Origin of the sequence: Capnocytophaga catalasegens (assembly GCF_026005215.1) — a bacterium.
GTDB classification, from domain to species: Bacteria; Bacteroidota; Bacteroidia; order Flavobacteriales; family Flavobacteriaceae; genus Capnocytophaga; species Capnocytophaga catalasegens.
Window position 1 is genome coordinate 1 of sequence record NZ_BPMA01000009.1, and the last position, 57,671, is coordinate 57,671.

The 57,671-nt window shown below is 34.6% G+C and carries 42 protein-coding genes and 2 tRNA genes (1 of these 44 running past the window's edge); 16 read left to right on the top strand and 28 right to left on the bottom strand.

From position 1 onward, the window contains the following. From OO775_RS01950 to OO775_RS01970, 5 genes are all read left to right on the top strand, one after another. On the top strand, positions 1-371 hold a 371-nt coding region (locus tag OO775_RS01950), incomplete at its 5' end, for an SPOR domain-containing protein (protein ID WP_264845329.1). Positions 372-378: 7 nt separating this feature from the next. Continuing rightward, positions 379-903 carry an acyl-CoA thioesterase gene (locus OO775_RS01955; protein ID WP_264845330.1) on the top strand — a complete coding sequence of 175 codons (525 nt, stop codon included), beginning with the start codon at positions 379-381 and terminating at the stop codon, positions 901-903. A gap of 102 nt (positions 904-1,005) precedes the next feature. Further along, complete coding sequence (locus tag OO775_RS01960; RefSeq protein ID WP_264845331.1) at positions 1,006-1,218, top strand: PLP-dependent transferase; 213 nt, start codon at positions 1,006-1,008, stop codon at positions 1,216-1,218. 117 nt (positions 1,219-1,335) lie between these two features. After that, positions 1,336-2,856 (top strand): MFS transporter, encoded by a 1,521-nt coding sequence (locus OO775_RS01965; RefSeq protein ID WP_264845332.1) that lies wholly within the window; start codon positions 1,336-1,338, stop codon positions 2,854-2,856. A 99-nt stretch (positions 2,857-2,955) separates the two neighbouring features. Continuing rightward, positions 2,956-3,630: a YARHG domain-containing protein gene (locus OO775_RS01970; RefSeq protein WP_264845333.1), complete on the top strand. Its 675-nt coding sequence runs from the start codon at positions 2,956-2,958 to the stop codon at positions 3,628-3,630. Positions 3,631-3,661: 31 nt separating this feature from the next. On the opposite strand, the gene OO775_RS01975 is transcribed toward OO775_RS01970, so the two are convergent. The 5 genes from OO775_RS01975 to OO775_RS01995 all read right to left on the bottom strand — a co-directional run bounded on the left by OO775_RS01975 (position 3,662) and on the right by OO775_RS01995 (position 8,254). Next, positions 3,662-4,234, bottom strand: a complete 573-nt coding sequence (locus OO775_RS01975; RefSeq protein WP_264845334.1) for a hypothetical protein — start codon at positions 4,232-4,234, stop codon at positions 3,662-3,664. A gap of 77 nt (positions 4,235-4,311) precedes the next feature. Then, positions 4,312-5,442 carry a thiol-activated cytolysin family protein gene (locus OO775_RS01980; protein ID WP_264845335.1) on the bottom strand — a complete coding sequence of 377 codons (1,131 nt, stop codon included), beginning with the start codon at positions 5,440-5,442 and terminating at the stop codon, positions 4,312-4,314. 34 nt (positions 5,443-5,476) lie between these two features. Further along, positions 5,477-6,598 (bottom strand): thiol-activated cytolysin family protein, encoded by a 1,122-nt coding sequence (locus tag OO775_RS01985; protein ID WP_264845336.1) that lies wholly within the window; start codon positions 6,596-6,598, stop codon positions 5,477-5,479. 27 nt (positions 6,599-6,625) lie between these two features. Next, the gene (locus tag OO775_RS01990) at positions 6,626-7,426 is read right to left on the bottom strand and encodes a hypothetical protein (RefSeq protein ID WP_264845337.1); all 801 of its coding nucleotides are present in this window, start codon (positions 7,424-7,426) and stop codon (positions 6,626-6,628) included. 21 nt (positions 7,427-7,447) lie between these two features. After that, positions 7,448-8,254 carry a hypothetical protein gene (locus tag OO775_RS01995; RefSeq protein WP_264845338.1) on the bottom strand — a complete coding sequence of 269 codons (807 nt, stop codon included), beginning with the start codon at positions 8,252-8,254 and terminating at the stop codon, positions 7,448-7,450. Between the two features lie 429 nt (positions 8,255-8,683). On the opposite strand from OO775_RS01995, the gene OO775_RS02000 reads away from it, so the two are divergent. The 5 genes from OO775_RS02000 (at position 8,684) to OO775_RS02020 (ending at position 17,622) form a co-directional block, all read left to right on the top strand. Then, positions 8,684-12,196, top strand: coding sequence for an MMPL family transporter (locus OO775_RS02000; RefSeq protein WP_264845339.1), 3,513 nt, complete (start codon positions 8,684-8,686; stop codon positions 12,194-12,196). A gap of 11 nt (positions 12,197-12,207) precedes the next feature. Beyond that, positions 12,208-13,722 carry a phytoene desaturase family protein gene (locus OO775_RS02005; RefSeq protein WP_264845340.1) on the top strand — a complete coding sequence of 505 codons (1,515 nt, stop codon included), beginning with the start codon at positions 12,208-12,210 and terminating at the stop codon, positions 13,720-13,722. Between the two features lie 5 nt (positions 13,723-13,727). Then, positions 13,728-15,428, top strand: a complete 1,701-nt coding sequence (locus tag OO775_RS02010) for a C45 family autoproteolytic acyltransferase/hydrolase (RefSeq protein ID WP_264845341.1) — start codon at positions 13,728-13,730, stop codon at positions 15,426-15,428. Further along, a complete protein-coding gene (flxY, locus tag OO775_RS02015; RefSeq protein ID WP_373874539.1) occupies positions 15,388-16,686 on the top strand; it encodes a flexirubin biosynthesis putative acyl-CoA ligase FlxY in 1,299 nt (432 codons plus the stop codon). The genes OO775_RS02010 and flxY overlap by 41 nt, the downstream gene beginning before the upstream one ends. A gap of 78 nt (positions 16,687-16,764) precedes the next feature. After that, a complete protein-coding gene (locus OO775_RS02020; protein ID WP_264845342.1) occupies positions 16,765-17,622 on the top strand; it encodes a YicC/YloC family endoribonuclease in 858 nt (285 codons plus the stop codon). A gap of 60 nt (positions 17,623-17,682) precedes the next feature. Here OO775_RS02020 and OO775_RS02025 read toward each other — a convergent pair whose 3' ends face one another. From OO775_RS02025 to OO775_RS02035, 3 genes are all read right to left on the bottom strand, one after another. Beyond that, the gene (locus OO775_RS02025) at positions 17,683-19,680 is read right to left on the bottom strand and encodes a RagB/SusD family nutrient uptake outer membrane protein (protein WP_264845343.1); all 1,998 of its coding nucleotides are present in this window, start codon (positions 19,678-19,680) and stop codon (positions 17,683-17,685) included. Between the two features lie 10 nt (positions 19,681-19,690). Next, on the bottom strand, positions 19,691-22,924 hold the full coding sequence (locus OO775_RS02030) for a SusC/RagA family TonB-linked outer membrane protein (protein ID WP_264845344.1): 3,234 nt from the start codon (positions 22,922-22,924) through the stop codon (positions 19,691-19,693). A 304-nt stretch (positions 22,925-23,228) separates the two neighbouring features. Continuing rightward, complete coding sequence (locus OO775_RS02035) at positions 23,229-23,705, bottom strand: hypothetical protein (protein WP_264845345.1); 477 nt, start codon at positions 23,703-23,705, stop codon at positions 23,229-23,231. A gap of 360 nt (positions 23,706-24,065) precedes the next feature. On the opposite strand from OO775_RS02035, the gene gmk reads away from it, so the two are divergent. Continuing rightward, a complete protein-coding gene (gene gmk, locus OO775_RS02040; RefSeq protein ID WP_264845346.1) occupies positions 24,066-24,632 on the top strand; it encodes a guanylate kinase in 567 nt (188 codons plus the stop codon). A gap of 6 nt (positions 24,633-24,638) precedes the next feature. After that, a complete protein-coding gene (locus OO775_RS02045) occupies positions 24,639-25,568 on the top strand; it encodes a DUF6929 family protein (RefSeq protein ID WP_264845347.1) in 930 nt (309 codons plus the stop codon). Positions 25,569-25,607: 39 nt separating this feature from the next. On the opposite strand, the gene OO775_RS02050 is transcribed toward OO775_RS02045, so the two are convergent. From OO775_RS02050 to OO775_RS02060, 3 genes are all read right to left on the bottom strand, one after another. Continuing rightward, positions 25,608-25,748, bottom strand: coding sequence for a hypothetical protein (locus OO775_RS02050; RefSeq protein ID WP_264845348.1), 141 nt, complete (start codon positions 25,746-25,748; stop codon positions 25,608-25,610). A 242-nt stretch (positions 25,749-25,990) separates the two neighbouring features. Then, complete coding sequence (locus OO775_RS02055; RefSeq protein WP_264845349.1) at positions 25,991-26,149, bottom strand: hypothetical protein; 159 nt, start codon at positions 26,147-26,149, stop codon at positions 25,991-25,993. 31 nt (positions 26,150-26,180) lie between these two features. Then, complete coding sequence (locus OO775_RS02060) at positions 26,181-26,516, bottom strand: hypothetical protein (RefSeq protein WP_264845350.1); 336 nt, start codon at positions 26,514-26,516, stop codon at positions 26,181-26,183. A gap of 98 nt (positions 26,517-26,614) precedes the next feature. Between OO775_RS02060 and OO775_RS02065 the strand changes: the two genes are divergently transcribed. Beyond that, positions 26,615-26,761: a hypothetical protein gene (locus tag OO775_RS02065; protein ID WP_264845351.1), complete on the top strand. Its 147-nt coding sequence runs from the start codon at positions 26,615-26,617 to the stop codon at positions 26,759-26,761. A gap of 73 nt (positions 26,762-26,834) precedes the next feature. Here the strand turns inward: OO775_RS02065 and OO775_RS02070 are convergent, their stop codons facing one another. From OO775_RS02070 to OO775_RS02095, 6 genes are all read right to left on the bottom strand, one after another. Beyond that, on the bottom strand, positions 26,835-27,266 hold the full coding sequence (locus OO775_RS02070; RefSeq protein ID WP_264845352.1) for a hypothetical protein: 432 nt from the start codon (positions 27,264-27,266) through the stop codon (positions 26,835-26,837). Between the two features lie 42 nt (positions 27,267-27,308). Then, positions 27,309-28,325, bottom strand: coding sequence for a DUF7638 domain-containing protein (locus tag OO775_RS02075; protein ID WP_264845353.1), 1,017 nt, complete (start codon positions 28,323-28,325; stop codon positions 27,309-27,311). 161 nt (positions 28,326-28,486) lie between these two features. Then, positions 28,487-29,143, bottom strand: a complete 657-nt coding sequence (locus tag OO775_RS02080; RefSeq protein ID WP_264845354.1) for a PQLLE family protein — start codon at positions 29,141-29,143, stop codon at positions 28,487-28,489. Between the two features lie 442 nt (positions 29,144-29,585). Further along, positions 29,586-31,883 carry a hypothetical protein gene (locus OO775_RS02085; protein ID WP_264845355.1) on the bottom strand — a complete coding sequence of 766 codons (2,298 nt, stop codon included), beginning with the start codon at positions 31,881-31,883 and terminating at the stop codon, positions 29,586-29,588. Positions 31,884-32,103: 220 nt separating this feature from the next. Beyond that, positions 32,104-33,081, bottom strand: coding sequence for an acyl transferase (locus OO775_RS02090; RefSeq protein WP_264845356.1), 978 nt, complete (start codon positions 33,079-33,081; stop codon positions 32,104-32,106). A 110-nt stretch (positions 33,082-33,191) separates the two neighbouring features. After that, positions 33,192-33,262, bottom strand: a tRNA-Gln gene (locus OO775_RS02095). 151 nt (positions 33,263-33,413) lie between these two features. On the opposite strand from OO775_RS02095, the gene OO775_RS02100 reads away from it, so the two are divergent. From OO775_RS02100 to OO775_RS02110, 3 genes are all read left to right on the top strand, one after another. Next, entirely contained in the window at positions 33,414-36,671 is a 3,258-nt protein-coding gene (locus OO775_RS02100) for a protein O-mannosyl-transferase family (protein ID WP_264845357.1), read from the top strand. Positions 36,672-36,775: 104 nt separating this feature from the next. Continuing rightward, the gene (gene gldJ / locus OO775_RS02105) at positions 36,776-38,476 is read left to right on the top strand and encodes a gliding motility lipoprotein GldJ (RefSeq protein ID WP_264845358.1); all 1,701 of its coding nucleotides are present in this window, start codon (positions 36,776-36,778) and stop codon (positions 38,474-38,476) included. Positions 38,477-38,539: 63 nt separating this feature from the next. Further along, positions 38,540-39,829 (top strand): UDP-N-acetylmuramoyl-tripeptide--D-alanyl-D-alanine ligase, encoded by a 1,290-nt coding sequence (locus OO775_RS02110; protein WP_264845359.1) that lies wholly within the window; start codon positions 38,540-38,542, stop codon positions 39,827-39,829. Between the two features lie 75 nt (positions 39,830-39,904). Here the strand turns inward: OO775_RS02110 and OO775_RS02115 are convergent, their stop codons facing one another. From OO775_RS02115 to OO775_RS02165, 11 genes are all read right to left on the bottom strand, one after another. Further along, positions 39,905-41,341 (bottom strand): metallophosphoesterase, encoded by a 1,437-nt coding sequence (locus tag OO775_RS02115; protein WP_264845360.1) that lies wholly within the window; start codon positions 41,339-41,341, stop codon positions 39,905-39,907. A gap of 2 nt (positions 41,342-41,343) precedes the next feature. Beyond that, the gene (gene bglX, locus OO775_RS02120) at positions 41,344-43,578 is read right to left on the bottom strand and encodes a beta-glucosidase BglX (protein ID WP_264845361.1); all 2,235 of its coding nucleotides are present in this window, start codon (positions 43,576-43,578) and stop codon (positions 41,344-41,346) included. 7 nt (positions 43,579-43,585) lie between these two features. Then, complete coding sequence (locus OO775_RS02125; RefSeq protein ID WP_264845362.1) at positions 43,586-45,175, bottom strand: RagB/SusD family nutrient uptake outer membrane protein; 1,590 nt, start codon at positions 45,173-45,175, stop codon at positions 43,586-43,588. A 12-nt stretch (positions 45,176-45,187) separates the two neighbouring features. After that, positions 45,188-46,459 (bottom strand): SusC/RagA family TonB-linked outer membrane protein, encoded by a 1,272-nt coding sequence (locus OO775_RS02130; protein WP_340696719.1) that lies wholly within the window; start codon positions 46,457-46,459, stop codon positions 45,188-45,190. A gap of 47 nt (positions 46,460-46,506) precedes the next feature. Beyond that, positions 46,507-48,141 carry a SusC/RagA family TonB-linked outer membrane protein gene (locus tag OO775_RS02135; protein WP_309297234.1) on the bottom strand — a complete coding sequence of 545 codons (1,635 nt, stop codon included), beginning with the start codon at positions 48,139-48,141 and terminating at the stop codon, positions 46,507-46,509. Next, a complete protein-coding gene (locus OO775_RS02140; RefSeq protein WP_264845363.1) occupies positions 48,116-48,271 on the bottom strand; it encodes a hypothetical protein in 156 nt (51 codons plus the stop codon). The genes OO775_RS02135 and OO775_RS02140 overlap by 26 nt, the downstream gene beginning before the upstream one ends. Before the next feature lie 501 nt (positions 48,272-48,772). Beyond that, positions 48,773-49,153, bottom strand: a complete 381-nt coding sequence (locus OO775_RS02145; RefSeq protein ID WP_264845364.1) for a hypothetical protein — start codon at positions 49,151-49,153, stop codon at positions 48,773-48,775. Between the two features lie 102 nt (positions 49,154-49,255). Further along, a tRNA-Cys gene (locus OO775_RS02150) sits at positions 49,256-49,326 on the bottom strand. Between the two features lie 40 nt (positions 49,327-49,366). Next, positions 49,367-49,735 carry a dihydroneopterin aldolase gene (gene folB / locus OO775_RS02155; protein WP_264845365.1) on the bottom strand — a complete coding sequence of 123 codons (369 nt, stop codon included), beginning with the start codon at positions 49,733-49,735 and terminating at the stop codon, positions 49,367-49,369. Then, on the bottom strand, positions 49,729-50,697 hold the full coding sequence (locus OO775_RS02160; RefSeq protein WP_264845366.1) for a PorP/SprF family type IX secretion system membrane protein: 969 nt from the start codon (positions 50,695-50,697) through the stop codon (positions 49,729-49,731). Before OO775_RS02160 ends, folB begins: the two co-directional genes overlap by 7 nt. Positions 50,698-50,783: 86 nt before the next feature. Beyond that, positions 50,784-57,671, bottom strand: the 3' portion of a protein-coding gene (locus OO775_RS02165; RefSeq protein ID WP_264845367.1) for a T9SS type B sorting domain-containing protein. It continues 5,466 nt past the right edge of the window; the window shows 6,888 of its 12,354 coding nt (coding positions 5,467-12,354); its start codon lies beyond the right edge, outside the window — the gene reads right to left on this strand; its stop codon occupies positions 50,784-50,786.

Sequence of the window (57,671 nt, forward strand, 5' to 3'; positions counted from 1 at the left end):
TTATCAGAAAAAAACAAGCACAAGAAAAGGCTCTAGAAAAACAGCAAACAACAACGCAAGTTACACAACAACCTCAAGTTGTTGAAACGCGTAAAGAATCTACAACTTCCTCTACTCAGACAGTACAATCGGTCAAAAACACTTCGGGATATCACCTAATAGCAGGCGCTTTTAGTACCGAACAAAATGCCAATACACGAGTTAAACAATTGCAAGATAGTGGTTATGCCAATGCTTCAATAGTAGGAAAAAATGCACGCGGATTGTTCTTGGTGGCTTACAAAAGTTTTAATGCTCAATCTGATGCCAATGCTTATAAACAAGAACTTAATAGCAAAGGCGTTGAATCTTGGGTGTATATTAGTAAATAATTTTCTGATGGTAAAAAAGAAAAAAGTTTTTGAATCACGAACAATATTGACCGATACGGTGCTTCCAAGTGAGACCAATGCTTTGGGTAATATGTTTGGAGGTGAGTTGTTGGCTCGAATGGACAGAGCAGGAAGTATTGCTGCTCAGCGGCATTCTGGGCGTGTAGTGGTAACTGCTTCGGTAAATCATGTTGCTTTTAAAAAATCGATATCTCAGGGAAGTATTGTAACTATTGAAGCTTCAGTTTCAAGAGTTTTCACCACATCTATGGAAGTTTTTATAGATGTTTGGGTTGAAGATTACGTACGTGGAGGGCGAGTAAAAAGCAATGAAGCTATCTATACTTTTGTAGCAGTTGATGACCACGGACATCCTATTGAAATTGACGAAATAGAACCTGAAACCGACTTGGAAAAAGAACGTTATCAAGGAGCCCTACAACGAAGACAATTAAGTCTGGTCTTAGCAGGAAAACTAAAACCTCACGAAGCTACCGAAATCAAAGTTCTTTTTGATAAATTGGAATCTTGATTTTCTACCTCTTTTAGTATTCAATTTTTACACTTGGTACCATATTTTTGGTATCATAAAAGAAAAATGAACTAATTTTTAAATTTTCTACACCTATGGGTTTTGAAACAAAAGCTATACTGGGCGCGAGATACAATGGTAATAGTAAATCAATGGCAAAGTTGTATCAATATGGCCTTAACCTTTCGTATCAAAGAGTATGTAAAATATCAAGAGTTTGAATATGCTCGTATAACTAATCCGACTCGAAAAAAATGTGAAACACTTATTGCCAAGCTCGAAAACGGAAAGTATGGTTTTGGTTTTCCCTTGTAGATACTACTGACTTAAAAAACATTGATGATTTAATCGCCAATTTCAAACAAACCTTAGAAAAATAACTTTCCTTATTATTGTGAATCTAATATAATTATTGACAAACATAATCAAACTATGAATTCTACTAAAAAAAGAAAACCAATTTTCTGGGTTCCTACGGTATATTTCGCTATGGGAATTCCTTTTATTGCCTTATCATTAGTCTCTACTATTATGTTTAAAGATTTGGGTGTTTCCAATGAAGAAATCGCATACTGGACATCGCTCCTTACGCTACCTTGGTCACTCAAATGGCTTTTTAGTCCAATAATGGAAACATTTGGAACTAAAAAACGATATATTGTACTAACCGAAATTATTAGTGCGTTACTCTTCGGGATGATTATTTTTGCACTCCCACTTACTGATTTTTTCAAAATAACACTTGCTTTAATGGCAGTAATTGCTATAAGTGGCTCTATACACGATATTGCTGGCGATGGGGTGTATATGCAAGAATTGGATACCGAAACACAAAGCGTATATTCGGGTTGGCAGGGAGCGTTTTACAATATGGCAAAAATTCTTGCCAATGGTGGTTTGGTTTTCCTTGCCGGATGGCTTACAAGCAAAGGAGGTTTTAATCAAATACAAGCTTGGCAAAGCATTATGGTTATCTTTGCAATAATTATGGCAGGTATTGGGTTGTATCACATTAAGTTTTTACCACAAAGTCAGGTAAAAAATTTAGACAAAGAACCTTTCAAACCTGTTTTCACAACAATGATTGCTATAAAAATAATTAGTTTCTTAGCCATAGGATGTGCTGTATGGTTTTTGAGTAATACGTCTTTTATTCAGAATAATTTTTATCAAACATTCTTGCTTTTGGGTGGAATTCTTCTTTTCACTTTCTTTTTGTTTATACTAATGGATATTTTCGCTCCAAGCAAAAGTAAAGAAACCAAATTAGTTTTTAAAGAATTTTTCAAAAAGAAATACATTGGTCTGTATCTTATTTTTATCTTTCTATACCGCTTTGCCGAAGGATTAGCAATGAAAATTGCACCTATTTTCTTAAAAGACAACCCCCAATTGGGTGGCATTGGGCTCTCTAACGAACAATACGGACTTATATACGGAACTTTCGGGGCGGTAGCCTTTGTATTGGGTTCTATTCTGGCAGGTTATTATATTTCTCGTTTCGGACTGAAAAAAGTATTATTTTCGTTAGTCTGCATTTTTAATATTCCATTTGTTGTATACTTGCTCTTTGCCATTTATCAACCAGAGAATATGATTCTTATTGCTACGGGAATCATTTTTGAATATTTTAGTTATGGATTTGGTTTTGTGGGACTTATTTTATTTATGATGCAACAGATCGCTCCTGGTAAATACCAAATGGCACACTATGCTATTGCTAATAGTTTAATGAATTTAGGTGTTATGATTCCCGGAATGATAAGTGGTTACCTCAGTACAACACAAGTTCAAAAACAATTACTTACTTTCATTGGTTTAGGAAATCAAATAGAAGTACTTTCACCATATTTAGGATACGAATTATTTTTTATTTTGGTAATGATAATGACTCTTCCTGCCATCTTGATAACTAAGTTTGTTCCTTTTACTCACGATGATAGTAAAAATTGATTTGTATTAAATTTTTATTTCAAACAAAAACGCATGAAACGAGCTTATTTCCTGTATCTAATTACTTTTTTTAGCATTTTTTCGACAAAAGCACAAAAATTGAACGATTGTTCCCGCTGCCTGACCGAAATTATTACGCTTGAAGAAATTCAAGCATTTAGTATTGATGAAGTTCAATTTCTGCTCAATGACCTATATGCACGCAAAGGTTTTACGTTTGAGAACTTTGACCTCCAAGCCTATTTTGTAGGAGAAAGCTGGTATCAACCAACTAACAATCAAGATATTATATTTAATGACATAGAAACTCAAAACATAGAATTATTCAAATCATATGTAAAAAAATTGGAACTTAATCGTGATGATTTATTACTAAACATTCGCATTTTCAAAGAATTGATACAAAACAAAGATGCTGAAAAACTACAACGTATGTTTCGATTTCCGTATACAAAATTTGTAGAAAATGACAAAATAAAACATTTGCAAGCTATTTTGAAATATATCCCTTTTGAAGAAACACATTATTACAAAAACAACGGATATTATCGTTTTTCAATTGATACGGGGCGTACCAAAACAGATTATATCTTCCGAATAGAAGGCAGTTCAATTCATTTTTTGTATAATTCGGGAGGATTGTCAGAAATTATTGAAAAAAGAAATCAATATACCACCCTCCTACCCGATGAAGGCAAAGAATTTACCATTGATTGGGAATTTTTGTTTGAAAATAACCAATTTACATTTGTACATTTTATTAGTTCTCAATAAAAAATTACCTTTTCAGATAACTTTTAAAGTTTTAATCTTCAATTTTTATTTTCAACTCATCAAAGATACGAAGTCGAATACTTCCCCAAGGAACATTTGTCCTGACAATGGTTTCTTCCCCATCAATAAATAAATAATTTCTCAAATAAATTTCTTCTCCTCTTTTAACACCATCTAAAAGTAGTATCGTAATCGGGCTAGAAACATACATATCTTCGACAGGAACATATTGAAGCGTTTCGATATATTCGATAATTGGTTTATTATCTTTGAAAAGCGTAATACCAATAGGAGCTACATTCCATACTTTGATAGTAAAAAGATTTTTTAAATAAGGTTTTATTTCCTCATCTTGATGAACATCTATCTCATAATTGCTCATTTTTTCTTTGCTACGAAAAAGTTTTGTAGGAAATTTGCACACAATACGTAGCGTATCGCCTACTTTGTAGCTGCTTTTTTCATTTTGAATAAAAAGGCTTTTGTTAGGATTAAAGAGTACCATTGGCTCTTTCCCAATAAACATTTGTGCGAATTTCTCGCAACTTACCAATACAATACTTATAGAAAATATAAGCAGTACATTTTTCAATTTAATATCCATAAGCATAAAGGGCTTTTGTTACTTTATCAAACAAAAAAATAAACTCTGCTTTAAAGCAGAGTTTATTTTCCTATTTCTTATTGAAAATATTGGTCAATAACTGTTTTTCTTACTTCTACTTCTTTATTATCTTTAAGCGTACGTACTTTATATCCGATAGGCACAGCCGATTCTATCAAATCTTTTGCACTTGGATCTTTTAAGAAAGAGATAAATGAGTCATAACTATCTATTTTCTTAGAATGGTTAAGAGGTCCCCCTGCGGCAACTACTTTTATTTTACCTTTTGCAAACCAATCTCTAACTGTTTTTCTATACGTTCCACTAACATCTACATCAACTATCTTAACAACATCTACTTGTACAGAAGCATCAATATAGCTTTTCACTTCTTCTGCTGAGCGTTCTGTTTCGATAAGCAAATGCGCTATACGCCCATAATCTACACTACTTACATATACAGGTTCGGTTTCTCCTATATTTTTAAGTTCTCCCCATTCGCTGGCTTGTTTTGGATCAACAGCAATATTGTAAAGTGGTTGTCTTACTTTTATCAGTACATATTCTTTCCCGTTAATTCTAAACTCAGAAGGATTATATGTAAAATCTACTTCTACCAATTTTTTAAGCACATCAACCCCTACGTGTAAGTGAAAAGACTTGTTAAAACTACTAATAGAGCCTACCTTTTCAGAAATATATGTGATGTAAGTAGGTGCTTTTTCGTAGTCAATCTTATCTGTATTTTCCTTCTTAAAATCATTGATTTTCTGACGAACATCACTCAATACAGGAAGTGATTGTTTTTTTACATCTAACCCTTTTCCTTGCAAAGAAGCTGAAAGAGTAATTTCCTTAGGACCTGAAATTACGATTGGGTCATATTTCCCTTCCAAGAATGAATCTCCACGAAGTACGCTTCCGGGGAAAATAACATCTAGGTTCCATTCATTGACCAATTGCATAGGGTTTAGTAGTACTTGCTTACGCTCCGTAATTAACTTCTGTCCTCCTTGTGCTTTATAAGGATCAGTAGTAGGAATAATCTGCGAAGCTTCCGCAGGAAATTCTACTTTTTTAAGTTTAGCTAACTCAATAGCAACTGGATCGGTGAGGTTGGTAGTTCCTCCATTGTCATTGTCTTTATTACAAGATACAGCCAAGACTAAGCTTGCTACCAAAGCTGGAATGAAAATTTTTTTTCTCATTTTGAAAAAATTTTAATTATATTTCGGTTAATTTTTATTCTCTTACCGAGATTTTTTCGGTGTAAAAAGTCCTTACTTGTACCTCTTTATTATCTCTAACAGTACGGATTTTATAACTAATCGGTACTGCCGATTTTATAAGTTCCTCAGCATTAGGTACATGTAAATAGTCTATAAATGAATCTAAATCATTGATTGCTTTACCCTGCTTTAAAGGTCCTCCAAGAGTTATTATTTCTTTTTTTAATGAATTAAAACTTCGAGCATAATCTTCATTTGAGGTTGAACCTCCTCTTACTCTTACTAAAAAACCCGCTCTTAGCGCTCCTTCTACCTTGCTACGGGTCTGTTCGGCACTTTCATTGGTTTCTATAAGTAAATGCGCTACACGCCCGTAATCTACACTGCTTATATATACGGGTTCATAACTCCCCAAATTACTATTGTTCATATCGCCCCATTGGTCATACGGCTTAGGGTCAACAGCTATATTATAGAAAAATTGGCGTACTTTGATAAGCACATACTTAGAACTGCTTGATGATGAAAAAGAAAATTCGCGATTGAAACTACCTTTTGCTAACCCAAACAAAGCACTTGCTCTTCCGTGCGTACGCATAGCTTTGTTAAAACTTGCCGAAGTTTCAACAATATTTGCATAATAGTTCAGATAGGATGGAGCTACATCATGTTCAATTTTGTTATCGGTTATTAAATCATTCATCTGTTGGCGAACATTACTTACCGAAGGCATAGATGTTTTCTTAACAGAAAGTCCCTTTCCGCGTAGGGAGATAGATATGGTTATTTCTTTGGGGGCTGTCAGTACCACAGGGTCAAGACCTCCCTCCATAAACGAGTCGCCTCTGAGTATGCTACCAGGGTAAATAACGTCAGCATTTTTCTCATCAATAAGTTCTACAGGGTCAATCGGAAAAGATTTTTTTACTTCTTTTAAAACTTCTTTCTTGCCGTTGCCCAAGTCTCTTACAACCTTAGAATTGACAACCTCTCCACTTTCATCTGGGAAAATGACTGCTTTAAGCTCTGCCAATCGCTCGCCAAGGTCTTCACTATCGCTCTTATTACAAGATACTGTTACTGCTGTAAAACCTATAAGTAAGGCTATTACAGGATTAAAATTTCTTAGTTTCATATTACAAAATTTGAATTTTTATTTGTATCAATCATGATTTTTTATTTTTATATTGTAGTATTCTATTGTATATTCGGGTAGTCCTTTGGGTTTTTTACGGATTTGTAATTTTTGTATATACTCTGGTTTGTCTTCTTTATCAAATAACTCATCACGAGTTAAAAACTCGAATTCTCTAAAAAGTTCATATCTTTTTTCTCGTATCATTTTTATATTTTCTCGTGTAATGATAATGATTTCAAAAGTACATTCATATTCTACATTTTGCTCTGTAAGATAAACATCTGTATCGTTAGCTCCGTCATCAACTTTGAAAAACCAACTACGTCTCGTATGATAACTATCATAATAAGTACTCAGTCGTACCGCATTAAAATTTTCTTTAATCTTTATAGCATCTCCTACTTGTCGATTGCCTTTCCATTTTTGCAATTCATATGTATGCTTAAATGTACCGGGTACTAACGGGCGTATATATAGCGTATGCTTTCCCTTACCCGAAAAAGAAATATAGGCAGGTTTGTTGTTTATGACTGAGTCTGTATTACTTAAAAACAAACCATAATCTTTCCAAAGTATCTGATGATAGCTATTCCCTTCACGTATTGGTACTAACCGATATTCTATATTAGCATTGTTATCTACATCTGAAATAGTTAGCTCATAGGGTATATAATCATCCACTTGTATATTAGCCTTGTTTTTAGTTATTTCTGTAAAATTTTCCCTTAGTGTTACCGAAAAATCCGCTTCGTCTGTTTGCTTATTGCACGCCACAAATAGTACAAACAGCCCACATATTCCCCAAAGTTTCCATATCGTTTTCATAGTTTATTTTAGATTTTTATACTATAAATCGGTTTTTATATTATGATACTCTATAATATATTCTGACAAATCTGAAAATTGTTGTATTATTTTAATCTGCTTTATCCCTTTACCAAGCCCCGAAGTATCGTTGTTCTTTTCTAAAAAACGATTCATTTGATTAGGATTAAATCTCCCTTCACTCCGATCACCTTTATTTGTAGTTAATATATAATTTTGTTCTAAATTAGAATTACTACTTAAATATGTATCTGTCTCTTCATCTCCATCATTAATTTTAAAATAATAATTCTCTATTTTTTCTTTCTTACGAAATATAATATAATTTTTTTCTTTATAAATTTCCGACTTCCCAACCTCAATCTTTACTGCATTAAAATTCACATTTAGTTTTATAGCATTACCTACGGCTTTTCCATTTACATATTTTTGTAATTCGTATAGGTGCTTAAACGTACCAGGTACATACGGGCGTATATAAAACGAATGTGTTCCCCTTTTGTAGAAAGAAATATATTTTTTATCGGTATCAGGAGGTGTTTTATCATCACCCGTTAGGTGCAAACCAAAGTCTTTCCATATTGTTTGGTGAAACGGTTTACCTTCCCATATAGAGGTTAAACGGTACTCTACATTTTCGTCTTTTTGACTATCTTCGATAGTAATCGTATAAGGTATATAGTCTTCTACTTGTATATTTCGCTCATTTTTGAGCGGGTCTATAAAGTTTTGTACTATCGTAGCATTATACATAGAAGAAGTATCATCGCTTTTGCTACACGACCATACAGCCCATAGCACCATTGGTATAACATATAACTTTTTCATAATTCGTTTTATTTTTAATTGTATCTCCGTTATTACTAATAAAAGAGTATATTTGCTAAAATCTAAGAATTAGAAATGAATATAATAACTCAAAATCAAATAGTTATGATTTGTGCTTCTGATAAATCATTATAGTAAAAACCATTTATTACACTAAACGGACATACAATTATTTTTATTATCAAATTCTGGGGCAAACCTAAAAAAAAAACATATGCAAATTTTTCTTATTAAATTTTTCACTTTTTTCAGCCATATCAAAATAATACAAAAAACATATCTATTATTTTCTGTTTTTTTCACAATAAAACCTTTTAAAATAAACATATGTTATTCATAATACTTTTAATATTGAAAAAATATCACTTCTTATAAAAATTGTTTGTATTTTATTATTTTTTATAACTTTGCGATTTCTAACTATGTGCAATGTTTTTAAAAGTATATCACTTTGTTTCCAAATACAAATGGCTTAGTATCATCGTATTAACACTATGGATAGTAATGGCTATATTTGCCTTTGGACAGATTCGTTTTGAAGAAGACATTACCCAAGTAATTCCTAAACATGAAAAATCAGATATTACGACAAAAGTATTAAAACAAGTTAATTTTTCTGATAAAATATCCGTCATTATCGAAAAACAAACCGCTGGAACACTTACTCAAATGCAACAATATGCCGATGAACTCTGTGATAGCTTGAAACATTCGCCCTATGTTGCACAAATACAAGGTGTTGTAAGTGAGCAAGAAAAGCTACAAACCTGGCAGTTTGTCAATAAGCATTTGCCCTTGTTTTTGAACGAGCCTGACTATCAAAAAATAGAGCAACGTTTAACTACTGATAGTCTGCAAACGATGGTCGAGGCGCACTACAAAACATTGCTCTCGCCCGCAGGTATCGTAGCTCGTGATTTTATCCGTAAAGACCCGCTGGGACTTACCTTTGAAGGACTCAAAAAGTTGCAACAGCTCAACTTGGGTACCGATTTGAACCTCTCTAACGGATATGTCGTAACGGCTGACCAAAGTTGCTTACTCCTTTTTATCAAACCTACATACAGCGGAACTGACACTGAGCATAATACGCATTTTGCAGAGAAAATCAATCAGTTACAAAAACATCTTGACCAAAAATACGAAAACCAAGTCTCCTCTACATTCTTCGGAGCGCCTTTGGTAGCGGTAAATAATGCACAACAGATTAAAAATGACATACTTACCACTGTTTTGGTTTCGCTCTCGGTGCTTTATTTGCTACTTGTTTTTTTCTATCGTAACTTCTATGTGCCTTTTGTGATTTTTATTCCTGCGGGGCTTGGTGTATCGGTTGCTTTTGTAGTTTTATTTTTGCTAAAAGGAACTATTTCAGCTATTTCGGTAAGTATAGGAGCTGTTCTTCTGGGAGTTACGATTGATTATTCGTTGCATATCTTAACACACTACAAGGTAGTTTCTTCGCCCGAAAGCTTGTATCGTTCGGTGGTTACTCCTGTGATGCTCAGTAGTTTAACTACGGCTATTTCATTCTTTTGCCTGATTTTTGTTCATTCGCAAGTGCTCAAAGATTTAGGTATTTTTGCATTTGTCAGCATATTGATTTCAACTGTTTTGGCGTTGATTCTCATTCCACATTTGTATCCGAAAAAAGAGCATATCAGCAGGCGAAAAACATTTTTGGACAATATAGGTGCATATCCGTTCCATCAGAACAAATGGCTTGTAAGTGGGTGCTTATTGCTAATTATTGCCAGCTTTTTCGGATTTCGAAACATTCGTTTTAACAAAGACCTTTCGGCACTTAATTATATGCCCGAAAATTACAAACAAGCACAACAAAAGTTAGAATCGCTCACGCACTTACAGACCAAGTCGCTCTATATGGTTTCTTACGGGACAACTTGGGATAGTGTTTTGCAAGAGAATTACAAATTGCATCAAACACTAAGCCAATGGAAGCAAAATGGTGATATACAACAATTTAGCTCCTTGGCAGAAATTGTTCTCTCTGAGCAAGAACAACAAAAACGCATTGCTCGCTGGAATCAGTTTTGGGACGAACAAAATAAAACATTTGTACAAAATCACCTTATAGAATATGGCAAAAAAGTAGGCTTTGCCCCTCATACGTATCAAGATTTTTTTGACCTAATTTCTACAAAATATTCACCTATTTCTATGGATGAATATGTTAAAATAAAAGCCATTCCGTGGGACGATTTTATTTCCAACAAAAACGGATTTTATACTATGGTCAGTATCGTAAAAACCGATGAAGCCTCGCAAGCAAGTCTGGCAGAAAAAACACCTTCAAATACAATACTTATCGATAGAAAACACCTGAACGAAACTTTCTTAGGAAAACTCAAAGATGATTTTTCTGGACTTATAACGTATTCATTTATAGCGATTTTCGTAATTTTGTTTTTGTTTTTCAAACGTATCGAATTGGTAATTTTGACAATGTTGCCAATAATAGTTACAGGAATAGTTACTTCAGCGCTGATGAATTGGTTACATATCGAATTTAATATATTCAGCATGATTGTTTGCACATTAGTTTTGGGACATGCTGTTGATTTTAGTATTTTTATGACGTGTGCATTACAAAAACAATATACCACTGGCAAAAATGAACTTCCTGTGTATAAAGTATCGGTACTACTTGCTTCAATAACGACTATATTGGCCATTGGTGTTCTTATTTTTGCCAAACACCCAGCTTTACAATCGGTTGCTTGGGTATCACTTATCGGAATATGTACTGCCTTACTTATCACTTTTATTTTCTATCCTACCTTGTTCAGATGGTTTATATTCAAAAGACCACTTTCAGGAAAGTCGCCTATTACATTACGTTTGTTATTGCAGGCAATTATTTCAATCGGATACTATGTGATTGGAGTTATTTTGTTATCAAATATTATTCTTTTGTTTCACAAATTTTCTCGAAAAAACATGTGGATACGCAAGATAGCTGCTAGCTTTTTAATTTCGGTATTATATTCTGCTCCTTTTATTAGAAAACGTGTTTGTTGTTATGACAAAACTATTTTGAAAAAACCATCAATGCTTATAGCCAATCACACCTCGTGGCTTGATACACTTACTATCTCAATGCTTACCTATCGGATAATTTATTTGGTTAATGATTGGGTCTATAAATCGCCAATTTTTGGTAACTATGTCAAAAAAATGGGTTTTTATCCCGTATCACAAGGTGTTGGTGAAGCTACTGAAACACTTAAACAAAAAGTACAAGAAGGTTTTTCGCTTATGATTTTTCCCGAAGGCAGTCGCTCTCAAACCAATCACATTAAACGTTTTCATAAAGGAGCTTTTTTCTTGGCAGAACACTATGGGCTTGATATTATTCCATTGTACATTCACGGCAATTCGGAAGTTCAACCCAAAGGTGATTTTATTATATACGACGGAGCAATAACTTTAACTATGGGCAAACCTATCGCTTCAAATGATGCGCGCTTTGGAACAAATTATACCGAAAGAACCAAGCGTATCAATCAATATGTTCGAGAAGAATTTACAAAAATACGAATGTCTTTGGAAGATGCTAATTATTTTCGTAAAAAGTTGTTTTTAAACTATTTATATAAAGAAAATGCTATTGTAAGTTTTGTTAAAAAAGATTTTGAACAAAACAAAGAAATTTATCATAAACTCAATCAAGAAATTTCGCCTAATGCACGTATTCTTCGATTTGCTGATGATTACGGACAGCTTGATTTTTTGCTAGCAATATCGGATAGCCAACGAAAAATAACAACTATAATTACCGATGATACCAAGCGTGCTATTGCCGAGCAATCATACATTACAAAAATACGAACAATCACTTATTTGAGTACGCCACCTACTGAAAATTTTGACGTGATTATTTACCCTGATTTTACCATAGAAAAAATAATTTATAACTGAAATATCACAAAATGAGTTCAAATCAAAAATACGATGTTGTCATCATAGGAAGCGGATTAGGAGGACTGATGTCGGCTATTATCTTAGCCAAAGAAGGCAAGCGTGTTTGCGTTTTGGAAAAAAATAATCAGTATGGAGGAAATTTGCAGTGCTTCGTTCGGGACAAAATTCTATTCGATACAGGGGTTCATTATTTAGGAAGTTTATCTGAAAATCAAATCCTTAACAAATGTTTTAAGTATGCCGGAATTATGGATAAACTTGATTTACAACCCTTAAATCCTGATGGTTTTGATTATATCTGTTTTGGCGATGACCCTATTGAATATCCATATGCACAAGGATATACCAATTTTATTAAACAATTAACTTCTTTTTTTCCTTCTGAACAAAAAGCTATTGAATATTATTGCCGTACTTTGCAAGATATTTGTGATAAATTTCCGCTATATCGACTAAAATCAGAAAAATATTATGATAATCTTGATATTTTTTCAATCAAATTGGAAGCATATATTAAAAAATTAACATCGAATACACACCTACAAGCGGTTTTGACCGGAACGAGCTTTTTGTACGGAGGTGTTTCCTCGCAAACACCTTTGTACGTACATGCACTTTCGGTCAATTCGTACATAGAAAGTGCGTGGCGATGCAAAAAAGGAGGTGCACAGATAACCAATTTGCTTATCAAAGAACTACGCAAACACGGCGTAGATTTGTTCAAACATAACCAAGTAACTCATTTTTTATACGACGAGAAAAATATAAAAGCGGTTCAAACAACCCAAGGAAAAACATTTTATGGAACTCTTTTTATTTCAAATATTGATATAAAAACAACACTTCTTTTGGCTGGAAAAGAACGTTTCAAAAAAGCATATTACAATCGTATTATGCGATTAAAACCCATTAGCGCTGCTTTTTCTTTACATATTACTCTTAAACCCAATACGTTCCCATATTATTTGAGTAATTTTTATTATTTTGATAAAAAAGAGCATGTTTGGAATGCCGCTCAATGTCTGCACTTTACTTCCTATTTGCTTACGATGAACCCTTCCAAAGAGCATTCTAATTGGTCAGAAAGTATTAGTATTCTAACCTATATGTCATTTGAACAGGTAAAACAATGGGAATCAACATTTAACACAAAAACTTGTGAACAATCACGCGGAAATGATTATGAAAAATTCAAGCAGCAAAAAGTAGAAGAACTCATCTGTTTAGTTGAAAAAAAATTCCCCAATATTCGTCAATGTATAAACAAAATTTATACATCATCTCCGCTTTCATATCGAGACTATATAGGCACTTCGCACGGAAGTATGTACGGATACACCAAAGAAGCTGACTTCCCGATGAATAATTTCATTTTGCCTAATACACACATTCCTAACTTATTCCTAACAGGACAAACGGTCAATATGCACGGTTTGTTTGGGGTTACTATTGGAGCTATACGTACTTGTTCACATATATTGGGTAAAGGCAATTTTTTAATTGAAAAAATACGAAAATCTTAGGTCTGATGCAATTAAAATTTTGTTACATACTTCTTTTACTATTCACTTCGTGTGGTGTAATTCAACATCATAATACAGCACCTAACCTAAAAGATTATTCCGTTATTGTCCCACAAATAGAAGTTCGAGCCGATACCTTACGTACCTTCGGGAAAGATTACGTTATCCGTAATAAACACAAAATGTGGGAGTTATACGCCTCTGGCAATCCGTATCAGTTAGGACTTTCAACAGGTGCTTTATTAGAACCCCTTTATCACAGGCAAGATAGTATTTTTTTTCAAAAAATAAATAATTTTGTTCCTTCTTTGGCAAAACAGAAATTATTACGAATATTCCTTACGTGGTTTATGAAAGAGCTTCCTGAGCATATTATAGAGCCTTATCGGGTTGAACTCTATGGGGTTTCTCGTTATGGTTCTTCTCGGTTCGATTTCATAGCGCCCGCTTATGCACGTAGTATGTATTTGCACGCAACTCACGACTTAGGGCATGCTCTAAGTGACTTGGCTCTTGTGGGCTGTTCTTCTTTGGCAGTTTGGGGCGATAAAACTGCTGATGGGAAAATGTTACTTGGACGCAATTTAGATTTTTACATAGGAGATGATTTTGCACAAAATAAAGTGGTACATTTTATCACCCCCACAGAGGGTATTCCGTTTGCATCGGTGTCGTGGGCAGGTATGATAGGTGTGCTTTCGGGTATGAATCTTAGCGGACTTACTATTACTATCAATACTGGAAAATCAGACCTACCATTCAAAGCAAAAACCCCCATTTCACTTCTTTGTCGAGAGATTTTACAATATGCATCAACTACTGAACAAGCTATTGAAATTGCTCGCAAACGCTCAATTTTTGTTTCAGAATCTATAATGATTAGCAGTATTGAAGATGGGAAAGTGGTACTGATTGAAATATCTCCAAAAAAAATAGATGTATTTCAAGTAAATCCGTCCAAGCAAGCCCTTATTTGTACTAATCATTTCCAAAGTGATACCTACCAAAATGATAAAAATAATTTGCAACAAATGCAAGAGAGCCACTCGGTATATCGATACAAAAAATTGGAAGAACTCATTAAACAAAACAAAACAATTACTCCTGAAATAATGGCTTCAATACTGCGTAATACCGAAGGACTTGCAGGAGAAAATATTGGCTATGGCAACGAAAAGGCACTCAATCAACTTTTGGCACATCATGCTGTTATTTTCAAACCCGAAGACAGACTTATGTGGGTTTCTACCAATCCATACCAATTGGGAGAATTTGTAGCATACGATTTACAAGAAATTTTCTCAAAAAATGAAATCGTTTATACTTCGGGCGAAAAAGAAGATTTATCACTGCCTGCGGACGATTTTTTGCAAACACAAACCTACGAAGATTATCAGAAATATCGCATCGAAGAACAAGTGCTACAAGAGGCTATTTCACAGAAAAAGAAAATTTCACAAGAACAAATACACGCTTATCAGAAACTAAATCCAAATCTGTGGAAAGTATATGCTAAAGTGGGTGAATATTATTATTCAAAAGGCTGGTATAGAGCTTCGTATTTACAATTTCAACAAGCTCTTAGCAAAGAAATCCCATCAACCTTTGAACGCAAAAAAATAGAAAAAAAACAACTCAATATACAGCGAAAAATACATATTGAAAATGATACCAGAGATAGAAAAAAAATCAAGTTTAGAAATTAAACTTTTGCAAGAAGCCAAACTACGCGAACTGATGACTTATGTAAGTTTGCATTCACCTTATTACAAACGACTTTTTGCTTCTTATCATATTGATCCGAAACAAATTCGTACCTTAGAAGATTTACAACAAATTCCTACTACTTCCAAAGATGATTTGCAACAATTCAATAATGATTTCTTGTGTGTATCTCCCTCAGAAATAATTGATTATGCAACAACTTCTGGAACAATGGGTGCTCCTGTTACATTTGGTGTAACTGACCGCGATTTAGACCGACTTGCCTACAACGAAGCCATATCGCTTTCTTGTGCAGGAATACAAAAAGGCGATATTGTACAACTAATGACAACAATTGATCGTCGATTTATGGCAGGATTGGCATATTTTTTAGGTATTCGCAAATTGGGAGCTAGTATTATTCGTGTGGGCGCAGGTATCCCTGAAATGCAATGGGATTCAATACTGAAATACAAACCCACATACCTTATCGCTATTCCTTCTTTTTTGCTAAAAATGATAGAGTATGCACAGAAGAATCATATTGATTTTAACAAAAGTTCTGTCAAAGGAGTAATCTGTATTGGTGAATCGCTTCGAGGACAAGATTTTTCTCCCAATGCTCTAACAAAGCGCATTACCGATTTGTGGAATATTAAACTCTATTCAACTTATGCTTCTACCGAAATGAGTACCACTTTTACAGAATGTGATGCCTTACAAGGAGGGCATCATCACCCTGAACTTATCATTACAGAAGTTATTGATAATCAAGGTTTTCCTGTTCCAGAAGGTACTTGTGGCGAATTAACTATTACTACACTCGGTATAGAGGCAATGCCTCTTATTCGTTTCCGTACAGGTGATATGGTCACAATGCATTCCGAGTCTTGTTCGTGTGGGCGAACAACAGCTCGTATAAGTCCCGTACTTGGTCGAAAACAACAAATGATTAAATATAAAGGAACAACTCTGTATCCGCCTGCTCTGATGGAACTTTTGGCTTATTTTGAAGAAGTGAAAAATTATATAATTGAAATAAGCACCAATGAAGTTTGGACTGACGAAATTCTGATAAAAATAGGAACAAACACGCCATCATCTGAATTAGAAGAAGCTATTCGAAATCATTTCCGAGCTAAAATACGCGTTGTTCCCAAAATAGAATTTTACAATGTAGAAACTCTTGAAAAATCAATTTATCTTCCTAACAGACGTAAACCTGTTCATTTTATAGACAAAAGAAAAGAAAATCTGTAATCAATTTTTAAATAAAATACTTTTTTTAAAAAATAAATAGGTACAAATTTGTATTTTTGCAAACAAATTTATTACTCAATGTTACAATCAATGACAGGTTTTGGGAAAAGTTCTATTCAACTTGCCCAAAGAAAAATAAATATTGAAATCAAATCGCTCAATAGCAAGAACTTAGATATCAATGCACGTATTGCATTGATTTTCAAAGAAAAAGAACTAGAAATACGCAAAAAAATTGGTGATTTGCTCCAACGAGGCAAAATAGATTTCACACTATCTATTGAAAATACAACTGACAAAACCTCTTCTATCATCAATACAGCGGTGGTTCGTTCATACATCGCCCAACTACAAAATGTTGTCGACGGCGACCCTACCGAATTGCTCAAAATGGCTGTACGTATGCCCGATGCACTAATTCCTCCTGTTGAAGAAATTAGTGAAGAAGAATTTCAAATTATTGCAAAAGTTATCAAAGAAGCTATTTTTCAACTTCAAGAATATCGGCAAAAAGAAGGGAAAATCTTACACAACGAACTTGAACTTCGGATACAAAACATCCGACAACTTTTGGAAAAAATCGAACAAATAGACCCCGAACGTCTCAAAACAATCCGAGAGCGACTTGATAAATCAATTACTGAGATTCGTGACAAAGTTGATGAAAATCGTTTTGAACAAGAACTTATTTTTTATTTGGAAAAATTGGACATTACCGAAGAAAAAGTCCGGCTTGCTAACCATTTGAATTATTTTACAGAAACACTAAATGATTCTGTTTCTAATGGAAGAAAACTCGGATTTATTTCTCAAGAAATTGGACGAGAAATCAACACATTGGGTTCAAAAGCTAATCACGCTCCTATGCAACAAATTGTCGTACAAATGAAAGACGAGTTGGAAAAAATAAAAGAACAAATATTGAACATATTATAAAAAGAGGCTAAAAGCCTCTTTTTTATTGACATCTTTGTGATTTATATTTATAAAAGATATCTACCAACCAGGATTTTGAACTAATGTACCTCTATTATTCTGTATCTCTGTATAAGGAATTGGGTACAGATACATTCTTCGTTCAAATTTGCGTGGTAAAGGATCATTGTTTACTTTTTGGTAAAATGTTCCATCCGATTCATTTCCGTTCATATTCATTCCTTTAAAATACCCTCCTTGTCGTCCTTCTTCTTTATCTGCAACGAGCCAACGTCTTACATCAAAATAACGTTGTCCTTCGGCAAAAAGTTCAATACGTCTTTCCAAATGAATGGCTTCACGCATTGCCTGTTGATTGCCTATAATACCTGTTTTTATTCCATCAGTTGCCATTTTTTGATAGCCAGGTATTCCTGCACGCTCACGAATTTTGTCTAAATATTCTACAATTTTAGGATCATTAGGGTTAATCTCATTAAGCACCTCTGCATATAGTAAATAAAAATCCGCTAAACGGAAAATGATGGAAGTACGATATACTTCTTTATTCGCTCCTCCCAATGTAGGGTGAATAGTTCGATTGTTAAACTTGTATGCTAAATATCCTGTTGTAGGATATCCTCCTGTGGTATTATTGCTACTTACTTTTTCTCGATACCCTATATTTTTATCCACAGAAGTTGAGGAAATATCTTTGGAGAAAAATACACGAGTCGCTTTGGCCAAATTAGCATCTTTGTTTTGCATTTTTCTATTGGTTGTAATATCATGCCAACTTCTACCCTGATACATTATAGAAGCATAAAAACGAGGTTCTCGTTTAGCATACATATTAGAAATATTGGGATCTGTAATTCGTATTGCTGTTCCTCCTTGTGGTGTATGCAATGTTGCGGGATTTTCAACATTAGTTTTTCCATAATCTATATAACCCGAATTAGGGTCTGTTATTTTGAGCCCATTTGCCATAAAGAAAGCATCTACGGTTTCTTGTGGTACTCCTATTGTTCCTGCAAGTGCATTTCCCGAAGGGACTTGTATATCACGGGGTGTTTGAGCAAACTCCACATCTTTCCAATTTTGTATGGCATTTGCCCAAATAATCTCCTTATTATATCTTTGAAATACTTCATAAACGTTTAAATGAGGGTCATTATTAGCACTTTTGTATAACTCATAATGTCCTTGATTAGCATAAGCAAAAAATGCTTCTAATGCTTCTTTGGCTTTCTCCCATTTGTTAGGGTCTTTATCTGGAAAAAGCCTTTTGCCATTATTATTAATTATACTCAAAGCTTCAGTATATTCACCATTATACAATGGAGATGCAGCTAAGGTAAGTATTTTGGCTTTGAGGGCTAAAGCAACCCCTTTGGTTGGTCTAACAATTCTTTTTTCGTCAAAAGTATCACCTATATAGTGGGTTTCATACAGTCCTTCCAAGGCTTGTTCTATATCTTTTACAATATCTGCAACAACTTCATCAACCGAATTTCTCTCAAATTGAATATCTGTTTGCGAAGGATGAATTACTCTACCCGACATTATTGTAATGGGACCATACAATTCAAATAATAAATAATGAGAATATGCTCGAAAGAAAAATGCTTCTGCTTTCAGTCGTTTTAATTCTTCTTCATTGATAGAATCAGATTCTCCTACTCGTCCAATGGGTTTAGCTTTCTCCAAAAATACATTACAAATCCGAATTACTTTGTACAATTGATCCCAACGATGATGTGGTGCATTAGTAGCTAAATATCCATTTATAGGAGTTGTCTTTAAATTTCCATTTAGGTATGCCACCATATCATCGCTTAAACAAACCCAAGGGTTTTGCATTCCATTTCTATCTCCTCCTGTGTAAGCCGAGTAATTAGGAAGAGCATTGTATATTCCACCATGAAAACGACGTGCTTGAGCAGGATTATCTGTTAGTACGAAATCTACACTATCTGATGCTGAAAAATCATCTTGCACATCAAGGTATTTACTACACGAAGTGATATTCATAAGTATAAAAATAGAGAATAGTAGTATAATAATATATTTTTTCATTGTAATTCATTTATAAAGTTAAATCAACTCCTATATTATAGCTTCTTTGCAAAGGATAATTATAATAATTACCTCCTTGTTCAGGATCATAATATTTAATATGATCCCACGTCATAAGGTTTTGTCCTAATATATAAATACGAAAAGCTTTCATTTTCATTTTAGATACAGTTTCTTTTGGGAATCGGTAACCAACTTCAAAGTTTTTAAAACGAAGAAAATTTCCGTTACGTAGCCACCAAGTACTTTGTCTCAAATCGTTAATATTTTTATTTTCAAGCATTAGGCGTGGCAATACCACATTTTGACTAGGATTTTCAACAGTCCAGCGACTTAGTGCAAATTGCTTAGCCGATGTAACACGTGGATCTACTCCTGAGAAAGGCATCATCTGTGTAGGTGATAAATAAACACTTACATTGGCAGCTCCTTGAAAAAATGTAGAAACATAGAAATTTTTATAATCCAACGAGAAACCAAATCCATAAGCAATTTCAGGTCTGTTCGGATAAACACCATCAGGAGTTCGTGTCCAATCACCTTCATCAATAACTCCATCTCCATTTAAATCGGCATATTTAATATTTCCAGGAAACACAGCCCCCCATTTAGGAATAGGAATGCCTGATTTTAAAGTATATGTTTTAACCCCAGTGGTAGGGTTGGTCGTTATATTAAAATCACTATCTTGGTATAAGCGTTCAGCAATATAAGCAGTTACTTGACCAATACGGGTTCCTGTTTGATTTTGATATGCTTCCTTACGTGGTATTTCATCTTGTTCTATAATTTTATTACGAGCAAAAGTAAATGTTCCTAATGCAGTTAAAGTGAATTTATCAAAAGTAGTTTTAAAATTCATACTTGCATCAATTCCCCAATTAGAGACCTCTCCATAGTTTTGATATGGATTTTTTTGAAAACCTGTAATAGAACTAATAGTATTTCGCGTAATAAGGATATTTTTACGATAATTATTAAAATAATCAAGTGTTAAATCTATTGCATTAAAAAGATTTATATCAAACCCTATATTACGTTTATCTTCTATTTCCCATTGAATATTAGGATTAAAAGGAGTACGCTCATATATTATTCTTCCTGTACTCTCTGCTCCATTACCAAAGCCTAATGTGATATTTTCATTGGTCCAATTAAGTCGCTCACGATAAGGAAACCTGTCATTAACATCATTAGAAATACGATCATTCCCCGTACGTCCATAAGATAAGCGAAGTTTGAGCTTATTTATATAATTTTTTTGTAGCCAATTTCCTATTACTGCTTCATTAGTTATTAAATACCCTATTCCAATTGCAGGAAAGAAACCAAAACGATGATTTGGAGCAAAATTTTCACTACCTGTAAAACCAAAACTTATATCGGTAAAATACTTATTATTAAATGCATAACTTGCACGTCCTACTATATTTTGTTTCTTATACAAATAAGCAATACCTTGTTTTTGTTCTTCTTTTTGGTTGTACAAAAGAAGTCCAGAAACCGAATGATACCCAAAAGTTCTATTATAATTAAATGAAGTTTCTACATAAATACGTTTATTTCCTCCACTAAATGCTCCTCCACGAGCTTCGGTAGGCGTATTTTGACCCAACATTACTTTTTTCAAGAGCAGTTCTCCATTGGCATCTCTTCCTGTAGCTAAATATGTATTTGGTCTTTTTTCTCTATCTACTTTTGCTACAAAATCAGCATCAAAACTCACACTCCCTTTAAAATATAAACCAGGGGTAATAAAGTTTAAACGCTGTTCAATTCCTACATTACTTTGCATATTAACTCGATATTCTCGAATATATCCTTTAAAATTTAAAGATGTATATGGATTTGCATAGCCATTGGCTGTACTATATTGAGAAGGATATCCATTAGAATACACCATCGGGATAAGATGCGGAGCACTATTAAAGATTTGAGACATAATAGAACCTACACCCGTGCCAGGATAATTGGTAGTTAAATACTGACCACTCAAATCTACTTTGAGTTTAGTAGTTTCAGTTACATCCATATCTATATTGGTACGTAAGTTATAACGTTGCAAACCAATATTTACATCATATACTTTTTCCTTAACATATTCATTTGCATCAATCGGGTTCGATTTAAATAACCCTTCTTCATTAAAGAAAGAAGTTGCTACAAAGAAACGAAGTTTATCTCCTCCTCCTCTAAAATTAAGTGCGAGTCGCTGATTTTGCGCCAAAGGTTTAAGTAGGTCTGTCCAACGTGTATTGGGATAGATATCCGGATCTTCTCCACTTGCATGTTTAGCAATAAGCTCTTCAGTAAATTCGGGTTGATAGCGTCCCAGTCCCCAAAATGAAGGTGCAGGATTTCCAACAGTATTCCATTTGGCTTCATTATAAAGACGCATCCAATTTGGAGCATCTAAAAATTGTAAAATGCGTGTGGGTTGATTTAAAATATAGTCTGCACGAACATCAATATTTGTTTTTTGCATTTTCCCTCGTTTTGAAGTAATTAAGATAACGCCATTGGCTCCTTCTGCACCATATACTGCTGTTGCCGAAGCATCTTTTAGTATAGTAAAAGTTTCAACTTCTTCAGGCGAAATATCATTGATATTACGCGGAACACCATCGACTAAAACTAAGGCTCCTGTACCTCCTGCAAAAGAACTAATTCCTCGTATCCATAATTCAGCATTATCATATCCAGGTTCTCCAGAACGCTGTACAGCTAATAATCCTGATATCCGACCAGCCAAATTGTTAGTAAGTCCTCGTGAAGGCAATTCAATAGATTTTCCCTCAACCGTTGCTATAGAACTAACTACTTTTTGCTTTTCTTGCTTTCCGTACCCAATAAGTACAACTTCTTCAAGTTGTTGAGATTCTTCTTCCAATTTTACATTGATAATCTTTCTATTCCTAATAGCTATTTCTTCAGTATGAAATCCTACGAAAGAAAATACCAATGTAGCATCAGAATCCACACGCAACGAATAGTTTCCATCCAAATCAGTAGTTGTACCTCTGTCTTTTGAACCTTTCACTACAATGGTTACACCTGGTATAGGTTCTCCTTTGTTGTCGGAAACAATCCCCCTCACTTCTATGGTTTGTTGTTGGTATAGTAGTAAATTATTCTTAATACTTACCCCCCCCCCATAAATATTTTCTATACTCAAAACTCCCAATAATATATACACTAAGAGCCATTGAGTAGGTCTGATTGAAAAAAATAATGGTTTATTCATAATAATAATTTTATGGTTTCATCTTCTTATACCACAAGGTCAAGATTTATTTTTTATCTTTTATATAAAATCAAATCTCTTTTAATTATCTTTTTATTCCTCATACTGGTATTTTCGATAGTAATTATAGTCCTAAACATCTTAACAACAACCTAATTGATAAAAAATATTACCTCAGAGGTCATAATTAGATTATTTTTTATCTTTTTTACTATCTAAATTATTCTTTTAAACATCAATAATACTCAAAGAGCTACCTTTATCACTCAAATCTAAGTTTCAAAGTATATATGCAAAGGTATTTTTACTGACTTGTATGTGTTGTTCTACGTGATTTTGCAAAAAATTGTTTCAAATCTTTACGTTTATTTTCAAAACCTACTGCATTGGTAGCTGCTCGAAAATTCGTATATTGATAATCATTCAGAGCATCTTGATAATTATCATAATCGTGAAGGATTTTAGCATTTTTCAGTCTATTTAAAAAACCTTCTAAACGATTTATCGTATTTTCGCATAATGCTCGACTTTTAAAATCTCTAAAAAACTCTTCCCAATCTACATCAATACTTCTAAGTTGAGGTTGTAAAGAAGCATATTCAGCTACTTTATTGATAAACAACTTGTTTTGCTCATTGACTCTACCATAACGATTACGATCTTCGGCTGTAAGATTAATTTTAAAAGGCTCCAATGCTTTTTCTAAAGCAGTAAGCGATTCTGCGATAGCTGTGATTTGTTCTTCTGTCAAATGCACATTATTCAAATTACTAATTGCCATATATATATTTTATTGTTACTAATAATTATATTTCTAAAATAAGAATAAAAGATATTATTTGTTTTGTCATACAAAAGTACAAAAATATTTTAATAATATTTCTTTTATTTAATTAAAACTCAACTTTAACACATTCATAGAAGAAATAGTTATTTTATAACAAAAACAACACTAAATATTCATTTTTTAACCAAAAAACATATTTTCTTAATAACTCAAAATATAGATTCTAAACTTCAATAATTATAAAAAAATGTCTATTTATTCTTAGCTCGTTGTAATATAATGTTCTTAACTGATTTGGATTCTATCATATTTTATAGTACTTTTGCCACATATAAAAAAGTCTTTTTATTAAGTATGAACAAACTCATCATATTTTCAGCACCTTCGGGAAGTGGTAAAACAACCATCGTTCGCGAATTATTAAAATGCAAAGACCTCAACTTAAGTTTTTCTATATCTACAACTTCTCGTGAGCCACGCGGACAGGAACAAAACGGAATTGATTATTATTTCATTTCAGTAGAAGCATTCAAAAAACAAATTGAAAATCAAGAATTTTTAGAATGGGAAGAGGTCTATACCAAGACATTTTACGGGACTTCTAAGAAAGAAATAGAACGATTATGGCAATTAAGAAAAAATATTTTACTTGATATTGATGTTTTCGGAGGAATCAATGTCAAAAAACAATTTGGAACAAAAGCATTATCTCTGTTTATCCAACCACCCAGTATCGACATTTTGCGACAACGATTGGAAAATCGCCAAACCGATTCTGCTGAAAAAATAGCTATTCGCCTTGCCAAAGCACAAAAAGAAATGGAACAAGCCATTCATTTCGATCAAATTATTGTTAATGATAATCTTGCAACTGCCGTAGCTCAAACCGAAAAAATTATCAGAAATTTTTTAGAGAAATAGATTTTCATGAAAATATCATTCGCTATTTTGATGATAGTCCTCATCTTAACCAATTGTAGCAAAAAAATGCACATCTCCATTGACAATATCCAAACCATTACTGATTTTCCGAGCGGTTCGGGCATAGGATATGCTAACGGAAAACTTTATGCCATCGGCGATGATAGCCCATTTTTGTATGTAATCAATACGGATTTCCAAATCGAAAACAAGATACTTTTGTACCAAGAAAGCGAAGAAAATTTCAAAGGAAACCGAATTAAAAAGAAAAAGAAGATGGATTTTGAGACTTTGGAAATGATTTCTGATAAAGAATTGGTCATTTTCGGTTCGGGGTCAAAATTACCACAACGCGATGTCTTCATCAGAGTGATTCTAGAAGATAAGCCTGTCATTGAGAGGTATTTTATCACATCTTTCTATGATACTATACGAAATAGCAAGCCTCTGAAAGATACAGAGTTAAACATTGAAGCCACAGCGTACAATAACGGATTTCTCTACTTTTTTAATCGTGCAAACAATGTTATTATCAAAACCAATTATCAAACCTTTCTCAAAAGCCTAAAAACAAATCAAGTACCCGATTTATCGTTCTCACAAGCCAAATTACCTATCATTGAAGGAGTTGAGGCTGGTTTTTCGGGAGCTACTTTTCTGAGTAATTCAGAAATCGTTGTTACTGCTTCGGTTGAGGCTACGGACGATGCATATAACGATGGCGAAATCATCGGAAGCCTCATCGGAATCATAGATATTTCAAATTTTGACCAACCCAAAATAAAGAGCTTCACGAATATTCCCAATGCCGAACAAAACCTCAAAGTAGAGTCTGTAACAGTTGTTTCCGCTTCAGAAAAAGACTGCACAATGGTGCTTATAACCGACGACGACCAAGGAAATACACGTCTAATCAAAATCACGGCATCACACTAAGCCGATCCCTGTTGTGAGCTTTCCATAAGCCACCTCAAGCTAATAACACTGCTCATCGGTAAGGAGAGGATTCTCAAAATACTCCTTTTCGATGAGCGAAGCAAAATGCTTTTGTGTATTATCGTTAGGAAACCAAAACACATTAACCCCATCATTTCGGTTATAAATACGCCATTTCACTGAATAATTTTAAAATTTTCCTTCAAGTATATCATAAAGAGAATCATTAAAGGAATGGTTACTGCATTTATACCAATAAAGTAATATAAATACTCCCAAAAATTGGGTATTCCGTGGGTAAATGCCCATATTAATAACCCAATTTGCAATAAAACAAGCCAAAATCCCACTAAACTAAGCCAAACAGAACTCATAAACACAAACAAAAACACCATTCCCTTCTTTTTTGTGAATGGCAATAGCTACCACACAAACGAAAGCGACACATAACTCCCTATTCCTAACAAAATGAAAGTATTTACAGCTAATAACTTCGCTGTGGGGACAGTGAGCAAAGCTATTAGTATCGCTACTAATTCTATGATTATCAGCAGGATTAGTATTAGATTGCCTTTGGTCATTGGTAGTTATTTGATGTTGATTATTTTACTTTTACTTCTCGCCAAGATTGCCAATACGACTATCAATTTCTTTAAAATCTTCCTCATTGGTAGCGGCATAACACATATCGTAATAAGTTCCGTTATTAAAAATAGCAATAACATCGCTGTCAGAATTGCCATAAAAATCAATTCCTATCCACTTGCTAAAAGTGAAAGGCTTCTTTTGGAAATTTTGCCTGATAAATTCCAATTCTTCCTCGTTAATAAACAAAAAATCTTCCGAAGTATAGTCCAAACCAAACACCGCTTGTAAGTTTGCCATTGCATTGAAGAAATCCGTGAGCGTCTCGAACTCTTTTTCCCAAGTTTCTTCATCTTTACTCATATAAACAGATGGATTTTCCTCCGTAAGGTCATCTTTATGAATCGCCCAAAGACAAGCCTATTGATTTTCAGCATAAAAAATAAAATAATCCTCGTTTTTTGACCATTGCACTTGCTCAGGAAGCAGCAAAGTATCTTGCGTTTGGTTCAGCTCAACTATTTTTCCTAACTGAAAATAATAATCATACAACACTTGCGGAATATTCGGACTTATTTTTCGGATATTTTGTAGCTCTTCATCATTAAATCCATCATTTTCTTTAATATTAAAAAGCGTTTTAATATAATTAAAATTCGGTCATTGTCTTATTTTTTGGTTTCACACGATTGCAAAATCTTCAAAGAAATCTAATTTTTCTCTGCTGAAAGCTATCAAAAGGCGTTTTTCAGGAATTTTTTTCTTGCCAAAACCTCCCAAACTGATGCCTAATGTTCTAAAAGTAGTGTAATGCTTTCCTTCCACAAAATTGGGGTCAATTTCCTTAAGTTTTTCTAATCCTAAACTGAAAATATCGTAATTTTCAATGATAGGAGTGGTATCTTTTAAGCAAATCACCTGATTTAGAATATAATTATTCCCTATTTTATCATAAATAAGCTCTTGTGCGTTGCGAAATTCAGTGATTCTTCCCATAATATTATCTATTTCTACTCTGGAAGCCTCTCCAAATTGCTCTATAATCTCTTTTTGAGTCTTTTCGAAAGTAAAATCGCCTACACTTTCATAAGATTTGATACTAATTTTGTTCATAATTTCGGAATTTTTAATTATTTTATTGTAGTTCTCTTTTGTTTATTCTTCATTTTTGTCTTTTATCTTTGGAATTTCAATATTCGGAAGCTCATCGCCCAATTTTTTAGCAATTTGATAGTGTGACCAATTCTCAATTTCCTCCTCTCCGTAGATAATCATTCGTATTTCAATGTCGCGGGTATCCATATCGCCTAAATACATCTGTTGATGCTCTGGAACTCGCTCGTAAGCCTCTTGCAATAGATTTTTATTTTCCAACGTAGGATTATTTTTAAATTCTTCAAAGGCTTTCTTGCAAAGGTCGAAGTAAGTTGGCTCATTATTTAGCTTTCTGAAAGTTTCCTCTAACTCACCTAATATATCTTCTATGTCATTGCTCCACGATTTATCATCAATAGTGAAACTTCCTAATCCATAGATGTTTATAATAGTATTTTTAGGCGGATTGGTAATGATTTTTTTCTCTGCTACGAGCTTTTTAAATTCTTCAAAATTTACTTCAAAAGGTGTTTCAAGCCTTGTTATCTGCAAAGTTCTGTCTGCAAAAGCCAACACTTTTACTAAATGATATGTCCCATTTTCTTTATAGAAAAGATTTATTTTTTTGCCATCAATTTTTTTAGTGTCAAAAGGATTATCAGGATATTTTTCTTTATAAATAGTTCCTTCTCCATTTTCACCAATGGTAACTTCACCTATTTTTCTTTCAACATAAGTATAAATATTCTTCCATTGAGGATTCATCTCTCGAATTAGGCTCTCTACATAATCAATAAAGCTCTTTTTGTTAAAAATCCAATTTGAATTTTTAATTTTCCAACTGCCAAGATTAAAAATAGAGATATTTTCTCTATCAGGAATGTTCAAAACTACCCATTCTTGCTTTATTTCATCTTTAAAAATCTCAAAATCGTGAAAATTCCAGCAATATACTCTACCATTTTCGTAAATATCTAAATCTACGAAATGATAACCACCATTTTGGATAATTGCAGGAATAGAAACTCCCTGAATTTCTTGTGTTTTATAAACTTTATTTGAGGATTTGAATGTCATAATACTTTTATTTAATGATTATTGGTTGCAAAAATATAGGGTTTTTTCGATAAAAAATCAAAACGAGCGTCTACAAAGTGTCTACAAGTGGGTGTTTTTTAGCTAATAATGATTAAAAAAACTGCCAAAGGCTTATTCCGATGACAGTTATGGTTAAAAGTTTAGCGAACAGACTTTCCGAACATTTGCAGGAACTGAGGTTCTTCTGCAAGGGCGTATTTTGAGTACGAATACAACTCACGCATCCATTTATCAAGGTTCTCGAAGGCTTTATTTTTGTCTTTTGTAGCCTGTTCGCTTTCGTTTTTTTCTTGCGAATAGGTAGCGTACAAATCTTTTGCCTCGTTTACCGCCGAAATCTGATTATTAACCATTTCTTCAGTTATTTTTACGCGTTCCAAAGCCTTTCTAAGTGGCTCTTGCTGACTAAGATTGACATAAAATCGAGTCATTTCTTCCAACAGAACAATAATTACCCCCGATGTTTTTTCATTCAGCCCAAGAGTTACTTTAGCTATCTCATTTTCTTTGAAAACGAGCCTCGCTTTGTTGCGATGTTCGCGATAAAGTTTGCTAACATCGTCCATTTTTAGCTTAAAATTCAGATACGATACCCTTTCTTCTTCAGTTTCTTTCTTATTAACGCCGTATTTGGACTGAGCAGCAGTGTACAGGGATTTCCCCTTGGCAATTTCATCGGAAGAATAGCCGTAATTGTCTAATTTTTCAGCAATTTTGCTGTTGTTTTCTAATGTTTCAAAAAGAATTTTGGCATTTTGAAGCATTTCTTCGTTGGTAAAATAATTTTTTTGTGCCATAGCTTTTTTCTTTTTAATAAATTGAACAATATTGGTGTTTATAAAATAAGTGTAAAACACTATTTTTCTTATTTTAATGCCATTTGGTATCTTATCAAAAGGAAGATTTTTTATAAAATCCTATTCAGGGGACAAGTTACAAAAAATATTTTAATTATTTTATTTTTTATGGAATTTTTTTTACACCCGTAGAGACGCAATGCATTGCATCTCTACAATATTTTCTGCTCTCATTCTTCTGCATTCCGCCCCTAAAATCTCATTTTCCGCCCTTATTCTTCTGTATTCCGCCCCTAAAATATTATTTTCCTCCCTCATTCTTCTATATTCCGCCCTTAAAATCTTATTTTCCGCTCTTATTATTTGTTATTATAACCAAAAAAATCTTTGTAATAAAAGCTATTACACCCATTTTACAAAGGTTTTTCAGTGAAATAAATCCTTAGTCTATTAACAACGAGTTTAGATTCTCTATTTTCCTTGCCCACGCTACATTATAAATGGTATCGGCGATTGTTGGGTCAGAAACTTCCTCTAAAAATTGGGCTTTTGCCTTTATTTTTAATATTTTACCGATGCTTATCTTCGATTGTAGCTTTAAAAGCATCGCACTTACGGCATCTCTATCCAAATTATGTACTGTTTGTCCGTCAAAAGGCATTTCTAACCAGATAATTTCGGCATTTAATACATCAAGCACCCCAAAAACGAGTCCTTTTTGCAGTGTTTGAGAGATACGCACCTGTTTTATAACGCACGAGGGGTCGTACGCTACGCCACTTCGCTCTGAAATCTTCATTTTGTGCTTTGAATCCATCCAACCGACCACCAAATTTGGCGAAATACTCCCCACACTATACGCATTGCAGGTAAAAGTAACATATTCGGCATTCATTTTACGCAATTCGTTTACATTTATCTCGATGTACTCGGCTGTTCCTACCTTATTGGGAATTTCCCTGATGTCGCCGCTATGTTTTGCTCCCTTCGTGGTCAGATTTGCGTAGTTACAGACTGCCATTTCTCCGTTGTGATAGGCTATATTACAAGATAAATCCATATCCAAATGCTGAGCGGGAAGTCCTTCGCCCCATTGCATAAATAACCGAATGGTGTTGCCCTCTAACGGAATGCGTTCGCCCATAAAAGTAGGCTCAAAGTCCTGTATATTCTGCCCTCTGTCGCCTATCGGAAACGGAATTTTGTACAATTCAGGGTCAATATATATTCTCTGAAAATCAACCTCTTGCTTTTCAAATCGCTCCTTGAATGCTTTTAAGCAAAGTTGTTGTATTTGCTTAGTCATTTGACTGAGTTCTTCCTTAGAATACAACGAAGTATACTGATTGGCAGGTATATTTTTGCGAATGCCCGTTATTGAGCGAACACTTCGGGTTGTTTCGTGCTGAAAATACAATCCTGCGTACGATTCCAACGCCAAAAGGAGTCGCATCGGCACTTTTGGAGTGATTTCTTTGAATGCTTCGATGGTAATATCGGCTCCAAACCAAAGCATATTGGCAAAAAGAGACCTTGCGAAGAGTCCTGGGCGTTGTTTGAGCAATGAAAAAGTGTTTTCGGCGTCGCTTTTCATCCGAAAATGGTTTATTCTGCCCTGCCAGACCTCATATACTTGGTTGTAGAAGATGTCCAACAGCTCACGAAGGTTCTCAAAGCCCGATTTTTTGCTATATTCAGCCAATCGTAAGGCACGGATAAACCGCACCCACATATTCCGCTTCGGATGCATCTGTTCTGCCATCTTCTCAGGGGTTAATTCCATCGAATTGAGCCAATTTGCCACCATTTTGGCTTCTTTTCGGGTGTATTTTAGCTTTAAATCTTGTTTTGAAGCTATTTTGGCAAAGGTACTAAGGTTGTGCAAAGGTGAAATATGGCTGTGATTCTTCGCATTTTTGTTGATAAGGGTCTTCGGTTCGATAATTTGCAGAAAACCAGTCTTTTTATACCACAAATATCGCATAATATCAGTCGGACTTTTGAAAAAATGCCCTGCCTGTTCGCCTTTTCCCTGAGCAATGAGTTCATCTACCACCAAAACGAGGGTTTCTTTCATCGAAATAGTGATATTTCCTTGGTAATCAATGTTTTTTAATAAGATTTTGAGGCTATCGGACTGCGTAGCATCTAACGGAATCTTCGAAGCAAGGATATTCTCAAAATATAGAACGATGTCTTTATCTGTCCATAGGTCGAGGAGCCTCCTTTTACTGCCTTTGTGTTCGAGTTTTAGCTTATCGAACACAAAAGGAGTCCCGCAGAAAGGGCAACCGTTGTATCTATGCAGTGGAAAAGTGCCATTCGGAATCAAATGACCACAATTGAGCCGCACCCCTTGGTAAAGGTCATAATCATAGGCGTTATCGTAGTAATACTCCCATATTTTGAGGGAGGGAAAATCGTTTATTTCATCGTTGTAGAAGGCTGTTATCCAGTGGTCGTAGATAGTTTCGCCAGTGGGGATGTCCCAATTCTTGACAAGAGGTGTCCAATTGAGCTTCGTCCCAAGTATTTCCTCGATACAGGTTACTATTTCGCTTATTTCCGCCTCTGAAAGGGTACTAAGGGCGTACAAAAGTGCCTCACTGACTTCAAATCCGTGCTTACTGAGCGTATTTAGTAACAAAAGGGAAGTTTTTTTAGGCTCTCGGAAGGTTGTTTGAGCCTCTTTGATGTAAATTTTACCCTGCCTGATGGCTATTCTTTGCAAATCTTTCATAATAAATAAGTTAAAAAGTCAGGTAATGGGCTTTCTTAGTAACTTAACAGGTTATTTTAGAAGTAAGAAAGCCTTGACCTGATGTATTTTAAAGGTAATCGTGGGAGTATTCTGTCCTAAAAGAGTTGAAGTAACTCCCACTTGACCTGTTTTTTATCATTTCTGCTGCAAAGGTAAAACACAGATACGCAATGTTTTTGCGTCAGATACTATTTATGATTTAATTAACAGTTAAAAGATTGCATCCTCGTATATCGGCATTGTCGAATCTGCCCAAAATTTCAAAAGTTCCATCAGAAAATATTCTTCCTAAATCTTGTGTTGCAATAAAACTACACGAGTGAATATTAGCAAGGTCAATAATATTGATTCCTCCTGTTTTTCCACAAGCGTTGAAAGAAAAGGCATCTTCGGGATCTCTAACAAGTACTTTCAGCCAAGGAACGGGTTTAAATATTCCTCCTCCTTGCGAATATGCCTGTGAAAGCATTTCGGTCATACCATACTCTGAATGAATAGCTTGCACTCCCATCTTTTGACAAAGAATATGATGTAATTCTTCTCTTATTAGTTCTTTTCGCTTGCCTTTCATCCCTCCTGTTTCCATAACTATCGTATTTTGTAAGGAAAAAGAATATTTTTCGACTAAATCTAACAAAGCGTAAGACACACCTATAAGCAGAATTTTGTGTCCATAAGCATCTAATTGATTGATTTTCAAAGCTAATTCATCTATATTATATAAATAAAAACCACTTTGAGCATTTTGAGTATGCGCTATCAAATCATTTACCATATAAATTAGAGACGAGCCAGAACGCTTCAAATACGAAGGTAAAAGAGCTAAAATTGTATAATCTTGTGGTTTTCCATAAAAAAGTTCAAATCCGCGCTGAAAACTCTCTTCATACAAAGGAATGTCTTTAACAAAATGCTTAGATGGTATCATTTGAGTAGTTCCACTGCTTGTGAAAAAATGTTGGGGTTGTGTATTTCCACAAAAAATAGGTCTTTCCTTGAAGAATTCTATTGGAAGAAAAGGAATTTCTTGTAAAGAGGTTATTTTTTGCGGATTTCTATCAAGTAAATTACAAAATTGCTTATATACTTTATTATTTTCATATTGAAAACAAAAAACTTCAAGAGCTTTTTGCTCAAAATTTGTATCACAAACTGAAAAAAGAGCTTCTCTGTCCATAAACTATAAATTTCTTTCGTTGCAAATATACAAATTCTATATCTATCTAAATAAAAAAACCACCTTTTTAGGTGGTTTCAAATTTTACAAAAAAAATCTTAACATTTTCGTTGGTCTACAGGGACTCGAACCCCGAATAACAGAACCAAAATCTGCTGTGTTACCATTACACCATAGACCATTTTTTATTTGCGGTGCAAAGATATAACCTTTTTTTGAAATTGCAAAATATATTTTACTTTTTTTAAAAAAATATTTTTTTATGATTACAAATTAGGTTTATACCATAATTATTTAGTATATTCGCCTCCTAAAAATAATATTGTAAGATTATGACCCAAAAAAATTTTCAGAAATGTAATATTATTACAGGTTGGACTATTTTTTTTATTGCTTTAATTACGTATGCTTTGACAGTTGAACCAACGCTAAGTTTCTGGGATTGTGGAGAATACATAGCCACTGCTGCTAAACTTGAAATAGGACACCCTCCTGGTGCTCCGTTCTTTCAGATGGTTGGAGCTTTCTTTGCCTCGTTTGCTTCTTCTGCAGAAAAAATAGCGCTTTGGGTAAATTATATGTCTGTTTTTTCGAGTGCATTTACCATTCTCTTTTTATATTTCATTATTGTAAATCTTACTCTAAAAATAACTAAAAAAGAAAATGATGAGTTTTCTCTTTCAAAAGCTATTGCTGTGTTAGCAAGCGGAATTGTAGGCTCTTTGGCATATACATTTTCAGATAGTTTTTGGTTTAATGCTGTAGAAGCCGAAGTGTATGCGATGGCAATGCTTTTTATGTCGGGGATGTTTTGGTTGGGGTTAAAATGGACTGATAATTTGAACACTCCACGAGGAAATAAATGGTTATTACTGATTTCATTGGTTGTAGGGCTTTCTTTTGGAGTGCATTTTATGGCACTTTTGACAATTCCTGCTATTGGAATGCTATACTTTTTCAATTCGCATTATGAGAAAAATATAAAGAATTTTCTTATTGCCAATATTGTTTCTATTACTATTTTGTTGCTCATTTTCAAACTGATACTTCCTTACACTTTAGCTTTTTTTGGCGAGACAGAAGTTTTTTTTGTAAATAGTTTAGGACTTCCTTTTAATTCTGGAACTATTTTCGCTGGAATTGTAATCATTACTTTTTTTGTATGGGCTCTTCGCTTTTCTTACAAAAAACAAAAGCCTTATTTGCAGACAATTACACTTTGCCTTTTGTTTGTTTTCGTTGGATTTTCTTCTTGGCTTATGATTCCCATCAGAGCCAATGCTGATGTAGTAATTAACGAAAATAGCCCCACGGATGCTCGTCTTCTTTTAGCATATTATAACTTAGAACAATATCCTGAAACACATTTATTTTATGGACCTATGTATTCGGATAAGTATGCTGATCCAAATCCTACTAATCCATACATAGACGAAAAACCCAAATACGAAAGAGATTACAAATCAGGCAAATACATCATTGTTAATCACTATAAGAATGCACGTATAGCTCCTAATTCAACCCACGAAGGTTTTCTACCTCGTATGTGGAGTTCAGACCATGCGGCCAATTATATGATGATGTCAAAGCCTTTGAAATTCAAGCTAAGACCTGAATATATAAATGAGCCACAAGCACAAGAACTTATTGCTCAAATTCGTAGTCAAATGGCGAAGGGTGAACTTGATTTTGAAGATTATGAACGTATTTTATCTCAATACAAAAGTATATTAGAAATAGAAAAACCAAGTTTTTGGCAAAATCTGCATTATCTGTTTTCTTACCAAATCAACTATATGTATATGCGTTATTTTATGTGGAATTTCGTAGGAAGACAAGATGATATACAGGGTAGAAAAGACAATCACGGGAATTGGCTCTCAGGTATTGATTTTATTGATGAAATACATTTAGGTCTTCCACAGAAAGACCTCCCTTCGGACGTAGCTCAAAACAAAGGACGAAATACGTATTTTTTCCTTCCATTATTATTAGGACTTTTAGGATTTGTTTTTCATCTCTGGAAAAGTAAGCGTTATACGTGGGTTGTTTTCGTGTTATTTATGTTCACTGGTATTGCCTTAAAAATATATTTGAACGAAAGACCTTTTGAACCTCGCGAGCGAGATTATGCACTGGTTGGTTCTTTCTTTACTTTTTCTATTTGGATAGGAATGGGTGTGTATGGACTTTTTGATGCTTTAAAAGATTTTATCAATACTAAAATTGTAGCTCCTGCCGTCAGTATTTTGTGTTTGCTTTTGGTTCCTGTACGAATGGCTCAACAAAACTGGGACGATCACGACCGTTCCAACAAATATACAGCCCGAGCTATGGCAAAAAGCTATTTGGATTCTGTTGATAAAAACAAAGGTACTATGCTCTTTTCTATCGGTGATAATGATACATTCTCACTTTGGTATATGCAAGAGGTAGAAAATTATCGCACAGATGTTCGAGTTATCAACACAAGCCTTTTGGCTACCGATTGGTACATTGACCAAATGAAGCGAAAAGCCTACACAAGTGAGCCAATACCTTCACAACTTACACACGACAAATATGCTTATGGCGTGCGCGACGCTATTTATTACAGCGGAAAATCTGACAAAACTTGGAATGTGAAAGATTTGATTACTTGGATTGCCAGCGATGATCCAAAAACCAAAATAGAACTTGATATTGAAGGAGAGGCTATTCAGTATGCAAGCTACCCGACCAATAAAATCCGTATCCCTGTCAATAAAGAAAATGTACTGAAAAGCGGTGTCGTTTCTGCAAAAGATGCTGACCTTATCGTTGATTATATTGATATTGATTTGCCTAAGTCTGGTTTTGGGAAAAATCGACTTCTAATGCTTGATATTATTGCTAATAATGACTGGAAACGCCCTATTTACTTCACCGGAGGAAGTTTCAGTAGCGAAGAATATATCTGGATGAAAGATTATTTGCAATTAGATGGCTTAGTGTTCAAATTAGTTCCTATAAAAACACCTATCGACAAGAACAATCCGTATGATATGGGACGAATAGACACTGAACTAATGTACAAAATTGTTACTTCGTGGGAATGGGGCAATATGGATAGCCCTACTATATATCATGACCCTGAAACTCGTAGAAATGGCACTATGTTTCGTGAGAAATTGATTCGTTTAAGTGAAGCTCTAATTCAAGAAAACAAATTGGATAAAGCGAAAAATATCCTTGATTTATCTATCAAACGTATTCCAATTGATTTTTATGGCTATTATTTTACATTAGAACCTGTGATAAATGGTTATTATAAAGTAGGAGATACACAAAAAGCTCGTGCTATATTTGAGGAAGTTGTCAAAAAGTATCAGGAATATCTTAATTATTATTTAACATTACACCCGTATCAATTTAACAATATTTCAGAACAAATTGAATACGATTTAAGACGTTATGCATCGCTTATTTCGATAATTGCAGACAATAAAGATGATAATTTTTATAAAAAACAAGAGGAAATTTTCAAAAAATACATAAAAAACTTATTAGCAACCGACCCTCTTAAACCAGTTAAAACCCTTGAAAATACAGAGATTGATAGCCTTAAATAAAAATTGTTGATATTTTTTTATATTTTTTAAGAAAATAAATTTTTCAGTTTAAAAAAAAATAGTAACTTGCCCCCGATTTAGAAAATGAAAAATTTTGTTTAAAAATGAATATACGAAGTTTAAAAAATTCCATTGTAGTAGCTATTTTAACAACAGTACTAATGGTTGGTTGTAAAAAAGGTTCTGATAAGAATACTTCAAGTGCAACCGGTTGGAAAATCAATTCAAAAGAAGGTGGTTTTCAATACAATACTGATTTCAAAGACCAAGTAACTGGTCCAGGTTTGGTATTTGTTGAAGGTGGTACCTTTACTATGGGAAAAACCCAAGATGACCCAATGCACGATTGGAACAACTCTCCAAGCCAGCAACACGTTCAGTCCTTTTATATGGATGAAACAGAAGTTACCAACAAAATGTACATGGAGTATCTTGATTGGTTAAAGCGAGTATTCCCTCCAGAAGAAGAACAATACAAGAATATTTACTTAGGTGCTCTTCCTGATACACTTGTTTGGCGTGACCCTCTGGGAGCTAACGAAACTATGGTAACTAACTATCTAAGACACCCTGCTTATTCGGAATATCCTGTAGTTGGTGTTAATTGGGTACAGGCTGTTCAATTTAGTTCGTGGCGTACAAACCGTGTGAATGAAGCTATTCTTGAACAAGAGGGCTATGTTGAAAAAAACTCACGATATGAAGTAACTGCTGATGGAACTTTCAGTACTGATACGTATTTGAATGCTCCTGAAAAAGCTTATGGAGGACAAATGGGTGAATTTGCAGGTAGAAAAGCCGTTAATAAAGAAGGTGATGTTACTTATGCAAAACAAACTAGCGGAATTTTATTACCAGAATATCGTTTACCGTCAGAAATAGAATGGGAATATGCAGCAAAATCTCTTAATGGATTACGTAGATATAATAGTATTCGAGGGCGTAAAAAATATCCTTGGGAAGGAGCTTATACACGCTCTGACAAGCGTAAAACCATTGGAGATCAATTGGCTAATTTCAAACAAGGACAAGGTGATTATGGAGGTTTAGCTGGGTGGTCTGATGATGGTGGAGATATTACTGTTGCTGTAAAATCTTTCCCTCCGAACGACTTTGGTTTATATGATATGGCTGGTAATGTTGCCGAATGGGTTGCTGACGTATATCGTCCTATTGTAGATGATGATATGAATGATTTTAATTACTATCGAGGAAATGTTTATACCAAGCACAAAATAGGTGAAGATGGTAAAGTAGAAGTTGTTTCTGGTTCTAACATTACCTATGACACTCTAAGCAATGGACGTATTATTGCTCGTAATTTACCTGGAGACATAGCTAAAGTTGCTATTGATGAGAATGAAACTTACCTTCGTTATAACTTCAATCGTAGTGATAATCGTAACTATCGTGATGGAGACAATGAATCAAGTAGAGAATTTAAAAAACATTCTGTAGAACTTGAAGAATACTATGGTGATTCTCTATCTACATCTAAAACCGTAGCCTACACAGGTAATAAAGCTAATATTTCAAGAGGAATGTATAATTCTCCTGATGATAAAATTCTTAATATCGATAGTAGAATCATAAAAAAATCCGATAAATCAAATGATAGAACAACTCTTATTGATGATGAAGCAAGAGTATTCAAAGGAGGTTCTTGGCGAGATAGAGCTTATTGGTTAGATCCTGCTCAAAGAAGATACTTACCACAATATAGCGCAACTAATTATATTGGTTTCCGTTGTGCAATGAGTAGAGTAGGTTCTAAAGCTAAAAAGAAAAAAACATCACGTGGATAATAAATAACTAGAAACTCTGAAATAATTTTCAGAGTTTTTTTATTAAATTAAAGTATAAAACAAATGAGTATTGAGTCTATTTATAGCAAATTTCAAGAATGTAATTTTTCTGTTTCTACTGACACTCGGAAAAACGTACAAGATAGTTTATTTTTTTGCCTTAATGGAGAAAACTTTGACGGAAATACATTCGCCCAAAAAGCCTTTGATAATGGTGCTAAATACATCATTATCGATAATCCTGCATATCAATCTGTCAAAAATACGATTCTGGTAGATAATTCGTTGGAAACGTTACAAAAATTAGCCAATTTTCATCGAAAAAAACTCGCAACTCCCATTATTGCCATAACAGGAAGCAATGGGAAAACCACATCTAAAGAACTAATTTTCAGTGTTTTAAATCAGTCTTTTCATACTATTGCGACACTAGGGAATTTGAACAATCACATCGGGGTACCTCTTACACTTTTGTCAATAAAGCCTTCTACTGAAATTGCTATTGTAGAAATGGGAGCAAATCACCCGAATGAAATTGCATTTTTGTGCCAAATAGCCGAGCCTGATTTTGGTTACATTACCAATTTTGGTAAAGCTCACTTGGAAGGTTTTTTGTCCATTGAGGGCGTTATTAAAGCCAAATGTGAGCTTTACGAATATCTAATGGCGCACCAAAAGACTATTTTTTTCAACCAAGATAATTTAATTCAAGCAGAAAAGCTACAAAACTACCCGAGTATTTTTTCTTTCTCTGTAAAAAACAACAATTCGGCTAATATTATCGCCCAAATCGTACAGTCGTTTCCTTTTGTAAGCATAAAAACGGAAAATACAACCATACATTCGCACTTAACAGGCGTTTATAATGCTGATAATATCGCAGCAGCTATTTGCGTGGGAAGGTATTTTAAAATATCATACGAAGCTATTAAAAAAGGCATCGAAAACTACATACCGAGTAATAGTCGTTCGCAAATTATTGAGAAAGCAAACGGAAATAAATTATTACTTGATGCTTACAATGCAAATCCAAGTAGTATGCAGGTGGCTATTGATAATTTCAAACAGATTGAATATCCTAACAAAATAGTAATTTTAGGCGATATGAAAGAATTGGGTACAGAAAGTCATTTTGAACATCAGCAAATTGTTACTTATTTAGAAAATAATGTATGGAATGAGGTACTCTTAGTTGGTGAAAATTTTGGAAATACTAGTAATAATTACAAACATTTCAAATCGACTGATGATGTGCTTTCATATCTTGAAAAACAGCATTATACAGATACATTTTTCTTGATAAAAGGTTCAAGAGCTATGAAATTGGAACAAATCGTAGCATATTTTGAATAAAAAAATCCCTGAAATTCAGGGATTTTTTTATTTCCTTTTCTTTCAATTAAAAGACAGGTATCTATGTTCACATAATCATTTCAAATATAACCAATCCGCAGGAATGACCATTTCATGAAAATGAAGACTTGATACTCCCACTTCTAACACTTGTCCTTTGATATTTTCAAAGTATAGGATTTCTATTTTATGAAATCCTTTCTCTAACGCTATGATATTTTCTTTACGCTGGGGTCTATGTCCTCCGTCATCGTTAACTAACTCAATATCATCTATTTTCAGCAAACTACCTTCGTCCGAATACGTATAAAACTTATAATTAGCAGTTTTTGGAACAAAAATATAGCCCGAATAGATATATCCAAAATGGTCTTTTGCCGTTATATTTTCAGCAAAAATTGTAGAATATACACCTTGTTTTTTTACAGGGAATTTCGCTATGTCTTGAACCGATTTTATATTATCATCAAATTCGTAATATTTGTAATGAATTCCTTTTTTTGAAGGTTTTACATTTAAAGATTTTGATAACTTTGTTGTATTTGAAATTTCTTTTAACTCTGATGGATAGTGAAACATATCCTTAATTCCTTCTTCGGTACGAATCCAAGAATCAAAAGCGAATTTTCCTTTCTTCAGCACGATTACTCTTCCTCCTCTGGGCAATTTGCCATAAGCATCTAATCCTGATACGTTTCCATATCCAAGGGCAATATTTTTATACGTTCCGATAAAATTATTATTATGTGCGTGTCCCACAAAAACACCCATTACATTCTTTTTCTCAGAAAAAGCTGTGAAAATTCCTGAGTTAAATTCAGAACTACCAATGTTATCATCTTTGGTGCCAATTGTTTTTTCACTACTTTTAACATACTCATATTCAGGGAGTGGAATGTGAAGAAATGCCAATGAAGGAATTGGAATATTATTATTTTTAGCGGTGTATAAATCACTTTGTTTGCGAAACCAATCGATTTGGTCAAATTTTATCCAATCATATTTACTCAACGCTCGAGATTGCGACCCTGAATGGCTATCGATAAAGTATAAAACAGATTCTATGTTCCCTTTGTCTCCATAAACAGGAAGTGTAAAATTTCCTACTCCCGAGACATTGCCTTCTTCTCCCAGAAAATATGGATAATTTTTCATCATTTTAAAAATTTCTGGCTTTTTTAAATTGTGGTCTTCATCGTGATTACCAAAAATAATCGTCCACGGTGTTTTAAATTTCTCAACAACTGTTGCTAAACGTTTCCACGCTTCTTCTTCGGGGGGTACAGTAACAATATCGCCTGTAAAAACAATTAAATCGGGTTTTTCGGTCTGTAATACTTTTTCTATTACGCTTACATTTTGAGGCATTTTATCCGATTTTGCATTCCAATGCAAATCTGTAAACTGAACGATTTTAAACGTATCTTCATTTGTAAAGTGCAAAGTAGCTTTTTGAGAAAATGATTGTAATGCTATAAAAACAAAGCCTATTGTCAAAAATATTTTTTTCATTGTTACATTAGTTTTACTATTTTTTGTTGTACATCTTCACTATTTTTTCCAATCATTATGGTAAATGAACCTTTTTCTACGATATAATTCATTTGATTATCCCAAAAGCCAAGTTCTTTTGAATCTACGTCAAAAGTGATTTTTACCGTTTCTCCTTTGGGAATAAAAACTTTTTTGAACCCTTTAAGTTCTTTTACAGGGCGTACCATTGAAGCTACATTATCTGAAACGTATAATTGTACTATTTCTTCACCATCATAAGTTCCAGTGTTTGTAACAGAAACTTCTACTTTTAATTTTCCATTGGCATCAAAATAATCAGGGCATATCATAGGCGAATATGCAAATTCGGTATAACTTAGCCCATAGCCAAAAGGGTAGAGGTTTGCATTAGGCAAATCAATATGTCTGGTTGTAGAGGTTTTCTCCATATCGCCTGGTCGGCCTGAACGTTTGTAATTATAATAGTTTGGTATCTGTCCTTCGGAACGAGGAAAAGACATCGTCAGTTTCGCCGAAGGGTTATAATCACCAAATAGAACATCAGCGATAGCGTTTCCGCTTTGAATGCCTAAAAACCACGTTTCTAAAATGACTGAGGCTTTTTCGTCTATTTTAGGAATTGCCAAAGGACGCCCGTTCATCAAAACTACTACCACGGGTTTGCCTGTTGCGATTAGCTCCTGTACCAGCTTTTCTTGCACACCGGGCAATGAAAGAGAAGCTCTGCTTCTTGACTCTCCACTCATCAGTGCTTTTTCGCCCACCGCTACGATAACTATATCATTTTCAGAGGCTAATTTAATCGCCTGAGCAAATCCATCTTCATTGGTTGATAGAAAATCGCAACCTTGAGCATAGTTTATTTCTGCTTTGTTTCCTAATTTATTTTTAATACCTTCGTAAAGAGAAACCACATCTTCTTCCTCTCCTCTGGCTTTCCAAGAGCCTAAAAGTTCTGATTTATTATTAGCCAAAGGACCTATGAGTGCAATTTTTTTTACTTTTTTTGAAATGGGCAATGTTTTGTTCTCATTTTTGAGTAATACGATTGATTTTTTAGCAATATCACGTGCGGTTTCGATAAATTCAGGTTTTTTAATTTCTTTTTTTTCTCTTTTTTCATCAAAAAAACGAAAAGGATTTTCAAAAAGACCCAATCTATACTTTATTTGTAAGATTCTCTTAACCGATTCATCAATCATTTTGGTATCGATCTGTTTTTCTTTTACTGCTTGTTCCAAATACTTATTGTACAATCCATCGGTCATATTCATATCTACGCCGGCATTAAAAGCTATTATCGCCGCCGATTTATCATCTTCGGCAACTCCGTGAGCTATCAATTCTTTTACGGCATTCCAGTCGCTAACTGTAAATCCGCCGAATTTCCATTTGTCCTGCAATATTTCTCTGAAAAGAAAAGAACTCGCCGTAGCAGGAACGCCATTAAGGCTGTTAAACGCCGTCATAAACGTCTGTACATTGGCATCAACACACGCCTTGAACGGAGGTAAATACACCTCTGCCAGCGTACTCATTGATATATCCACTGGGGCGTAATCGCGTCCTGCTTGAGGAGCACCATAAGCTGCAAAATGTTTCGCACACGCCAATACTGAATTGGGTTGCCACAAATTCCATTGAAATCCTTTGACACGGGCTTCGGCTATTTTACTTCCCAGATAAGTATCTTCCCCTGCTCCTTCCACCACTCTTCCCCAGCGAGGATCTCTGGCTACATCTACCATTGGGGCAAATGACCAATGAATACCCGCAGCCGAAGCCTCAATTGAAGCCATTTTTGCAGATTTTTCAATAAGTTCCAAGTCCCAAGAGCAAGATTCGGCCAGAGGTACGGGAGTAATAGTTTTATAGCCGTGTATCACATCAAATCCGAATAGAATAGGAATCTTTAATCTTGATTTTTCTATGTTTTTTCGTTGAATTTCTCTAAGTTGCTTCGTCCCCGCGATATTAAGAATTGAGCCTATGAGTCCGCTTTCTATAAGCGAATCGGTGAGTGTTTGACTCTCAGGACCTGTAAGTAATTCTCGACCAACATATTGTGATAATTGACCTATTTTTTCTGCCAAAGTCATTTTAGAAAGTAAATCTTCAATGAACTTTTCTTCTTTTTGATTTACATTTCTATTTGGAAGATTATTCTGTCCATTTACAGAAACAAAAGCAATAAAGATGAAAATCAATAATATATTTTTCTTTGATAAATACATTTTTGTATCATTTAATTAAGTTAGGATTTAAAGAAGCGTCAGAATCTGGATAAGGAGCATAGATAAAATTATCATTCCACGGACGATCAGCAATTGGCACACCTTCTTGTACGAAAACCCCTGGTGCTACTTCAATAGGTTCGTTTCTTTTTCTTTGTTCATAAGTGTCTTTTAAGATGTTCATTCGCATTTGGTCAGCTCTGCGTGTAACCAATGCACACCAATATCCAGCAACTTCCCAGCCGTGTTCTTGCATTGCCGCATTGGCAAATTCTTCGCCTGACATACCCGCTGGCAAAGGAGGTAATCCTGCACGCTCTCTGACTTTGTTTACACATTCGTAGGCTAAGGCATTGGGAGTTCCTTCCGAACGTGCTTGAGATTCAGCATACCATAGTAATACTTCTGCATAGCGAATACATCTGTGTCTATGGCTGTCGGTTCGGCGAATACTTGCTTCTTTTGTGTAATCATAATCTACTTCATCTACCCCCACAGTGAAGATTGTCATCATAGGATGATTCTCAGGAACTAAATTAACCCCTTTGTCATCTTTTTCCCACCAATCAACCAATTTGCCGTTTTTTAATCTAATTTTTGGTGCGTAAATAACATCTTTACGTTTGCCTTCTGGCATATTTTTCCAAAATAATATTTCTCCCCAAGCGTCACCCCAGCCTTTTATTGAAGCAAAAAGCGTAGAACTTGTTAATTGTGAATCTTGTTCCCAACGGAAAGCCTTTTGATAATTGATACCAACTACTGTTTCTAATGTATAATTTGTACTTGGAGCATACACGTGTTTAAATTCGGGTTCTAAAATATATTCATATTTCTTGGCGTTAACCCCATCAATAACTTCTTTAGCCTTCTCTGCTGCTAATGCATAATAGCTTTTTTGTTGAAGAGGCCAACCTGCCATTGCCATATAGACGGCTGATAATGTAGCTTTTACAGCTTGTTGAGTTATGTAAGCGTTTGCTCCAAAAACTTTACGTGGAGCGACTTTATAATCCGTAGGCAGAATGGCTTCGGCATCTTGTAAATCACGAACTATTTGCTCATAAACAGCCTCTACTGGTGATGGAGGCAGATTGTAATCTATTCTGTTCTCCAAATTCATAGGCACAGCACCGAAAGTACGCACTAAGGAAAAGTAACTATATGCTCTCCAATATTTTGCTTGACCGATAGCAATATTGATTTCTTCTTTTGTAGTTGGTGTTTTTGCTGCGTTGAGAATGATATAATTAGCTGCTTTAATAACTATATAATATTGATCCCAACAGGCGACAAGTCCCTTATTATTATCCGAAGGGAAAAAAGAATCAAATTCTGCCATATGTTGCTTGTTACTTTTGGGGTCAGTGGTTATATCGTCGCCCATCCATTGTGGAACTTGCATATTTGTACTATTCTGAGACAGCATTACCTTGTGGTAAAGAGCATAAACGCTCATATTTAATTCATCTTGGTTAGAGAAATAGCTACTAGGGTCTAATTTTCCTTTAGGGTCTTCTTCTAAAGCTGCATCGCACGAAAATAAAAGCAATGCTACTACCGATAATGTACAATTTAAAATAAATTTAGGTTTCATAATAAGTGTTTTTTAAAAGTTAAGTTTAATTCCAAAAGTGAAAGAACGTGGGGTAGGGTACGCTCCTATATCAATCCCTCCGTTAACATCTACATTACTACTCGAGAAGGTAGAACCCGCAGGGTCCATACCTGAGTACTTAGTGATTGTAAATAAATTTTGCGCACTGATAGATAACAAAATATCAGCAAAACGAGTTACCTCTTTGCTTAGATTATAGCTCAAACTAATATTTTCTAAACGGACAAAATCAGCTGATTCTAACCATTGTGTGGATTCACCTCTGTTCGTGTTATTTCTACTTGTCAATGAGGCATATTCAGCACTCGCTCCAATTTTGTCAAATCCTTGAAAATAAGCATCTCTTAGCGTAATAAATCGGCTATCTCCTACCATTGTAGCCATTCCGAAGCGTACTAAATTTAGTCTTTTTGCTCCAAATGAACTATTGAAAAAAGCGTTCAAACTCCAGTTTTTCCAAGTAAGGGAATTATTCCAACCAATAGTAAGGTCAGGGTTCGATTTGCCTAAAATGGTACGGTCTCCAGAATCAATCACTCCATTTCCGTTTGTATCCTGATACATATTATTTCCGTTAGCATCTAATCCTAACCAAGTATATCCGTAGAATGACCCGATAGGGTGTCCTGGTTGGATAATGGTAACTGGCCCCACGATTCCGTTGGCAGGAGTCGATCCATAGAGGAATTGGTCTCCTCCGAGAGAAATTACTTCATTTTTTAAATAAGTTCCTGTTATAGATGAAGACCACATAAAGTTTTCTTTTCTGACTAAATTGGCAGTTACTGAAGCATCTACCCCTTTGTTGCTGATTTCTCCTGAGTTAATCCAATAACTACCTCCTCCCAAATAACCCGGAATTTGTTTGCGTAACAGACCATCAACTGTTTTTTTGTTGAAATAATCTAACGAAACAGAAAACAATCCATCAAAAACAGAAAAATCAACTCCTATGTCAAATTGCTTTGTTTTCTCCCAAGTAAGCTCTGGTGTAGCAAGATTACTTGCCCAATATCCTGTAAAGTTATTCAAATCACCAAAACTATAATTGGTTTGTGACATCAGTCCCAATGTGCTGTAAGGGTCAATGGCTTGATTACCAACAATTCCGTAGCTGGCTCTTAGTTTGAAATCATTAAAAATTTTCTGATTTTCCATAAAACTTTCATTGCCTAAATTCCAAGCAAATGCCACAGAAGGGAAATAACCCCATTTCTTTTTAGAAAATTTAGAAGAACCATCAGCTCTTATAGTTCCTGTCAAAATATACCGATTATCATAATTATATATCGCTCTCCCTACACCCGATATTAGTGCTCATTTTGAATATCCATTCCCAAGAGTATGTGAGGTAGCCATATCACATCCCACCAATCGACACTTTCTGTCAGTAAATTTGCTCCTGAGAAATTCATACCTCTACTTTCTGAAGTGGAATATTCCCCAACTCCTGTGAGTGTAAACGAATGTTTATCAAGTTGTAAATTATAAGTAAGATTATTCGAGGTTTGTAATAAAAATCGATAATTATCTGCATTATTCATAGAACTGCTTACGGAAACTCGTTTGCTTTCAAAAGAATATCCTTTGGTATTATAATAATCAACACCATTGGTTGTAGTAAAAGTTAAATTAGGGCTGATTTTGAATTTCAAATCTACTTTGCCATTAACGATATAATTAAGATTTTCTGATTTGTTTGTTTCTAAAACACCCAAAGGGTTGATACCTTGGTAGTTATATGGGTCTCTGTTGTAATTGCCTTGTTCGTCCATTATTTCCATTGTTGGGGAATAATTTAAGGCTACCCAAATAGGATTTCCTTTATGAGCTCCAAATCCGCCTCCTTTTCTAAAATTTCTGGAAGCATTAAAATCTGTTGTTACTTGTAACCAATTTGTAATATCAGAATTCAAATTCAGCCGAATTTGGTAACGTTCATTAGAGTTCCCTATGGTTATTCCCTCTTGACTCATATGATTTGCAGATATATAATATTGGGTGTCTTGATTACCGCTTGATATTGAAATTTTATAATTTTTTGTGAAGGCATTTCTAAAAATCTCATCTTGCCAATCTATTCCTGCCGTACCATTTTTGTACGCTTCCATTTCTTGGTCTGTAAAAGCATTTGGGTTTTTGATTTCTCTATAAGCCATTGCGTATTCATACGGACTTAAAACACTATATCGTTTGTAAACCGAAGATAATGTAACATTGGAGTCGATAGAGATAAATTTTTTATTAGATTTACCCATTTTCGTAGTTATTAAAACAACTCCATTAGAACCTCTTGACCCATAAATCGCTGTGGAAGAGGCATCTTTTAGTATCTGTAATGATTCTATATCATCAGGATTCAAGCCCGTCAGTCCACTTTCTCTAACGATACCATCAATAACATATAGTGGGTCATTGCTTCTGTTTATGGAACTGGCTCCTCGTATTCTGATTCTTACGCTTCCTCCTGGTACACTACTATTATCAACTTGCACCCCTGAAACGCGTCCTTGGAAAATATCAGAAATTTGTGTAACGGGCTGATCTTTAAAGTTTTTGTTGTCAAGGACTGATACTGCACCTGCAACATCTGCTTTTTTGATGGCTCCATACCCAATAATTACCACTTCATCCAGAGTGTTTGTTTCCTCTTCTAATTCTATAATGAAGTTTGTTTTCCCTACGACAGAAACATTTTTAGTCCCATAACCGATATACGAAATTTCCAAAACAGCATTAGGTGCTACTGATAAAGCAAAATTTCCATTTAAATCGGTGGTAGTGCCATTGGTTGTTCCTTTTTCGATAACAGTTGCTCCTGGTAGTGGCTCTCCCTTAGAATCTTTTACCAGCCCTGTGATTTGTTTTACTTGCTGAGTACTCGAGCGAGGAATAGCTTTGTTTAGCAGAATTTCATTATTATCTGCTATTTTTAAGAGAAGTATTTTTTTCTTGAATTAACAAAGCTGCATCTTCAAGTTTAGTGCTTTCATACGTTAGTGCCGTTCTTTGAGCAAAAGCACTAAGGCAAAAACACATCATAATTGACAACGGTAATAAGCATTTCTTTAACATAATGTGTAATTTTAATATTAAACTTATTTTATTTTGATTTTTTCAATCTCAGAGCTATAAAAGAAAAATTTTTAAAATTAATATTATTGAAAATAATTAACTCACATCGAATGCTTTTTTTCAATTTATGTAGATAATGGTTAAAATTTTATGTAAAGAAACTTTTGTTTTAATTTTTTTAGACCGAAATACTTACCTTGTTGTACTTGCACACAAAAGATACTATACACCAAATAACAATAGTGTCAATAAATATTTTAGTTTCATACTTGGTAATGTTACCTTATTTTGGTACAAAATTACAACAATTTCTAATAGCAAGACTTAACTTATTGTACATTTGATTTGACTTATCGTACAATATATTTGCAAAATACCAAAGAAAGCATATTGTATACTGATTGTACAAATGCCATATTTGTACTTTTTCTAATGCATAAAAAAATCCCTGACATTTTTTTGTCAGGGATTTTTTTAGTTTGATTTTATATTTCCTTTCAATTAAAAAATAGCAGCCAAATCTTTTTTGTATTTTGCTAAAAGCGAACGTGTAATTCCTAAGTTTGCTTTGGTTGAATCAACAGCTAAATAAATAAAATAATTACCACTTGGAGCAATATCGATTACGTGTATTTGATTGGTCAGGGTAATTAGAATATCTTCTATTTTTTCTTTTTCTTCTAACCCAAGTATACGCAATACATTAAGTTTAGCTTTAGCAACTTCTAAGTTATATGCTGATGCCAAATTAGGGTCAAAACTGGGATCAGCAGAAGCAGAGGCATACGACACTCCCGATTTAATTTCAGTCACAGAAACAGCTATAAATCCTGGTACATTATTCTTAATATCTTGAATAAATTTATCTAATACGTTTATCATTTTGTTTTTGTTTTATTATTGTTTGAAGAAATTATTTATCAAAAAGACATTTTTTACTTTTAATAAATAATGGATAATTTGAAAGACGCTTTCCAAAAAGAGAGGCATCGAGCGGATTCGAACCGCTGTACAAGGTTTTGCAGACCTCTGCCTAGCCACTCGGCCACGATGCCCTATCAAATAATGGGTGCAAAAATACTTCTATTTTATCAATTATCCAACTATTTGTTCAATTATTTTTACACTTACCGATTCTACATCACCACCTATGGGTGGATTAAGTTTGGCTATTTCCACTGAAATTTTCGTAATTTGCTCAAAATCAGACTTTATTCGTTGAAAAATACGTCCTGCTACGTGTTCTAATAATTCTGAACGAATTGCCATCTCTTGTTTTACAATCTGATTTAGATGTACGTAATCAATCGCATCGGAGAGTTCGTCAGAGGCTATTGCTTTTTGAAAATTAGCACAAACACTAATATCTATACGATAGTTACTACCTATTTGAGCTTCTTGTTCAAGACAACCATGATAAGCATAAATGCGAATATTATTAAGTGTTATTGAATGTTCTACCATTTTTCAGTACAACTACAACCACCTATTCCTTGGAAAATATCAATACCAAGTGTAACCATGTGTGTACCCGAGTTGTACCCTACAAGGCTATTGAGATTTACACGATATCCATAAGCAAAATAAAACATTCCTCGTTTGAGACCAACCATTGGTCCTATCGAAAGTGGTTTTCCGAACTGACTTTCATCACCAAGCATACGATAGGTTACTCCAGCCCAATAGTAATCTTCAAAATCTAACCAACGGAACTTCAAGTTCAAATCGGAAGTTGAACGCCCATCACTTTCAAAATATTGTACAAAAACCGAAGGTTCTAACTCCCAACTAGCTGTTCGAGTACGGCGATATCTATATCCTGCATAAAGATTATAATTACGCAAACGATCAGGCTCACTTACTGCAAATAAACTTTCTTTTTTATCTAAAATATTAGAAGCTGACAAACTTGCAAAAATTCCTTTGTAACGATACAGCACCCCTACCTCAAAGTTATGATTTATCGTAGAACGATTATTATCTACGGCAAGATCACTAAGTGGTCTTCCTGTTTCTGTAAATTTATCAATATCAATACTAAAAGTATTTAAAATATAAGAAATACCAAAAGAGACAAAATGACTATCATTTCTGTCCAAAACTAAGTGGTGCGAAAAAGTAAATTTACCTCCCATTTGTTTGGTATATCCATTTTTATCGTTATAAAACACCAACCCTAAACCACTTCTATTTCCTAAACGCATATCGCCTGCTAATGATTGGAAATCAGGAGCATTTTTTATTCCTACCCATTGGGTAACTCCTGAGGCTCTCACTCGCACATTATTACCAATACCTGCATAGGTAGGTGCTATCAAAAACTCACTATCTGCCAGATATTGGTTATCAGCAGGCAAGCTAAATTCTTGTGCTTTGGATACATAACTAATCAAAAATACACTAATTACTATTATTATCTTTTTCATTTTATAAAAAATTTCTTTTTTTGATATTTAGTATTAGGATAGGGAGTAATTAAGTACAACTCCCTATTACCTAATTTTATTTAATATTATCGATACAACGTAAAATGTCCTTTGAATTCACGTGGGTCGTCTTCACTATTGAGTTTAAATATATACCAATAATCTCCCGTCGGCAAATCTTTTTCTTGGTACTTACCATCCCAACTTTCTCCTTTACGAAGGTGTTTGATAAATCGTCCATAACGGTCAATTACATCAATTGTCATATTCGGATAATGGTTTGTATTCTTAGGCATCCATTCATCATTAGTACCATCTCCGTTTGGTGTAAAGTATCTTGGTATTTCTACATCTATATATTTGTAATATACATCTATTTCTTTTGTACAACCCAAAGCATCAGTTACTTGAACTTTTATTAGTTTGGCTGTTTTACCAACTAATTTTGGATATTTTACAATTGTATGTGGAGTAGATGGAACAATAACATCTGGGTCAGTTCTTTTTACCAAATATACATTATTTGTTCCTGCACTTGCTCCATTGAACGCATAATTATAAGGTTCTACTCCAAACTTACCTTGTATTTTTATTTCATTGATATCCAGAGCTCCTCGGTCAGTAACATCTTCTAAATCTAATGGTTGTACATCTCTGACAAAGAATTGATTACTTTGTTTTGTACATACTTTTGTTGCCGATTCTTGATAATAAATAGTCAATATTTGCATATTGATAGAAGCTGGCGGATTGTTAATATATCCGTAGTTCAAACTGAAACTATCAAATGTTTTGCGTGTGGTTGAACTCCCTATGGTATAACTTACCTTAGTCCAGTCAAGCGTTTGTTTGAATTTAACCTCCAATCTTCCTTCATATGTATTATTATTACATTCATCAACAAACTTAACTTCTGTAGTCAAGTCTGGAACAAAAGGTATTACAAATGCATAGGGAATAGGCATTTCACAATTAACAGGGTCTACTACTTGTATTTCGTAATTAACTTCTGGACGAAGATTGTTAATTGTCGTATTGGTATTAGGTTGTACATTTAGCAATTCTTGTTTGATGATTTTGGTATCAGCATCAACTAAGCGAACTGTATAACCTTTGGTACCTGGTGTTCCTCCTTTTACTTGAATAGTGATATAACCTCCTGTTAGTTCGTCATAACAAATAGCACTTGACTTATCAATTTCTGTTACTTCTATCTTATCAGGGTCTTTGATAGTAACATCTCGTGTCCAAGTACAACCCCAGCGGTCTGTAATTCCAATAGTGTATTCACCTTTTGGCAGATTTTCAAACTTAGGACTTCTTTGAGCAGGATATATATCTCCCGTATTTTTATTTTTCAAATCATAATAGAAGGTTGTTGCTCCTGCCCCACCTTGCGGATTCAATACTTCAATAGAGCCACTTTCTCCGCCTTCACATTTAGTATCTTCTACTTTTACCATGGCTGTTATAGGCAAAGCATGTGTTATATCTACGGTGTTAATAGTGACATTAGTACAACCCCAAGCATCTTCAACAGTTATTGTATATGTTGCTGTGGTTCCAGGTGTTGCGCCACCACTTAATCCTGTAAATAGATGTTTGTAATATACACCTGTAACTGTTTGAGTATAACCATTTGTTCCTGTGATAGTTACCTTATATGGAGATACTCCCCCTACTATCTCTACCAATATTTCTCCTTGATTATTGGTACAAGTGGCATCATATTCAAGACTTGCACTTCCTTTAAGCGGTTCTTGTGCTTGACCAATACTGAATTGTGATTCGTTAGGAGTTGTACAACCTGTAGAAGTTGAAGTTGCTACTACTTTGAATAAACCAGCTCGCAAACCTGACACAGTTATTTTATTGGTTCCTGGTGGAACAGTTCCTGTAAGTGTTACCGAAGCACCTGAGTCTATACTTGTTATTGTATAGCTAAATCCGCCAGTGGATTGGTCTCCATTGCTATGGTCAATATCGACAAATATCAAATCTATCGTTCCATCATTACCTCCATAACAGCTTACTCGACCTGGATTTTCTGCTTTAATAACAAATGTATTCGGGTCTTTCACATCATAACTTGTGTAGGCTTCACAACCTGTTGCATTATCTCGTACTGTTATTTTATATGTCCCGTAAGGCAACCCAGTAAATGTTTCTGTCATAGCCGTCGAAACTTTATTTTGACTATATCCACCACCTAAATTTTGTACATAATATGTATAATTAGGAGCTGTGGGGACTACTGGATCAGTCGTAATACTTATGCTAATATTCTCACCCTGAGCACAAGTTATAGCTTGTGTTTGTGTTACTGTTATTGTTTCTATTGAAGCGTATGGGTTAATAACAAAAGGTCCTGGTACATCAAACTCACAACCTTCTTTATCTACAATCTTGATAGTATAAGTTCCTCCTGCTTTGTCCAATATGGTAAGCGATGGTGTTTTTGAGCGTTGTACTTCAACTGTTCCTTTCAAGAATATATATGTATAATCACCATTACCACCCGATACACCTGTTGTATCGATTTCTATTTTAGCATCTTGAATTGCCTGATTAGCATTACAAGCAAACTGAGTTACTTTTACAGCATTAGATGCTATGGTAATAGGTTGTGGTGAACGAACGGTTGCAAACACTGTGATTGATTCACAACTTTGAGTTATTGTTACACCATTGTATATAGTAACATTAATTGATTTTGCCTGAATTTCATAACGAACTCCTGTTGGTGTTCCCATCAAGTTCTGGAAAGTAGCTCGGGTTCCGTTCATACTTATATCTACAACATTTGCAATAGTTGTACTTGTATAAGTTGAATAACTTGATGGAATTGGCACATTTGTTCCTGTTGTTAAATCAACAGCACTCACTATCTTGAATGCAAACGGTTGTAATGTATGACTTCCTGCTGTTACAGTAATTGCTCCTACTCCATTTCCTATAGCAGTTGTTCCTGAACATTTTTCATCAATTACATTAGCTACATTAAGTACTGGTATTTCTTTAGGTTGTACAACTACATTACGTACAATCGGACAACTAAATGTATTTTCATCAATATACACTCGATAAATACCTGAGTCTGTAACATTGAATGATGTTCCTGCTGATGTAACAGCCGTTGCTGTAATCTTAGGTGTAATCGTTTCTGTTTCTACTAAGTTACCTGTAAGCGGATCTATGGTTATTATTTTCTCTACATAATCTACTCGATAGAAATAACTTTTACTTGGGTCAAAATTTTGAATATTTGATATGGTTACCTGACCACTCGGTGTTGTTGGGTCACACGTTATTGGGCGAGTAACTTTCAAATCATACGTAACTTTGTCTAAGATTGTAAATGAGACAGCTACCGATTCACAATTATTCTGGTCATATACTTTTATTTCTTGTGGTGCCGGATCAGAATAAATATCTCCTACAACAAATTCATTAAGAACAATTGTTATCGGACGTTTGGTGCTGGTTACTCCACCGCGAGTAATGGTATAATAATGCTGACCTACTCCTGTTTGAGTCATTTTAACACGGATTCTGTATTGTCCATTAGCACCACACAAATTTTCTGGTGTTACCGTATTGATAATTGGCACATTATCTTTAATTACTGGAACATTTGCTGATCCTACACAGCCATATTTATCTTGTACAAACACATACCATGTTGGATTAGGTGTCACAGAGACATTAGTATTGAATGTCTTCTGTCTGTTGGCTGTGGCTGTTACTGCTGCCCATTCTGCCGTTGTTGGTGGTGTATTTACATTTTTAAATATATATTTGAAATCGGCTGTACCTCCTGTAATTACAGCAGATAACTCTGCGGAAGTATTACAAGTTTCGTTTTTCACAAGGCTCAATATCACACCAAGTGGAACATCAGAGGCCAAAATAGTAAATGGTTTAGAGGCTGTTACACAATTTGTTGGTGTTTCTGTAAAGACGATATAGTATTGTCCTTTATCTAAACCACCTGCTGTTGTATAAGGGAATGTTGCAGGCAAAGCGATAGTTCCAGAGGCTCCTGCGGTAGTAACTGCTGTATTTTCTGGATATTTATATACCTGATAACCAATACTTGTTACTCCTGAAGGCATTCCCGAAAGCGTAAAGGATACTTTTCCGTCGGCAGTACCACACGCTGGAATTCCCGTTACAGAATCTACTTTAGTCGTGGTATTTGTAAGCAATGGAATATTTTTCTCAAATATTTCATAACATCCGTTATTTCGCACTACAAACTGGTAAGTTACCCCAGGAATAAGCCCTGTCATTGTATAAGAAGCCGCCGGATATGTTGTACCTCCTATTGTATAACTATCTGTTGTGGCTTGATTCCATTCACCAGGTGCATATGTCGCTGGGTTTCCTCCTCTGTATATAGCAAAGTATATATTAGCTGCTACAATAGGCGTACCATTTTTGTTGTATGTAATTAACTTAGCCGAACCACCTCCTGCTTTACAATCTGTAACTACCTGTGGCTCAACAACTAATTCGTTTGTAAGACCTCCAATAGTTATTTTTTTCTCAGTACGACAGCCTTTGGCATCAATCATTACAAGCGTATAAGTACCTTCTGCAAATCCACTAAATGTATAACTATCTGTACTTGCACGTCCAGTTACTTGATGTACAGCTCCAGTATCCAAGTCGCGAGTGATAGCTCCTTGTGAGTTATATACGTACAAGCTAAATGGTGCTGTTCCTCCACTACTCCAAGTGGCAGTTATTTTTCCGTGTACTGATGTTCCACTTGAACAAGTAATATCTTGTTTTGTAAGTGTCAGATTTACTGCTGGTACTTCACCAATTGTAACCGTAGTATCTACATAACATTCTTTAGAATCAATCAAGCGAACAATATAAGTTCCTTTTGCTAAATTAGTTGTACCTACGTTAGGTGTTGTAGTTCCTGTTTTATATACTTCTACCCTGAAAGGAGGAACTCCTTTAGTAGCATCAATATCTTTGGACAAATCAATAGGACGCACTACACCTGCTTCTCTTACTCCAATAAATCCTGTTGAAGCTCCCGAACAAGCTATATCATCTGCTGCTAATACAATACTTGGTTTCCATTCGGGTTTTACATTCTCGATGATGATTGCCTTGGTTACGTTACAAGGCACTAAGCCCGATGACCCTGTATTGGAATCTTCTACCATAAAGTAGTATTCTCCTGCTGTTTTGATAGTTACAGTTGCTGTTGCAGGAGTTGTTGAGCTTCCTGCATTGGTTATGTTAAACACTACATTCCCTGCGTCAGTATCAGTATCGGGACGGAAAGCTCCCGTAGCACCTCTTCTCCATTTGAATGTTTTGGCGTCTTTTCCTCCTTCCACACGAAGTGTTATTTTCTCTTCAGCGTTGGGTTTGCAACTAAATCCACCATCTGTATCAAGTTGCATAGTGAGCTGTTTGTAAATAGTAACACTTTCAGTGGCTGTACATCCATAGCGGTCTCTAACTACTATTTGGTACGTACCATCACTCAAATTATCGAAAGTAAATACATTGGATGTTAAGATTATTGGTCTTTCAAAAGTTACGCCATTGTCTTTACTAAATTCGTAATTACCTGCACCACTATGAGCGGTAATGGTGATAAAAGCATCGCCCAAACCGGAATAACATTGTGTATAATCAGTACTAATGGTAACATCTACCTTGTCAGGAATTACATACATAGCAATAGAATCGTTTCCACCACAATTATTAACATCTTGTACATTAAATTCATATGTGCCAGGTGTAAGTCCTACGATAGTTCCTACACTGCCCGATACACTCGAACCAGTGGTCAACCAAGTAGTTGAACCTTGTAAGCGATAACGCAGTTGATAAGGAGCTTTGCCACCTGATATTTGTAGGGTTACAATTGAAGTCGTATAAGGTGCTACACAACCGATAGGCGTAGCTGAAATACCTCCGGAAGGAATGGTAATAGGTGCGGGTTCTCCTATAGTTACATTGCCCATATTGACCACACAATCAGCGTCTCGGCGGACAATAATCGTATGCGTACCTACGCTTAGGTTTATCAGTTCAAAGCGATTAGTTGTTGAAGGCACTAAATTAGCCGTATTCCAAGTGAGACCATTATCTATTGAATATTCGATAGAGGTAGCTCCCTGTAGGTTTTTCGCTTCAACGATTACTTTGCCTGTGCCTCCATTACACTCAGCGTCAAATACTTGTACAATAGTCGGTTTAAACTCTTGTCCTTTTTTAGGAGTTACAGACAAGGTTACAGGTTTCTGACACGTTTCAGTCGGTTGGCTCACATCTATCTCATCTAAACCAACAGCTGTTATCGATGTCGTACCGCTTACTATTCGCAATACGGCAGAAGTATTAGATGTATTGCCAGCTGCTATTTCATTAAATATCAACTCATTAAGTGCCGACCAAGCTCCTCCACGTGCCGCTACGGGGAGCGTACGAGTATAGGTAGTTCCACCTATGACCAACTCAACACGCAGACTTGGATCTGCTTTGCTTGATGCAGCTTGCAATAGGTTGATATAACGTAGCGAAACGACCATTTCCTTACCTGGAATTACGTTATTGATTGTTTTTTCAAACAAGATATTGGCGCGCGCCGAAGTTACTAAGGCTAAGTAACGCCCTGTTCCTGAAGCATCGCTTGGTGAGATATATTCGGTAGTTGCCGGTGGCTGTTTGGTTTGTATATACGTACCCGTGCTAAGGGTTTGTCCTACGGCACAAGTAAGCACCGGAACAAATGGGTTACATACATCATCGCCTTTGCCGAAATCTTCTGTAAAGAGAATATTGCGCTGGCGATTTGCCGTATCTTTATAATAGATATTGATAATATATGGATCACCACTGGGCTTGGGCGGAAGTACAAAGACATTACCCGTTTGTCGTGGACCATTATCTACTGAATACTCATATGTATACACTTTACCTCCTGGCGCTTGTGGGGT

What these genes read in the sequence shown, in the direction of transcription:
- OO775_RS02125 (WP_264845362.1), bottom strand. Translation starts at nt 45,175, where the DNA reads ATGAAACCTAAATTTATTTTAAATTGTACATTATCGGTAGTAGCATTG.
- OO775_RS01955 (WP_264845330.1), top strand. Translation starts at nt 379, where the DNA reads ATGGTAAAAAAGAAAAAAGTTTTTGAATCACGAACAATATTGACCGAT.
- OO775_RS02035 (WP_264845345.1), bottom strand. Translation starts at nt 23,705, where the DNA reads ATGGCAATTAGTAATTTGAATAATGTGCATTTGACAGAAGAACAAATC.
- OO775_RS02145 (WP_264845364.1), bottom strand. Translation starts at nt 49,153, where the DNA reads ATGATAAACGTATTAGATAAATTTATTCAAGATATTAAGAATAATGTA.
- OO775_RS02025 (WP_264845343.1), bottom strand. Translation starts at nt 19,680, where the DNA reads ATGAAAAAATATATTATTATACTACTATTCTCTATTTTTATACTTATG.
- OO775_RS02110 (WP_264845359.1), top strand. Translation starts at nt 38,540, where the DNA reads ATGAGTATTGAGTCTATTTATAGCAAATTTCAAGAATGTAATTTTTCT.
- OO775_RS02000 (WP_264845339.1), top strand. Translation starts at nt 8,684, where the DNA reads ATGTTTTTAAAAGTATATCACTTTGTTTCCAAATACAAATGGCTTAGT.
- OO775_RS02085 (WP_264845355.1), bottom strand. Translation starts at nt 31,883, where the DNA reads ATGAAAGATTTGCAAAGAATAGCCATCAGGCAGGGTAAAATTTACATC.
- bglX (WP_264845361.1), bottom strand. Translation starts at nt 43,578, where the DNA reads ATGTATTTATCAAAGAAAAATATATTATTGATTTTCATCTTTATTGCT.
- OO775_RS02100 (WP_264845357.1), top strand. Translation starts at nt 33,414, where the DNA reads ATGACCCAAAAAAATTTTCAGAAATGTAATATTATTACAGGTTGGACT.
- OO775_RS01990 (WP_264845337.1), bottom strand. Translation starts at nt 7,426, where the DNA reads ATGAAAACGATATGGAAACTTTGGGGAATATGTGGGCTGTTTGTACTA.
- OO775_RS02045 (WP_264845347.1), top strand. Translation starts at nt 24,639, where the DNA reads ATGAAAATATCATTCGCTATTTTGATGATAGTCCTCATCTTAACCAAT.
- OO775_RS02020 (WP_264845342.1), top strand. Translation starts at nt 16,765, where the DNA reads ATGTTACAATCAATGACAGGTTTTGGGAAAAGTTCTATTCAACTTGCC.
- OO775_RS01985 (WP_264845336.1), bottom strand. Translation starts at nt 6,598, where the DNA reads ATGAAACTAAGAAATTTTAATCCTGTAATAGCCTTACTTATAGGTTTT.
- OO775_RS02090 (WP_264845356.1), bottom strand. Translation starts at nt 33,081, where the DNA reads ATGGACAGAGAAGCTCTTTTTTCAGTTTGTGATACAAATTTTGAGCAA.
- OO775_RS02055 (WP_264845349.1), bottom strand. Translation starts at nt 26,149, where the DNA reads ATGACCAAAGGCAATCTAATACTAATCCTGCTGATAATCATAGAATTA.
- OO775_RS02080 (WP_264845354.1), bottom strand. Translation starts at nt 29,143, where the DNA reads ATGGCACAAAAAAATTATTTTACCAACGAAGAAATGCTTCAAAATGCC.
- OO775_RS02115 (WP_264845360.1), bottom strand. Translation starts at nt 41,341, where the DNA reads ATGAAAAAAATATTTTTGACAATAGGCTTTGTTTTTATAGCATTACAA.
- OO775_RS02070 (WP_264845352.1), bottom strand. Translation starts at nt 27,266, where the DNA reads ATGAACAAAATTAGTATCAAATCTTATGAAAGTGTAGGCGATTTTACT.
- OO775_RS01975 (WP_264845334.1), bottom strand. Translation starts at nt 4,234, where the DNA reads ATGGATATTAAATTGAAAAATGTACTGCTTATATTTTCTATAAGTATT.
- OO775_RS02160 (WP_264845366.1), bottom strand. Translation starts at nt 50,697, where the DNA reads ATGAAAAAGATAATAATAGTAATTAGTGTATTTTTGATTAGTTATGTA.
- OO775_RS02005 (WP_264845340.1), top strand. Translation starts at nt 12,208, where the DNA reads ATGAGTTCAAATCAAAAATACGATGTTGTCATCATAGGAAGCGGATTA.
- OO775_RS02140 (WP_264845363.1), bottom strand. Translation starts at nt 48,271, where the DNA reads ATGTTAAAGAAATGCTTATTACCGTTGTCAATTATGATGTGTTTTTGC.
- OO775_RS02075 (WP_264845353.1), bottom strand. Translation starts at nt 28,325, where the DNA reads ATGACATTCAAATCCTCAAATAAAGTTTATAAAACACAAGAAATTCAG.
- OO775_RS01995 (WP_264845338.1), bottom strand. Translation starts at nt 8,254, where the DNA reads ATGAAAAAGTTATATGTTATACCAATGGTGCTATGGGCTGTATGGTCG.
- flxY (WP_373874539.1), top strand. Translation starts at nt 15,388, where the DNA reads ATGATACCAGAGATAGAAAAAAAATCAAGTTTAGAAATTAAACTTTTG.
- gmk (WP_264845346.1), top strand. Translation starts at nt 24,066, where the DNA reads ATGAACAAACTCATCATATTTTCAGCACCTTCGGGAAGTGGTAAAACA.
- folB (WP_264845365.1), bottom strand. Translation starts at nt 49,735, where the DNA reads ATGGTAGAACATTCAATAACACTTAATAATATTCGCATTTATGCTTAT.
- OO775_RS02030 (WP_264845344.1), bottom strand. Translation starts at nt 22,924, where the DNA reads ATGAATAAACCATTATTTTTTTCAATCAGACCTACTCAATGGCTCTTA.
- OO775_RS02010 (WP_264845341.1), top strand. Translation starts at nt 13,728, where the DNA reads ATGCAATTAAAATTTTGTTACATACTTCTTTTACTATTCACTTCGTGT.
- gldJ (WP_264845358.1), top strand. Translation starts at nt 36,776, where the DNA reads ATGAATATACGAAGTTTAAAAAATTCCATTGTAGTAGCTATTTTAACA.
- OO775_RS01965 (WP_264845332.1), top strand. Translation starts at nt 1,336, where the DNA reads ATGAATTCTACTAAAAAAAGAAAACCAATTTTCTGGGTTCCTACGGTA.
- OO775_RS01980 (WP_264845335.1), bottom strand. Translation starts at nt 5,442, where the DNA reads ATGAGAAAAAAAATTTTCATTCCAGCTTTGGTAGCAAGCTTAGTCTTG.
- OO775_RS02060 (WP_264845350.1), bottom strand. Translation starts at nt 26,516, where the DNA reads ATGAGTAAAGATGAAGAAACTTGGGAAAAAGAGTTCGAGACGCTCACG.